The sequence below is a fragment of the uncultured Pseudomonas sp. genome (assembly GCF_913777995.1).
In the GTDB taxonomy this organism is placed as follows: domain Bacteria; phylum Pseudomonadota; class Gammaproteobacteria; order Pseudomonadales; family Pseudomonadaceae; genus Aquipseudomonas.
Window position 1 is genome coordinate 57672 of sequence record NZ_CAJYVE010000020.1, and the last position, 57671, is coordinate 115342.

Here is a 57671-nt window from a genome sequence, read left to right on the forward strand (position 1 = left end):
GGCGCTCGGCTTCCTGAGCCATCTCGATAGCCTGACGGGTCGCGCCACCTACACCGGCGAGGATCGGTACGCTTTTTTCGCAGGTATCGACGGCAGTCTTGATGATCTGCGAGTACTCGCTGGACGACAGCGAGAAGAATTCACCGGTGCCGCCAGCGGCGAACAGCGCGCTGGCGCCGTACGGGGCCAGCCACTCCAGGCGCTTGATATAGCCTTCGCGGTGGAAATCGCCCTGGGCATTGAAGTCGGTAACGGGGAAAGACAGCAAACCGTGGGAGAGGATGGACTTGAGTTCTTGTGGAGTCATTATTCGAACACCCTGGGGACATGAAGAGGAAAAGTCATCTGGCTGATTGCCGATGTCGTAAGTCATCGTACAACTGAAAGATGAATGCCACAACAGGGATTTGCGGTTTTTTCCGCAAACGGCCGTTTGAGACGCTACAGGGCTTTATTTCCGCGGGCTGTGCGGGGACCAGCGTGCGACTTTAGTCATATGACCTCCGCCTTTCGATTGCTCAGCAAATGGTATTGAAGCAGAGACGACCGGCTTCAGCCGTAAGGCGTTTTCGCGACTGAAGCCGCGCCTGGCGGGTGGCAGGGCCGGCAGAAAAGATAAGAACGTCTGGCACGGGTAGGACCGGCTTCAGCCGGGATTGCCTTTCGCGGCTGAAGCCGCTCCAACAAAGCCGCAAAGCGCTTGATCGAACAGTATGGGCTTCAGCCGGAAAGCGTCCCGACCGAAGTCCTTGCAGAGGCAGGCTGGCAGCTGAGCAACGACCGCTCAGCGGGTTTGAGCAGCGGCTTCTTCGTGGGCCTGGCGCAGCCGCTCGCGGCTGTTGGTCAGGTGCAGGCGCATGGCCGCACGGGCGGCTTCGGTGTCCTGGCGCTCGATGGCTTCGTAGATCTGCTCGTGTTCGCGGCTCAGGCGCACCATGTAATGCTGCTGGTCATCATGCGCCAGACGCGCGGAGTTCAGCCGGGTGCGCGGAATGATGCTCGCCCCCAGATGGGTCATGATGTCGGTGAAGTAGCGGTTGCCGGTGGACAGGGCGATCTGCAGGTGAAACTGGAAGTCCATGGCCACCGCGTCGCTGGCATGCGCAGCGCTTTCATTCAAGGCATCGAGGGCCTCGCGCATCGCCTGCAGTTGCTCGGGGGTACGGCGTTGCGCGGCCAGCCCTGCCGTCTCGACCTCCAGGCTGATGCGCAGTTCGAGGATCGCCAGCACATCGCGCAAGGTGACGATGGTCGCGGGGTCGATGCGAAAACCGCTGGGGCTTGGCAGGTCCAGCACGAAGGTGCCGATGCCATGCCGGGTCTCCACCAGGCCGGAGGCCTGCAGGCGGGAAATGGCCTCGCGCACCACGGTGCGGCTCACGCCCTGCTCTTCCATGATGGCCGACTCGGTGGGCAACTTGTCGCCGCGCTTGAGCTGGCCGGAACGGATACGCTCAGAGAGTTCGGTGACCAATTCCTGAGCGAGACTGCGGTGTTTCCGGCGGGCGCGGGGCGGATTGCTTTGACTTTCCATATCCAACGTCGGTCTTCTAGGTAAGCGATGACCCGCAATCATAGCGCAGCGGTTGTCTGATCACACCTGTGAATAACTCCCGCCAGCCCGCGCCAGCCGCTGCGCGCAGCGCGGGTGACCGGCTTGTGGACCGAGGATCGCGACGCGAGCGCTCAAGCCCGAGGCTTCGCGCCGCAGGCCGGGTCGCTCAGCGACGTACCGGGCGTTTCTGCAATTTGCGCTGCAGGGTACGCCGATGCATGCCCAGGGCCCGCGCAGTGGCCGAGATATTGCCCTCGTGCTCGGTCAGCACGCGCTGGATGTGCTCCCACTGCAGGCGGTCCACCGACATCGGGTTTTCCGGCACCAGGGTCTCCAGGTTGGCATGCTCGGAGAGCAGCGCCGCCAGTACGTCATCGGCGTCGGCCGGCTTGCACAGGTAGTTGCAGGCGCCGCGTTTGATGGCTTCGACGGCGGTGGCGATGCTCGAATAGCCGGTGAGGATCACCACGCGCATCTCCGGGTCCAGTTCCAGCAGCTTGGGCAGCAGCACCAGGCCGGAATCGCCATCCATCTTCAGGTCCAGCGCGGCGTACTCGGGCAGGTCCTGCTGGGCCATGATCAGGCCCTCTTCGGCAGAGCCGGCGGTGCTCACGCGAAAGCCGCGGCGGCTCATGGCACGCGCCATGACCCGGGTGAAGGTCGCGTCGTCATCGACCAGCAGCAGGTGCGGCAGCTCTTCGCCGTCGGCCTGATCGACCTGGTTTTCATCGCTCATGCTTGTTCTCCTCGCTTGTCACGCGGCAGGCGCAGCTCGGTGAGCGTGCCGCCCTGTTCATGACGATAGAGCCGGACCGAGCCGCCCGCACGGGTGACACTGGCCTTGCTCAGGAACAGGCCCAGGCCGAAGCCCTTGCCCTTGGTGGTGAAAAAGGGTTTGCCGATCTGCTCGGCGACCGCTGACGGCACACCCGAGCCATGATCGCGGATGCTGATGACGATCTCCGAGTGGTCCCAGTCCAGGGCCACCTGCAGGTTCTCGGCACAGGCATCGGCGGCGTTGTTGAGCAGGTTGAGCAACGCCTGGGTGAGATCCGGGGGCGGCGCCAGCATCGGCACACTGCCCTGCCCCAGTTGCTGGAAGCGGTAGCTGACCTCGGGGCGCATCAGGTGCCAGCGGTTCAGCGACTCGTCCAGCCAGCGCGAGGCGGTCTGGTATTCCACCGCCATGCGCCGGTTGGCCTCGGCGGCACGCACCAGGTGCTGCAGGGTGTGCTTGCACTGGCCCACCTGCTCCTGCAGCACCGCCAGATCTTCCTGCAGGCCGGGGTCGCTGTGGTCCTGGCGCATTTCCTTGAGCAGCACGCTCATGGTCGCCAGCGGGGTGCCCAATTCATGGGCGGCGCCAGCGGCCTGAGTGGCCACGGCCAGCAACTGCTCGTCACGCAAGCCCTCTTCGCGGCGCTCGGCGCGCAGTTGTTCCTGACGGCGCAGCTCTTCGGCCATGCGTGCGGCGAAGAAGGTGATCACCCCGGCAGCCAGCACGAAACTCAGCCACATGCCGTAGACCTGCATGTTTTCCCGGGAGATCGGGTAGTTTTCCAGCGGGTAGACCTGGGCCAGCAGCCAGGTGTAGAGGGCCAGGGCGATGCCGGACAGGATCAGCGAATAGCGCCATGGCAGGGTCACCGCAGCGATGGCCAGCGGCACCAGGTAGTAGGACACGAACGGGTTGGTCGAACCACCGGAGTAATACAGCAGCGCACTGTGGATGATCAGGTCCAGTGCCAATTGCACGGCGTATTCCTGCTCGGAGACCAGCCAGGGCATGCGCAGGCGCAACGCGGTCAGGGCACAGAGGATCGCCGAGCAGCCGAGGGTGATCGACAGTTGCAGCCACGGCAGGGGCAGTACGTTGAACAGCCAGGCGACCCCCACCGAGCCCGCCTGCGCGGCCAGCACCAGAATACGGATGAAGGTCAGGCGCCACAGATTTTGCCGAGTGGCGGAAAGCATTAGGACGGGGACGAGCATGAGCTCTCCTGCTGGGCGCAACGCGCGCGGGTGGATCGGAGCGAGTATAACCAAGGCAGGCCGGCTACCGGCAACGCTGCGGCAATGCGCCACAGCGATGAGGCACGTGGAGAAAGGCCTGCACGCAGACCGGAACCGCAACCTTTTCCCGGTAGTCTTATGCCACGGCCCGGCCAGACTGCCAGCCAGGGCCATTCGCCAACAAGGAGTTCCCATGCTTAGACTTCGCCCTGCCGCCGCCCTCCTGGGCCTCGGTGCCGCCATCCTGGCCAGTGCCCCGGCCCTGGCCGACGAACCCCGCTATAACCAGGTGTCGCTGCGCGCCGAAGTGGACAAGGAAGTACCCCGCGACCTGATGGAAGTCACGCTGTACACCGAAGCCCAGGACAGCGACCCGGCCAAGCTCGCCAAACAGGTCACCGAAGCGCTGAACAAGGCCCTGGGCCAGGCCCGCCAGGTCAAGAACATCGATGTTCGCCAGGGCAGCCGCAACAGCTTTCCGATCTACGACGACAAGGGCCAGAAGATCACCGGCTGGCGCGAGCGTGCCGAGGTACGCCTGGAAAGCGCCGACTTCGCCGCGCTGTCGCAGCTGACCGGTGAAATGCTCACCGACCTCAAGATGGACAGCATGAACTTCGCCATCTCCTCGGCCACCCGCAAGACCAGCGAAGACGCCCTGATCAAGGACGCCGTGGCAGCCTTCAAGTCGCGCGCCGAACTGGTCACCCAGGCCATGGGCGGCCAGGGCTACAAGGTCGTCAACCTGAACCTCAACACGACGGGTTCGCCACAGCCGTTCCTGCCGGCCCCGGCACCGATGAGCATGAAGCTCGACCGCGCCGAAGCCGCCGTCACGCCGGATGTGGAAGCTGGTACCGCCAAGGTCAGCGTGACCGCCAACGGCACCATCGAAGTGCAGATCCCCTGATCCATACCGCCCGGCTTGCCGGGCGACAGGTCCCGCCGGCTGGCGGGCCCCTTTCTCTCTCGCCGGTGCGGACACTCCTGCCGGCGACGCTTGACGATCCCACAGCTTGCGGCGCCCCGTGCCGATAGGCCTGCCTGCCCTGAACAGTAAGCTCCAGTCCCGTACACCTTCATTCACCACCCGAAGAGGAATCACGGATGACTCCTGTCATGGCACAGACTCGGCCCCTCGGCCGACGCCATCATCACCGTCTGCCGATGGGCAGGCCCACCACAAGCGACCTGGCGTTACGCGTCCAGCCCCGGCCAGCGGCCCATCTGCACAGCCCCTTTGCCCTGGAGCAGCTCACCGCCCTGGCGCGCGACTGCCTGGAGCCCGAATTCGTCATGCTGCTGGCCCCGGTGTTCGGCCTGGACCTTTCACCCCAGGTCTACGCCCGGCTCAGGGCGGCCTTGCTGCAGGGGCGCGTGGCGTCGCCGGCATGCCAGATCGTGCAGAATGGCTTCTACCCGGCCGAGTACGACCCACAGACCCGCACCCTGCTCATTCACCTCGCGGCGCTGGAACACGTCCGGGCCAACCCGCAGCGAACCTGGGAACTGCTGGAGATCCTTCTCCACGAATTCGGTCATTATCTCGACACCGTGCTGCGCGAGGACCTGGCCGAACCCTTGGTTCGCCGCGACGCCTCCGGCGAGGAGGGTGTGCGCTACGCAGAACGCCTGGCCAGCGCCGGCTGGAACACGCAGCAGCCCACCCTGCTGGCCCGCTACACCGACCTGCAGGGCGAGACGGTCGAGCTATATGTCGAGGCGCCAGCAGCGCTGCGGCGTATTCTGCGCGACCACCGCTCACTCGGCATGCGGCCCTCGGGCACGCTGCATCGGCATCGCGAGCGTTTCGAAGCCACCGATCACCACGACGGTCATTTCAGCCACCAGCGTCTTGAACAGGGGCTGTTGACCCTGGGCTTTTCCGAGATGGAGCGAGAGCAGGTCTACTTCGGCAACTGGCTGCGCGATTATTCGCAGTTGCTCGACCCCAAGCTGGTGCGGGGTCCGCGCATGGCCAAGGCCTTTCCCACGCTGCTGTCCCGAGAAGCGCTGACCGACATCGTCGACATCCTCGCTTCCCGCCAGTTCGCCGAACAGCGCCTGCAGGACCGCGAGGCGTTTCGGGTGACCGACGCCCGCCTGGGTGTCTACCGCCCCACCGAGCACATCGACAACCCCCGTGTGGAGCCGCCGGTGCCCTTCGACCCGGCCGAACGCGACCGCGACTTCGAGCCCTGGGTGCTGCCTGAGGACGAAGCGCTGCAGGTCGACCCGCAAACATCCATGAAGCGTTATATCCAGCGCTCGGTGGACTACCTGCAGGAACAGTTGCGCGTCGCCATGCAGGCCGGGCGCAACAGCGACGGCCTGCACGCCTTCGGCGCCGCGCTGCATGTCCTTGAAGACCTGTTCGCCCACTCCAACTTCGTCGAACTGGCGCTCAACAAGCTGGGCCACGCCGTGCTGCCCTGGACCTCTCCGGCACAGTGCCGTCACGGGCTGCCGCTGGTGACCGGGCGCTTCGCCGGCGCTGACGTCATCGCCAGCCTGGCACCGCCCGTGGCGCGCCTGGTCGCCCCGGCGCAGAACTGGGCATTCACCCTCGCCCAGCCGGGGCAGCGCTCCGACAACGAATTGATGTTGCTGGTGCTGCTGCGCGAACACCCGGACCCGCGCTACCTCAAGGACTACAGCCGCTGGCTGGAATTCTGCGATGAAGTCAGGGCCAGCAAGCTCTATCCCCTCGTCAAGTTCAAGGCCTGGGCCGAAGCCGCGCCGCTGCGCCTGCTCAACAACGCCTGGAACGAAGTGCAGCGTGGCCTGCTGAGACTGCTCGGCAACCAGGTCGACGAGGCACAGATCCTGCTGGGCGGCGACCCGAACCGTAACGGCTCCACCGACCCTACGCATTCGCAACTGGCCAAGGATCACGGCGACCATCCGTTGCACGAAGCCGCCGCGCTGCTGGCCGAGCGAGCCGTCATGCGCGTCGCCCAGGCCATGCTCGCGCACTGGAACGGCCAGCCGGAAGAAGACCCGCTGGCCCTGGCGGCCAGTTACTTCGCCCACCCGCAAGACACCGACTGGCAGGACGAACTGCTGGCCGAATGGGCCCTGGCGAATCCGGCACGGGTCGAGCAGGCCAGCTCGCTCAGCGACCTGAAGAAACTCCAGGATCAGGCCTTCCAGCACAGCCTGGGCGCCCTGCAGCACCTGGCCGAAGAGACCCAGGCCACCTGGCACTACCTGCAGCGCACCTTCGAAAGCTGGCTGGCGCAATGGCCAGACTTCAAGGAGTCGGAGCTGTGGAAATGGCTGGGCGATCGACTCGATGGCGCCGAACCGCCACCGCTGGGGTTAGAACCGTGAGTACTGACGAGCGAACCATCTGATCTTGTAGGCAAAGCCACCAGTGCGGCATGCTCCATCGACACGCCAATCCACGCCCGACGATGGGGAATTCATGGACAAGACCGTCTTCAAACCCTTGCTGCTGACCACCGCACTGCTGGCCTGCGCGCCCTTGGCCCAGGCCGCCAGTACCCTGGTGTACTGCTCCGAGGCCAGCCCCGCCGGCTTCGACCCCAGCCAGTACACCAGCGGCACCGACTTCGACGCCTCGGCGGAAACTGTGTTCAACCGCCTGACCCAGTTCAAGCGTGGCGGCACCGAGGTCGAACCGGGGCTGGCCACCGATTGGCAGGTGGCCAGTGACGGGCTGAGCTACACCTTCCACCTGCGCAAGGGCGTGAAATTCCATACCACCGACTACTTCACCCCCAGCCGCGACTTCAATGCCGACGACGTGCTGTTCACCTTCAATCGCCTGCTCGACCCCGAACAGCCGTTTCGCAAGGCCTACCCTTCGGAATCGCCCTACTTCACCGACATGGGTCTGAACACCACGATCAAGAGCGTGGAGAAGCTCGACGACTACAGCGTGCGCTTCAACCTCAACAATGTGGATGCCGCCTTCGTACAGAACCTGGCGATGAGCTTCGCCTCGATCCAGTCTGCCGAGTACGCCGCCAAGCTGCTCAAGGAAGGCAAGGCCGGCGAGCTGAACCAGAAGCCGATCGGCACCGGGCCGTTCGTGTTCAAGCGCTACCAGAAGGACGCGCAGATCCGCTACACCGCCAACAAGCAGTACTGGAAACCCGAAGACGTGAAGATCGACAACCTGATCTTCTCGATCAACACCGACGCCGCCGTGCGCCTGCAGAAGCTCAAGGCCGGCGAATGCCAGGTCAGCGGCTACCCGCGCCCCGAAGACATCGAGGTGGCCGAGAAGGACCCGAATCTCAAGGTGCTCAGCCAGCCGGGCTTCAACCTGGGCTTCCTGGCCTACAACGTGACCCATGCGCCGCTCGACCAGCTGAAAGTGCGCCAGGCACTGGACATGGCCATCGACAAGCCAGCGATCATCAAGGCCGTGTACCGCAGTGCCGGGCAACTCGCCGAAAACGCTCTGCCGCCCGGCCAGTGGGGCTTCGATCCGAAGATCAAGGACGCCCCGCACGACCCGCAAAAGGCCCGGCAACTGCTCAAGGAAGCCGGCGTCGCCCCCGGCACGCAGATCAACCTGTGGGCCATGACCGTGCAGCGCGCCTCCAACCCCAACGCCCGGCTCTCGGCGCAGATGATTCAGGCCGACTGGGACAAGATCGGCATCAAGGCCAACATCGTCAGCTATGAGTGGGGCGAGTACATCAAGCGCGCCAAGGCCGGCGAGCACGACGTGATGATCTACGGCTGGACCGGCGACAACGGTGACCCGGACAACTGGCTGGGCGTGCTGTACAGCTGCGCGGCGGTCAAGGGCAGCAACTACGCCAAGTGGTGCGACCCGGCCTATGACAAGCTGGTCACCCAGGCCAAGACCACCAGCAACCGCGACGAGCGCATCAAGCTGTATCAGCAGGCCCAGCAGATCCTCAAGGCCCAGGTGCCGATCACCCCGATCGCCAACTCCCGGGTGTTCCAGCCCATGCGCAAGGAAGTGCAGGACTTCCGCATCAGCCCGTTCGGCCTGACGCCCTTCTACGGCGTGAGCCTGAGCCGCTGACCCCACCCTGCGGGCCCGGTAACACACCGGGCCCCATTCGGGTGCATCGTACACACCGGCCCGATACATTTTGATGCACGTTAGGCGTAAACTCCGCCGCGCAAACGATCAACCGGGCAGACTTTGTACACATTTGCGACATTCCTGTACGAACGTCCCATCCTGGCGCGCTTATCTGACGTCAGTTTTCCAATTTGGGTATATACCCTGCATGACGCCCTTTCTGGTGCAGCGCATTGCTGCCCGAATCCAAAGTGACAATAAATTGAGGCCAACATGCTCAAACACGCGCTTGTTCCGTTTTTCGTCAGTGCCGGCCTGCTGGCCGGCGCGCCCCTCGCACAGGCCGCCGGTAACCTGGTGTTCTGCTCCGAAGGCAGCCCTGCCGGCTTCGACCCTGCCCAGTACGTGGCCGGGACCGATTTCGATGCCAGTGCCGAAACGATCTTCAACCGCCTGACCCAGTTTGAGCGTGGTGGCACCGCTGTCGTACCGGGCCTGGCGACCAGCTGGGACATCGCTCCGGACCTGCTCACCTACACCTTCCACCTGCGCAAGGGCGTGAAGTTCCACACCACCCCGTGGTTCAAGCCTAGCCGCGACTTCAACGCCGACGACGTGCTGTTCACCTTCAACCGCATGATCGACAAGGACCAGCCGTTCCGTAAGGCCTACCCGACCGAGTTCCCGTACTTCACCGACATGGGCATGGACACCAACATCAAGCAGATCGAAAAGCTCGATGACTACACGGTCAAATTCAGCCTCAACACCGTCGACGCCGCGTTCATCCAGAACCTGGCCATGAGCTTCGCCTCGATCCAGTCCGCCGAGTACGCCGCCAAGCTGCTCAAGGAAGGCAAGCCCGAAGAGATCAACCAGAAGCCGGTCGGCACTGGCCCGTTCGTGTTCAAGAGCTACCAGAAGGACTCCAACATCCGCTACACCGGCAACAAGGAATACTGGAACCCTTCCGACGTTCGCGTCGACAACCTGATCTTCGCCATCACCACCGACCCGTCGGTGCGCATGCAGAAGCTCAAGCGCAACGAATGCCAGGTCACCGCCTATCCGCGCCCGGCCGACCTCGAAGGTCTCAAGGCCGACAAGAACCTGCAGATGCCCGAGCAGGCCGGCTTCAACCTCGGCTATATCGCCTATAACGTCTCCGACAAGGTCAAGGGCAGCGATGCCCCCAACCCGCTGGCCCAGCTGAAAGTGCGCCAGGCGCTGGACATGTCGGTCAACAAGCCGGCGATCATCAGCGCGGTGTACCAGGGCGCGGGGCAACTGGCGGTCAACGCCATGCCGCCGACCCAGTGGTCCTACGACACCACCATCAAGGATGCCCCGTACGACCTGGAGAAGGCCAAGGCCCTGCTCAAGGAAGCCGGCATCAAGGAAGGCACCGAGATCTCCCTGTGGGCGATGCCGGTCCAGCGTCCGTACAACCCCAACGCGCGCCTGATGGCCGAGCTGATCCAGGCCGACTGGAAGAAGATCGGTATCAACGCCAAGATCGTCAGCTACGAGTGGGGTGAGTACCTCAAGCGCGCCAAGGCCGGCGAAATCGGCGCCATGCTGATCGGCTGGAGCGGCGACAACGGTGACCCGGACAACTGGCTGGGCACCCTGTTCGGCTGCGACGCGGTCAACGGCAACAACTACTCCAAGTGGTGCGATGCCTCCTTCGACAAGCTGATCAAGCAGGCCAAGTCCACGCCGGGCCAGGACCAGCGCACCGTGCTGTACAAGCAGGCGCAGCACATCCTGAAAGACGCGGTACCGATGACCCCCATCGCGCACTCCACCGTGTACCAGCCGATGCGCGCCAACGTGCTGGACTTCAAGATCAGCCCGTTCGGCCTCAACTCCTTCTATGGCGTGGGCGTGAAGTGATGCACGGGTTCCGGACATGGAGCCGCTTGCCAGGCGCCGTGTCCGGAACCGCTCCAAAGACGTTTCCTACAAGACTTGCATCCATTGGACCGACATACCGCACGTATCGTCCGACATACAGTGCAACGCTCAAGTCGCCGGCCCCAGGCATGGCGTGACGAGCCCACGGCCAAGACGAGCACCCGACTCGCCTGTGCCATGAGAAAGGGAAAATCATGCGCTCGATCATCATGAAGACATCACTCATCAGCCTGGCCCTGCTGGCCGGTTCTCCCGCCGCCATCGCCGCCAACAGCCTGGTGTTCTGTTCCGAAGCCAGTCCGTCGGGCTTCGACAACGCCCAGTACACCTCGGCCACCGACGGCGATGCCGCCTACCCGCTGTACAACCGCCTGGCCGAATTCGAAAAGGGCGGCACCGTCGCCGTGCCGGCATTGGCCAAGTCCTGGGACGTTTCCCCCGACGGCCTGGTGTATACCTTTCACCTGCGTGAAGGCGTGAAGTTCCACAGCAACGCGCAGTTCAAGCCAAGCCGCGAATTCAATGCCGATGACGTGCTGTTCACGTTCAACCGCATGCTCAAGGCAGACCATCCGTTCCGTGTCGCCTACCCCACTGAATTCCCCTATTTCACCGGCATGGGCCTGGACAAGAAGATCCGCTCGGTGGAAAAGACCGACCCCATGACCGTGGTCTTCACCCTCAATACCGTCGATGCCGCGTTCATCCAGAACCTGGCGATGAACTTCGCCTCGATTCTCTCCGCCGAGTACGCCGAGCAGCTGATGGCCGCCGGCAAGGCTCGCGACATCAACCAGCTGCCGATCGGCACCGGGCCGTTCACCTTCCAGCGCTACCAGAAGGACGCGCAGATCCGCTACAAGGGCAACCCGGACTACTGGGACCCGCAGCAGGTCAAGCTCGACCAGTTGATCTTCTCCATCAATACCGACCCATCGGTGCGCTTGCAGAAGCTGCGCAAGAACGAATGCCAGGTCACCCTGCACCCGCGTCCGGCCGACGTCCCCGCGCTCAAGCAGGACCCACAGCTGAAAGTCCTGGAAAGCCCCGGCTACAACCTCGGCTATATCAGCTACAACGTGCGCCACGCGCCGCTGGGCAACCTGCAGGTGCGCCAGGCGCTGGACATGGCGGTGAACAAGCAGGCGATTCTCGACGCCGTCTACCAGGGCGCCGGGCAACTGGCGGTCAATGGCATGCCGCCGACCCAATGGTCCTATGACAGCAGCATCAAGGACGCGCCCTTCGACCCGGACAAGGCGCGCCAGATGCTGCGCGACGCCGGGGTCAAGGAAGGCACCGAGCTGACCCTGTGGGCCATGCCCGTGCAGCGTCCCTACAACCCCAACGCGCGGCTGATGGCCGAAATGCTCCAGGCCGACTGGGCCAAGGTGGGCATCAAGGTACGCATCGTCAGCTACGAATGGGGCGAATACCTCAAGCGCACCAAGAACGGCGAACACGACATTTCGCTGATCGGCTGGACCGGCGACAACGGTGACCCGGACAACTGGCTGGGCACCCTCTACAGCTGCGCCGCCATCGGCGGCAACAACTACTCGATGTGGTGCGACGAGCAGTACGACAAGCTGATCAAGGCCGCGATTGCCACCACCGACCGCGACAAGCGCACCGCGCTGTACCAGCAGGCGCAACGCTACCTGAAGCAGCAGGTGCCGATCACGCCTATCGCCCACTCCACCGTCAGCCAGCCGCTGCGGGCCAATGTCCAGGGCTTCGAAGTCAGCCCTTTCGGACGCAACAGCTTTTTCGGCGTGAGCCTGGCGGACTGATCCGCCGGGCATGACTCACGGGCGAGCAAAGGAGCACCGACCTTGAAACCGACATTCCTGCACTGGCCACTGGCCCTGGCGCTGTCCTGCGCCGCCAGTGTCACCCTGGCCAAGCCCCTGGTGGTGTGCACCGAAGCCAGCCCCGAAGGCTTCGACATCACCCAGTACACCACCGCGGTGACCGCCGACGCCTCGGCGGAAACCCTGCTCGAACGCCTGGTGGCCTTCGCCCCCGGCACCACCGACCCGGTGCCCGGTCTGGCCGAGCGCTGGGAGATCAGCGACGATGGCCTGCAATACACCTTCCATCTGCGCCGTGGGGTGCAATTCCACACCACCGACTACTTCACCCCCAGCCGCGAGATGAACGCCGACGACGTGCTATGGAGCTTTCAGCGCCAGCTCGACCCGGCCCACCCCTGGCACAAGCTGACCTCGATCGGCTTCCCGTACTTTGAAAGCATGGGCTTCGGCCAGCTGATCAAGCAGGTAGAAAAGCTCGACGAGCACACCGTGCGCTTCACCCTCACGCGCGCCGAAGCGCCGTTCCTGCGCGACCTGGCCATGCCGTTCACGGCCATCTACTCGGCCGAGTACGCCGATCAATTGCTCAAGGCCGGCAAGCCGGAGCAGCTCAACAGCCGCCCGGTGGGCACCGGCCCGTTCATCCTGACTCGCTACGCCAAGGACGCCCAGGTCCGCTTCAAGGCCAACCCGCACTACTGGAAAGGCCCGGTGCCCAGCGAAGCGCTGATCTTCGCCATCACCCTGGACAGCAATACCCGGCTGCAGAAGCTCAAGGCCAACGAATGCCAGGTAGCGCTGTACCCCAAGCCGGATGACATCGAGACCATCAAGGCCGACCCGAAACTGGCCATCGACGAAATGGAAGCCATGATGGTCAGCTACGTGGCCTTCAACACCAGCAAGCCCTGGCTCAAGGACCTGCGGGTCCGCCAGGCGATCAATCTGGCATTCGACAAGCAGGCCTTCATCGACGCGCTGTTCGGCGCCGGCAAGGCCACTGCCGGGGTCGGCCCGTACCCGCCGACACTGCTGGGCTTCGACCATCAGGCGCGCAACCCGGCCCCGGACCTGGCGAAAGCCAGGGCACTGCTCAAGGAGGCCGGCGTTCCCGAGGGCCAGGTGTTCACCCTGTTCACCCGCAATGGCGGCGGGGTCACCAACCCCAATCCGTCCCTGGGCGCGCAGATGCTGCAGGCCGACCTGGCGAAAATCGGCCTGAAGGTCGACATTCGCGTCATGGAATGGGGCGAGATGCTGCGCCGCGCCAAGAGCGGCGAACATGACATGGTGTTCGCCGGCTGGGCCGGCGACAACGGCGACCCGGACAACTTCCTCACGCCGATGCTCAGTTGCGAAGCGGCGCGCAATGGCGAGAATTACGCGCGCTGGTGCAACCCCGAGTTCGAAGCGGCGATCAACGCCGCGCGCGCCAGCAACGAACCTTCCGCGCGGGCCGACCTCTACGGAGAAGCACAGCGGGTTTTCATCCGCGAGCTGCCGTGGATCAGCCTGGCATACCCCAAATTGTTCGTCGCAAGACGGCAAAACGTCGACGGCTTCCACATCAGCCCGTTGACCAACAACAACTTCACGACCACGAGCGTGAAGTAGATAACGACACCGCCGACTCCGACAGGAACGGCCAGCCGCGCAGCCACCCTACTCCGGTGCTGCGTGGCCAGGCCACGGCGGATTTGCCTGACCGGCCGAAGAGGAACACCAAGAAATGCTGAGTTTCATTGCCCGCCGGGTGGGGTTGCTGATTCCCACCTTTTTCGGGATCACCTTGCTGACCTTCGCCCTGATACGCCTGATCCCTGGCGATCCGGTGGAAGTGATGATGGGCGAACGTCGGGTCGACCCGGAAATGCACGCCCAGGCCATGGAGCGCCTGGGCCTGAACAAGCCCCTCTATGAACAGTACATCGACTACGTGGGCAAGCTGGCCCAAGGCGATCTGGGCGAGTCGCTGCGCACCCGCGAGAGCGTATGGCGCGAGTTCCTGTCGCTGTTCCCGGCCACCGTCGAGCTGTCCCTGGCGGCGCTGCTGTTCGCCGGCACCGTCGGCCTGCTGGCCGGGGTGATCGCGGCGCTCAAACGCGGCTCGCTGTTTGACCACGGGGTGATGGGCATTTCCCTGACCGGCTATTCCATGCCGATCTTCTGGTGGGGCCTGATCCTGATCATGTTCTTCTCGGTGTCGCTGGGCTGGACCCCGGTGTCGGGGCGCATCGACCTGCTCTACGACATCCCGCCGGTCACCGGTTTCATGCTCATCGACACCCTGCTCAGCGACGAACAGGGCGCGTTCCTCGATGCGCTGCACCATATGATTCTGCCGGCCATCGTGCTGGGCACCATCCCGCTGGCGGTGATCGCGCGCATGACCCGCTCGTCGATGCTCGAAGTGCTGCGCGAAGACTACGTGCGCACCGCTCGCGCCAAGGGCCTGTCGCCAGCCCGCGTGGTGTTCGTCCACGGCCTGCGCAACGCACTGATCCCGGTGCTGACCGTGTTCGGCCTGCAAGTCGGCACGCTGCTGGCCGGTGCGGTGCTCACCGAGACCATCTTTTCCTGGCCCGGTATCGGCAAATGGCTGATCGAAGCCATCGGCGCCCGTGACTACCCGGTGGTGCAGAACGGCATCCTGCTGATCGCCTGCCTGGTGATCCTGGTCAACTTCGTGGTGGACATCCTCTACGGCCTGGCCAACCCACGCATCCGTCATCAACGCTGAGGTCAATGCCATGAGCGAACATCCAGTCATGAGCAAGGCCGCGACCAGCGTGGTCGACCAGAGCCTGCTCTACCCCTCTCCACTGAAAGAATTCTGGCAAGCCTTCGCCCGCAACAAGGGCGCGGTGGCCGGCCTGGCCTTCATGCTGCTGATCGTGTTCAGCGCGCTGTTCGCGCCCTGGGTCGCCCCACACGACCCGAGCGAGCAGTACCGCGACTTCCTGCTCACCCCACCGGCCTGGCTGGAGGGCGGCCAGTGGCAGTTCATCCTCGGCACCGACGAGCTGGGCCGCGACCTGCTCTCGCGGCTGATCCACGGCGCGCGGCTGTCGCTGCTGATCGGTCTGTCGTCGGTGGTCATGTCGCTGATTCCGGGCATCCTGCTGGGTCTGCTGGCCGGGTTCTTCCCGCGCTTCATCGGCCCGTCGGTGATGCGCCTGATGGACATCATGCTGGCCCTGCCCTCGCTGCTACTGGCGGTAGCCATCGTCGCCATCCTCGGCCCCGGCCTGATCAACACCGTGATCGCCATCGCCATCGTTTCGCTGCCGTCCTACGTGCGCCTGACCCGCGCTGCGGTGATGGGCGAGCTGAACCGCGACTACGTGACCGCCGCGCGTCTGGCCGGCGCCACCCTGCCACGCCTGATGTTCATCACCGTGCTGCCCAACTGCATGGCGCCGCTGATCGTGCAGGCCACCCTGAGCTTTTCCTCGGCGATTCTCGACGCCGCCGCCCTGGGCTTCCTGGGCCTGGGCGTGCAACCGCCAACCCCGGAGTGGGGCACCATGCTGGCCTCGGCACGCGACTACATCGAACGCGCCTGGTGGGTGGTGAGCCTGCCGGGCCTGACCATTCTGCTCAGCGTGCTGGCAATCAACCTGATGGGCGACGGCCTGCGCGACGCGCTGGACCCTAAACTCAAGAACGCGCTCTGAGGAGGCCGACATGTCCCTGCTTGAAATCAACAACCTCAGCGTGCGCTTCGGCGACGCCAATGCCGTGCCCGTGGTCGATGGCCTGTCGCTGAGCGTAGAGCGCGGCGAAGTGCTGGCCATCGTCGGCGAATCCGGCTCGGGTAAATCGGTGACCATGATGGCGCTGATGGGCCTGATCGATCACCCCGGCATCATCCAGGCCGACGCCCTGCGCTTCGACAACCAGGACCTGCTGAGCCTCAGCGCCCGGCAACGGCGCAGGATCATCGGCAAAGACCTGGCCATGGTCTTCCAAGACCCGATGACCGCGCTCAACCCCAGCTACACCGTGGGCTACCAGATCATCGAAGTGCTGCGTCAGCACCTCGGGCTGTCCGGCAAGGCCGCGCGCCAGCGCGCCCTGGAACTGCTGGAGAAGGTCGAGATTCCGGGCGCTGCCCAGCGCCTGGACGCCTACCCGCACCAGTTGTCCGGCGGCATGAGCCAGCGTGTGGCAATCGCCATGGCCATCGCCGGCGAACCCAAGCTGCTGATCGCCGACGAGCCGACCACCGCCCTGGACGTGACCATCCAGGCGCAGATCATGGAGCTGCTGCTGAGCCTGCAGAAAGAGCAGGACATGGCTCTGGTGCTGATTACCCACGACCTGGCCGTGGTGGCCGAGACCGCCCAGCGGGTGTGCGTGATGTACGCCGGCCAGGCGGTCGAGGTCGGCCAGGTGCCCGGCCTGTTCGACATGCCTGCACACCCCTACAGCGAAGCGCTGCTGGCGGCGATTCCCGAACACAGCCTGGGCGCCGAACGGCTGGCCACCCTGCCCGGCCTGGTGCCGGGCCGCTATGACCGGCCACAGGGCTGCCTGCTGTCACCGCGCTGCCCCTACGTGCAGGACAACTGCCGCACGCAACGCCCGGCGCTGGATGCCAAGGCCCACAGCCTGGCGCGCTGCTTCTATCCCTTGAACCAGGAGGTGGCGTGATGAGCGTCGTACTGACTGCCCGCGACCTGCATCGCCACTACGAAGTCTCCCAGGGGCTGTTCAAGGGCAACGCCACTGTGCGTGCCCTGAATGGCGTGTCGTTCGAACTGGAAGCCGGCAAGACCCTGGCGGTGGTCGGCGAGTCCGGCTGCGGCAAATCCACCCTGGCCCGCGCCCTGACCCTCATCGAAGAGCCGTCGTCCGGCTCGCTGCAGATCGCCGGCCGTGAAGTCGCCGGGGCCAGCAAGGCGGACCGCAAGCAACTGCGCCGTGACGTGCAGATGGTCTTCCAGAGCCCCTACGCCTCGCTCAACCCGCGGCAGAAGATCGGTGACCAATTGGGCGAACCGCTGCTGATCAACACCGACCTCAGCCGTGCCGAGCGCCGCGAGCGGGTCCAGGCGATGATGAGCCAGGTGGGCCTGCGCCCCGAGCACTACCAGCGCTACCCGCACATGTTCTCCGGCGGCCAGCGCCAGCGTATCGCCCTGGCACGGGCGATGATGCTGCAGCCCAAGGTCCTGGTGGCCGACGAACCGACCTCGGCCCTGGACGTGTCGATCCAGGCTCAGGTGCTGAACCTGTTCATGGACCTGCAGGCCGAGTTCCAGACCGCCTACGTGTTCATTTCCCACAACCTCTCGGTGGTGCGCCACGTGGCCGACACGGTGCTGGTCATGTACCTGGGCCGCCCGGCGGAAATGGGCCCCAAGGAAGCCATCTACGAGCGTCCGCTGCACCCTTACACTCAGGCGCTGCTGTCGGCCACCCCGGCGATTCACCCCGACCCGCTGAAGCCGAAGATCCGCATCGCCGGCGAGCTGCCCAACCCGCTCAATCCGCCTCCGGGCTGCGCCTTCCACAAGCGCTGCCCGTATGCCACCGAGCGCTGTGCCATCGAGGTGCCCGCACTGCGTGAGCTGGACCGCCGCCAGGTGGCCTGCCACCACGCCGAGCAATTCGTCGCCGCTTGACCCGCCCCTCCCCACCTGCCCCGCGGTTTCGCCACCGCGGGTGCGGTTGAACCCCTTGAATCGCGAACAGCTCCTATTCTTGTAAGCACCTTCTTGCAAGCCACCAAGAACAAGGAAGCCGTCATGTTCGAGATCAGCGATTTCCCCCAGGCTGATGCAGTGCGTCGTGCCGCCAGCCTGAGCCCCGAGGCTTACCAGCGCCTGTACCGCCAGTCGGTGGACCAGCCGGAGCAGTTCTGGGCCGAACAGGCCAAGGCCCTGCTCGACTGGCAGGCGCCCTTCACCGAGGTCTGCCAGGCCGACCTGCACAGCGGCCAGGCCCGCTGGTTCGCCGGTGGCCGGCTCAACGTCAGCTACAACTGCATCGACCGCCACCTGGCCAGCCGTGGCGACCAGCCGGCGATCATCTGGGAAGGCGACAACCCCGGCGAATCGGCCGAGATCACCTATCGCAAGCTGCACCACCACGTGGCGCGGCTGGCCAACGTGCTCAAGCGGCGCGGAGTGAAAAAAGGCGACCGCGTGTGCATCTACATGCCGATGATCCCCGAGGCCGCCTACGCCATGCTGGCCTGCGCGCGCATCGGTGCGGTGCATTCGGTGGTGTTCGGCGGCTTTTCGCCGGAGGCGCTGCGCGACCGCATCCTGGATGCCGACTGCCACACGGTGATCACCGCCGACGAGGGCGTGCGCGGCGGCAAGTACATTCCTCTCAAGAGCAACGTCGACAAGGCGCTGAAAAGCTGCCCGGATGTCAGCACCGTGCTGGTGGTCGAACGCACCCAGGGCGAGATCGACTGGGTCAAGGACCGCGACCTCTGGTACCACGAGGCCCTGCACGGCATCAGCGACGACTGCCCGCCCGAGCCGATGGACGCCGAGGACCCGCTGTTCATCCTCTACACCTCGGGCAGCACCGGCAAACCCAAGGGCGTGCTGCACACCAGCGGTGGCTACCTGCTGCAGGCCGCCCTCACCCACAGGCATGTATTCGACTACCAGGACGGCGAGATCTTCTGGTGCACCGCCGACGTCGGCTGGGTCACCGGGCACAGCTACATCGTCTACGGCCCACTGGCCAACGGCGCCACCACGCTGATGTTCGAAGGCGTGCCCAACTACCCGGACGCCTCGCGCTTCTGGCAGGTGATCGACAAGCACCAGGTGAACATCTTCTACACCGCGCCCACCGCCCTGCGTGCGCTGATGCGCGAAGGACCCGGCCCCTTGCAGAGCACCTCGCGGGCCAGCCTGCGGGTGCTGGGCAGCGTCGGCGAACCGATCAACCCGGAAGCCTGGGAGTGGTATTTCCGCCAGGTCGGCCAGGAACGCTGCCCGATCGTCGACACCTGGTGGCAGACCGAGACCGGCGGCATCATGCTCAGCCCGCTGGTCGGCGATCCACGCATCAAGCCCGGCTGCGCCACGCGCCCGCTGTTCGGCGTGCAGCCGGTGCTGCTCGACGACAAAGGCCAGGAAATCCAGGGCCCCGGCAGCGGCCTGCTGGCGATCAAGGCCAGTTGGCCGGGGCAGATCCGCAGCGTGTACGGCAACCCGCAACGCATGGTCGACACCTACTTCAAGCCCTACCCCGGCTACTACTTCACCGGCGACGGCGCACGCCGCGACGAAGACGGCGACTACTGGATCACCGGGCGGGTCGACGACGTGCTCAATGTGTCCGGCCACCGTATCGGCACCGCCGAGGTGGAAAGCGCCCTGGTGCTGCACGACAGCATCGCCGAAGCCGCGGTGGTGGGTTACCCGCATGATGTGAAGGGCATGGGCATCTACGCCTTCATCACCCCGATCAACGGCGTAGAGCCTGACGAGACCTTGAAGAAGGAACTGCTGGCGCATGTCAGCGCCGAGATCGGCAGCTTCGCCAAGCCGGAGCTGATCCAGTGGGCACCGGCGCTGCCCAAGACCCGTTCGGGCAAGATCATGCGGCGCATCCTGCGCAAGATCGCCTGCAACGAACTGGACAGCCTCGGCGACACCTCGACCCTGGCCGACCCGAGCGTGGTCGATGAGCTGATCGACAAGCGCCTGAACCGCTGAGCAGGCGCCTGGTTGTGAAGCAGTGACGGATAAGAAATGACCTATGGGAGCGCGCTGGCTCGGGCATCCGAGTGCGGCATTTTTCGCGAGCCAGCTCGCTCCCGCCACCGGCCCAGGCTTCACCAGCAGACTCGCGCCCATCAGCCGACGCCGCTATCCTGCGACGGTCTTCGCTTTTTATCGGTCATCATGGAATTCATTCGCCGTCGTCTCGAAGCCCAGGTGCTCAACCTCACGGGCCTGGCCCTGGGCCAGCTGGACCTGGAAAACCCCAAGGGCGACCCCGGGCTGTTCGGCCCCGAGGCAGTGTGCTGGCGGGTCAACGGCGACTTCACCAGCATGCTGATCGGCGGCATCAGCGCGCTGATGTTGCAGGCCCTGCACCCCCTGGCGCTGGCCGGGGTGTGGGACCATTCCAGCTTCCGCCAGGACATGCTCGGCCGCCTGCGCCGCACCGGGCAGTTCATCTCCGGCACCACCTACGGCTCGACCCGTGATGCCGAATGGCTGATCGACAAGGTGCGGCGCATCCACCTGCAGATCACCGGCACCGCGCCCGACGGCCGGCCCTATGCCGCCAGCGACCCGCACCTGCTGACCTGGGTGCATGTGGCGGAGGTCAGCAGCTTCATGGCCGCCCACCTGCGCTACCTCAACCCGCAGCTGTCGCTGGCCGAGCAGGACACCTACTTCGCCGAGACCGCCCGCGTGGCACAGCTGCTTGGCGCCCGCGACGTGCCGCAATCGCGCCAGGCCATCGACGCCTACCTCACGCGGATGCGCAGCGAACTGCTGTGCGACGCACGCAGCCATGAGGTGGTGCGCCTGCTGCTCGCTGAGCCGGCGCCCAATCCGTTGGTGGCGCCGTTCGGCAAGCTGATGATGCAGGCCGGCATCGACCTGCTGCCAGACTGGGCCAGCGCCATGCTCGGGCGCCAGCAGAGCCCGCGTAAGCGCGCACTGGTCCGCGCTGCCGTACGCCAGGTGGCACCGCTGCTGCGTTGGGCCGTGCGCAACGGCTCGGTGCATCGCGCCCGACGGCGCATGGCCGGGTAATGAGATGACCGGTCGGTTCCCACGGCGCCACTGGCGAGCATCTGTGCCAAGATGTGCCACGCACCGCCCAACTCGCCAAGAACAATCAGGAGCAGCAGCATGCAAGACGTCGTTATCGTAGCCGCCACCCGCACCGCCATCGGCACCTTCCAGGGCTCGCTGGCCAGCGTACCGGCCGTGGACCTGGGCGCGGCGGTGATCCGTCGCCTGCTGGAAACCACCGGGCTCGACGGCGCGCTGGTCGACGAAGTGATCATGGGCCAGGTGCTCACCGCCGGCGCCGGGCAGAACCCCGCCCGCCAGGCTGCGGTCAAGGCCGGGCTGCCGTTCAGCATACCGGCCATGACCCTCAACAAGGTCTGCGGCTCGGGGCTCAAGGCCCTGCACCTGGCCGCCCAGGCGATCCGCTGCGGCGACGCCGACATCGTCATCGCCGGCGGCCAGGAGAACATGAGCCTGGCCAACTATGTGCTGCCCGGCGCACGCACCGGCCTGCGCATGGGCCACACCAACCTGGTCGACACCATGATCAGCGACGGCCTGTGGGACGCCTTCAACGACTACCACATGGGCATCACCGCCGAAAACCTGGCCGAGCAGTACCAGATCGACCGCGCCGCCCAGGACGTCTTCGCCGCCGCGTCGCAGCAGAAGGCCCTGGCCGCCATCGAGGCCGGCCGCTTCGCTGCCGAAATCACCCCCATCATGATCCCCCAGCGCAAGGGCGAGCCGCTGCGCTTCGACACCGACGAGCAGCCGCGTGCCGGCACCACCGCCGAGACCCTGGGCAAGCTCAAGGCAGCGTTCAAGAAAGACGGCACGGTGACCGCCGGCAATGCCTCGTCGATCAACGACGGTGCAGCAGCGGTGCTGCTGATGAGCGCCGCCAAGGCCGAGCAACTGGGCCTGCCGGTGCTGGCGAAAGTGGCAGCCTACGCCAGCGCTGGCGTCGACCCGGCGATCATGGGCATCGGCCCGGTCAGCGCCACCCGCCGCTGCCTGCAGAAGGCCGGCTGGAGCCTCGACGAGCTGGAGCTGATCGAAGCCAACGAAGCCTTCGCCGCCCAGGCGCTGTCGGTGGGCAAGGAACTCGGGTTCGACCCCGAGCGGCTGAACGTCAACGGTGGCGCCATCGCCCTCGGCCACCCCATCGGCGCCTCGGGCTGCCGGGTGCTGGTGACCCTGTTGCACGAAATGATCCGCCGCGACGTGCACAAGGGCTTGGCCACCCTGTGCATCGGCGGCGGCCAGGGTGTGGCACTGGCCCTGGCGCGCTGAGGCTGTGGCGTTGCATCGGCCATTTCGCCGCTAGCGCCCACGGCGCGCCTTGACCGGTAGGACCGGCTTCAGCCGGGAAGCTTTTCGCGGCTGAAGCGCCTGCCGGCCAGACGCCGTCAGCGCGAAGGTTGCACAAATCTTCTAGATCGAGGCGCCAGGCCTTGCGCGAAAATCCTGGCTGGTGAATGAACGGGCAGTAGCACATGGGCACAGACCGCTGGATCAGTCTCAGGCTGGATACCGAAACCGGTATCGAGACCATCCGTGCCCATTTCACCGGCCATGCCTACGATCCGCACTGGCACGACAGCTACCTGGTGGGTTTCACCGAGCAGGGCGTGCAGCAGTTCCACTGCCGCCGCCAGTTGCACAGCAGCACGCCGGGCCAGGCGTTTCTGCTGGAGCCAGGCGAAATCCACGACGGCCATGCGCCAGCGCCAGGCGGCTTCACCTACTCCACGCTGTATCTGCAACCGCACTGGCTGCGGGGGCAGATGCAGGCGCTGTTCGAAGACGCACCCGACGACTGCCTGCCCGGCTTTGCCCATACCCTGGCCGAAGAGCCGCAGTTGGTCAGGCATATCGCCGAAGCCTTCAATGCCCTGCATGGCCAGGACCTGCGCATCGTGCGCCATGCCGCACTGGACAGGCTGCTGGAAGCACTCAGCGCGGCGCTGCACTGGCGCCGCGTCGAGCAGCGCAGCCCGCACCTGCCGGCGGTGGCGATGCGCGCCAGAGAATACCTGCACGCGCATGTCGAGCAGGACATCGGCCTCAACGACCTGGCGGCGGCCACCGGCACCGATCGCTTTCGCCTGTCGCGGGCCTTCAAGGCCGCCTACGGCCTGGCACCCCACGCCTACCTGGTGCAACTGCGCCTGAGCCTGGCGCGGCGCCTGTTGCGCCAGGGCTCGACCCCGGCGGACGTCGCTGCGGCGCTGGGCTTTGCCGACCAGAGCCACCTGGGCCGCTGGTTCCGCCGCGCCTACGGCCTCAGCCCGGCCGGCTATTGCAGGCATTGCACAAACCTTCCAGACCGCTAGGCAGCAGGCACCGAGAATAGCGGCACGTCTCAAGGAGCCTGCCGATGACCCAGTACCTGCCCTTCCTGCTGTTCGCTTTCGTCGCCTCGATCACCCCCGGCCCGACCAACATCCTGGTGCTCAGCCACAGCGCCCTGCACGGCCTGGGCACCGCCTTGCGCCTGACCCTGGGGGCCTGCGCGGGTGCGGCGCTGATCGTCTTTCTCGTCGGGCTTGGCCTGGGCGAAGCGCTGCAGAACCTGCCCTGGCTGCAACGCCTGATGGGCTGGGCCGGCGCGCTGTGGATCAGCCGGCTGGCCTGGCAACTGTGGCGTAGCGCACCGGCGGCGGTCAGCGCGCAGACTGGCGGCCAGGTGATGGGCGCCTGGGGCGGTGCCGGGTTGCAGGCCATCAACCCCAAGACCTGGATGATGGCCCTGGCGGTGGTCAGCGTATTCGCCGGTGCCCAGGCCAGCGCCGCCGATTACGGCCTGTACGCCACGCTGTTCTGCCTGGTGGCCATACCCTGCCTGGCGGCCTGGGCGCTGCTTGGCCAGGGCGTGATGCGGGTGCTGGACTCACCCCAGGCCATGCAGCGCTTCAACCGCTGCATGGCGCTGCTGTTGCTGGGGTCGGCCTGGGTGGGCCTGCTGGCCTGAGGCCTGGGAGCGGCTGCAGCCGCGAAATCCTGCACCCCATCCCGGCTAAAGCCAATACGGTGCGGTTAGACCGGGTAGGAGCGGCTTCAGTCGCGAAGCGACCGCATGTTCACAGCAAATGCAGGAAACTTCTTGGCCCATTCGCGGCTAAAGCCGCTCTTACCGGTCCAGCCGCGGCTGGGTTCACGGCGAGTCAGTCCGCCTCGGGCAGCGTCGCAGGCCGCTGGGCGTGGCCGTGGCGGCCGGCGACGAAGATGCCGATCAGCGAAATCACCAGGGCCAGGCTGATGGTCGAAGTGATTTCCGCGCGGTGCTCGGGGGTGAACATCATCACCACCAGGGCGCCGGAAATGAACAGGATCACCGCGTAGGTCAGCCAGGGGAACAGCCACATCGGCAGGGCGATCTCGACGTTCTGCCGAGTCAGCATGCGGCGCATGCGCAGTTGCGAAATGGCGATCACCAGGTACACCAGCAGGGCGATGGCCCCGGAGCTGGCAAGCAGGAACTCGAACAGCCCGGCAGGGGCGAAATAGCTGACCACGGTAATGATCGCGCCGATGACCGTGCTGGCGTACACCGCCATGCGCGGCACGCCCACCCCGGAGGTCTTGCGTACCGCCGCCGGCGCTTCGCCACGCTTGCCCAGCGAGAACAGCATGCGCGAGGAGATGTAGATCGACGAGTTCATGCAGCTGCCCACGGCGACCAGCACCACCACGTCGACCATGAACTTGGCGAAGGGAATATCCATGATTTCCAGCGCCCGCTGGTAGGAACCCACCACGGTCAACTGCGGGTCGTTCCACGGCACCACGGAGATGATCACGAACACCGAGAGGATGTAGAACACACCGATACGCCAGATGACCGAACGGGTCGCCTTGGCGATGTTGCGTGCCGGGCTGGCCGACTCGGCGGCGGCGATGGTCACCGCCTCGGTGCCGATGAAGCTGAACATCACGGTGATGAACGCACCGACCACCGCCGACCAGCCGTTGGGGGCGAAGCCACCGTGGTTCTGCATCAGCGTGCTCAGGCCGCTGACCTCACGCCCCGGCACCCAGCCCATCAGCACCGCGAAGCCCAGGCTGATGAAACCGATGATCGCGGTGACCTTGAACAACGCGAACCAGAACTCGAACTCGCCGTACTTGGCCACGCTGAACAGGTTGGTGGCCGCCAGCAGCACGATGGACAGCAAGGCGAACAACCAGGCATCCACCTGGGGAAACCACTGGTGCAGCACGTGGCCAGCAGCCAGGGCTTCGATGGGAATAACCAATACCCAGAACCACCAGTACAGCCAGCCGATGGTGAAGCCCGCCCAAGGGCCGATGGCCTGGTCGGCGTAGGTGGAAAACGAGCCGGTGTCCGGGTTGGCGACCGCCATTTCGCCGAGCATGCGCATGACCAGCACGACCAGCAGGCCGGAACAGAAATAGGAAAGGATGGTGGCCGGGCCGGCGGCGGCGATGGCGTGGCCGGAGCCGACGAACAGGCCGGCGCCGATGATGCCGGCGATCGAGAGCATGGTCACATGGCGCGGCTTGAAGCCTTGCGCCAGCTGGCCGTTGGAATCAGGGCTGATCATGGTGCTTGTTCTTCTCTTTTTGTCTGCGGATGCAGCCGGGGCAGCACCCTGGAAACGGCGCACCTTACACGCTGTGGCACATCGAAAACACGACAACGCACGCCAATGAAAAAGCACCGCCACCTTAACCGCCGGATACACGGGGGCTGTTGCTCGAATACGCCGTGACCGAAACCAATCACGACATGACCAGGCGGGGCGATAAAAGGCGTGGAAAAGAATCTGGCTGTAGGCCATCGCGGCTGAAGCCGCACCGGTCAGACAGAAAAAAACCGATGGCCACCGCGAGTCTGGCGGCCATCGAAAGGAGGTTGAAGCGAATGAGGGGTGATGCGCGGAATCAGGCGAAGACGAAGTACTTGCGCACGGTCTCGACCACTTCCCAGGTGCCTTTCATGCCGACTTCGACGATGAACTTGTCACCGGCCTTGAGGTGGATCGGCTCCTGGCCGTCCGGGGTGATGATGCAATAGCCTTCCTGGAAGTCGCAGTATTCCCACTTCACGTATTCGACCCGCCATTTGCCCGGCGTGCAGATCCAGGTGCCCATGATCTTCGAGCCATCTTCGGAAGTGTAGGCATTGAGGTTGACGGTATGCGGCTCACCTTCGATGCGCTCCCATTTGCAGGCATCGACGACAGGCAAGGGTGTGGTGTCGCGCAGGACGGTGATGGGTTTCTGGCTCATGGACGGCGCCCGGGGTGGTTGAAAAGTCAGCGCAGAGTACCGGGGGTAGGACGAGGGGGAGTGACTGGGGGCGACGTTGGGTTTGCTGATTGCGTATAGCGGCGGAAAAGAAATGAGCCCGCACTCGGGCGGGCTCATCAAACAACCTGTAAAACAGGGCTGTCGCAAAACTTAGCTACATTCAGGTAGCTTTGACATATCCATTATTCACGCATGCGCCACTGTAAACCCAAGTGACTTTGGTGCCATCAGTAGCAACGGTTGGAGTAAGGACACAGGTGTCGGAAGTCGCGATACCTTTGTAAGCATTAGGAGTGGCGGTGATCACACCGTTATCGCCAATCGTGATGGTGTTAACCGCGCCAGCGGTGTTGCCCGAGGGCAGAGTAAGGCCAACAGCGCCAGCAGTGTTACACGCAGCGACACCACTTTGCGCGGCACAAACACCTACCGCCGTTTTAACCGCGCCCATCGCTGAAAGAACTTCGGTGTAAGCGGCTTTACGGGTATAGCTCTGGTACGAAGGAATCGCAACCGCAGCCAGAATGCCGACGATCGCCACGACGATCATCAGCTCGATCAGGGTAAAACCTTTTTGTGCATTCATCTGCGCATCTCCAGGCGTCAAGGAAAGGGTGCCTGACAGGACAAAAGCACAGGGCATGCCAAGGTGACATCCATCACATCTGCGTGTCGAAACCCGCTCTAGACTGGCGCTGCCGCATCAACATTCCGCACAAACTGACATTTTTTGTCACTCATGGCGTCGTCATTTGGCAGCGTCGCTCGACTGCGTTATAACCCTCCCACTGTCTGTGTCTGGTGGTTCTATGTCCGATGTCGTTCTCAGCGGTCTGGCCAAGCAATTGGTCGCGTCCGAGCTTCTTAGCGAAAAAGCCGCGCAACAGGCCACCCAGCAGGCACGCCGCGACAAGGTTTCTCTGGTCAGCTACCTGGTGCAGCACAAGCTGGTCGGCAGCCGGGTGTTGGCCGAAGTGGCTGCCGAGCAGTTCGGCATGCCGTTCATGGACCTCAACAGCCTGGACAAGGACAGCCAGCCCAAGAGCCTGGTCAGCGAGAAGCTGGTGCGCCAGCACCATGCCCTGCCCCTGTGGCGGCGCGGCAACAAGCTGTTCATCGGCGTCTCCGACCCGTCCAACCACCAGGCGGTCACCGATATCCAGTTCAGCACTGGCCTGAACACCGAGGCCATCCTGGTCGAGGACGACAAGCTCAGCGACGCCATCGAGCGCTTCTTCGACAGCGGCGCGGCCCTGGGCGACATGGGCGACGTCGACCTCAACCTCGACCTGGAGCCCAGCGATAACCTAAAGGAAACCGCCCTCAGCGCCGAAACCGACGCCGAAGACGCGCCGGTGGTGCGCTTCGTCAACAAAATGCTACTGGATGCCATCCGCCTCGGCTCATCGGACCTGCACTTCGAGCCCTATGAAAAGACCTACCGCGTGCGCTTTCGCACCGACGGCATCCTGCACGAGGCGGCGCGCCCGCCCATCCAGCTGGCCGGGCGTATTGCCGCGCGCCTGAAGGTCATGGCCAGCCTGGACATCTCCGAACGCCGCAAGCCGCAGGACGGCCGGGTCAAGCTGCGCATTTCCAAGAGCAAGGCCATCGACTTCCGGATGAACACCCTGCCGACCCTGTGGGGCGAGAAGATCGTGATGCGGATCCTCGACTCGGCCAGCGCGCAGATGGGCATCGACGCCCTGGGCTACGAGCCGGAACAGAAGGCCCTGTACCTGGAGGCGCTCAAGCAGCCGCAAGGCATGATCCTGGTCACCGGCCCCACCGGCTCGGGCAAGACGGTGTCGCTGTACACCGGGCTGAACATCCTCAACACCGTGGGCATCAACATTTCCACCGCCGAAGACCCGGTGGAGATCAACCTCGAAGGCATCAACCAGGTCAACGTCAACGCCCGCTACGGCATGGACTTCGCCCAGGCCCTGCGCGCCTTCTTGCGTCAGGACCCGGACGTGATCATGGTCGGCGAGATCCGTGACCTGGAAACCGCCGAGATCGCCATCAAGGCTTCGCAGACCGGCCACCTGGTGCTCTCCACCCTGCACACCAACAGCGCGGCGGAAACCTTGACCCGCCTGCACCACATGGGCGTGGCGGCGTTCAACATCGCCACCTCGATCCACCTGATCATCGCCCAGCGCCTGGCGCGCAAGCTGTGCCCGCACTGCAAGAAGGCCGTGGATGTGCCCCACGACACGCTGCTCAAGGAAGGTTTCAGCGAAGCGCAGCTCGGCACCTTCACCCTCTATGCACCGGTGGGTTGCGACCACTGCAATGGCGGCTACCGTGGCCGCGTGGGCATCTACGAGGTGGTGAAAAAGACCCCGCAACTGGAAAAGATCATCATGGAAGAAGGCAACGCCCTGGAGATTTCCGCGCAGATGCGCCGTGACGGCTTCAATGACCTGCGCACCTCCGGCCTGCACAAGGTCATGCAGGGCGTCACCAGCCTGGAAGAAATCAACCGGGTCACCAAGGACTGAACATGGCCAAGCAAGCCAAAATCGTCACCTTCACCTGGGAAGGCAGCGACCGCAAGGGCAACAAGGTCAGCGGCGAGCTGGAAGGCCACAACCTGGCGCTGGTCAAGGCGCTGCTGCGCAAGCAGGGCATCAACCCTACCAAGGTGCGCAAGAAGAGCACCTCGCTGTTCGGCGGCCGCGGCAAGAAAATCAAACCGCTGGACATCGCCTTCTTCTCACGGCAGATGGCGACCATGATGAAAGCCGGCGTGCCGCTGCTGCAGGCCTTCGACATCATTGCCGAAGGCGCGGAAAAACCGGCCATGCGCAGCCTGGTCGAAGCCCTGAAGCAGGACGTCGCCGCCGGTAACAGCTTCGCCACCGCGCTGAGGCGCAAACCGCAGTACTTCGATGACCTGTACTGCAACCTGGTGGACGCCGGCGAACAGGCCGGTGCGCTGGAAAGCCTGCTCGACCGCGTCGCCACTTATAAAGAAAAGACTGAGGCGCTCAAGGCCAAGATCAAGAAGGCCATGACCTACCCGGCAGCGGTGATGGTGGTGGCCTTCATCGTTTCGGCCATTCTGTTGCTCAAGGTGGTGCCGCAGTTCCAGTCGGTGTTCCAGGGCTTCGGCGCCGAGCTGCCGGCTTTTACCCTGATGGTCATCGGCCTGTCCGAGATCGTGCAGGAATGGTGGCTGATCATCCTCATCGGGCTGGTTCTTGGCATCGTACTGTTCCGCCGCGGCTACAAGCAGTCGCAGGCCTTTCGCGACCGTATCGATCGCGGGCTGCTCAAAGTGCCGCTGATCGGCCCATTGATCTTCAAGTCCTCGGTGGCGCGCTATGCCCGGACCCTGGCCACCACCTTTGCGGCCGGCGTGCCGCTGGTGGAGGCGCTGGACTCGGTGGCCGGCGCCACCGGCAACGTGGTGTTTCGCAATGCGGTGAACAAGATCAAGCAAGACGTGGCCACCGGCATGCAGCTGAATTTCTCGATGCGCACGGTCAACGTGTTCCCCAGCCTGGCCATTCAGATGACCGCCATCGGCGAAGAGTCCGGCGCGCTGGACACCATGCTCGACAAGGTCGCCACCTACTACGAAGACGAGGTCGACAACATGGTCAACAGCCTCACCACACTGATGGAGCCGATGATCATGGCGGTGCTCGGGGTCATCGTCGGCGGCCTGGTGATTGCCATGTACCTGCCGATCTTCAAGCTGGGGGCCGCTGTCTGACATGCTCCTGGTCGATTTCTTCGCCGCCTCGCCGGCGGCCTTCGTCGTGTTTGCCCTGATTCTCGGCTTGCTGGTCGGCAGCTTCCTTAATGTGGTGGTGCATCGCCTGCCGCAGATGATGCAGCGCGACTGGCAGCTTCAGGCCCGCGAGATGCTGGAGCTGCCGGCCGAACCCGCCACGCCGCGCTATGACCTGATCCTCCCGCACTCCCACTGCCCGCACTGCCAGCACCGCATTCGCGCCTGGGAGAACCTGCCGGTGCTCAGCTGGCTGCTGCTGCGGGGCCGCTGCTCGGCGTGCCGGGCACCGATCAGCAAACGCTACCCTCTGGTGGAGCTGGCCTGCGGGCTGCTGTCAGGGTTGATCGCCTGGCATTTCGGCTTCGGCTGGCAGGCCGCCGCCCTGCTGCCGCTGACCTGGGGCCTGCTGGCCATGAGCCTGATCGATGCCGATCACCAGTTGCTGCCCGATGCCCTGGTATTGCCCCTGCTGTGGCTGGGCCTGATCGTCAACAGCTTCGCGCTGTTCACCTCGCTCAGCGACGCGCTGTGGGGCACGGTGTTCGGCTACCTGGCGCTGTGGAGCGTGTTCTGGCTGTTCAAGCTGCTCACCGGCAAGGAAGGCATGGGCTATGGCGACTTCAAGCTGCTGGCCATGCTCGGCGCCTGGGGCGGCTGGCAGATCCTGCCGCTGGCCATCCTGCTGTCGTCACTGGTCGGCGCCGTGCTGGGGGTGGTCCTCATGCGTTTGCGCCGCCATGAAGCCGGCCAACCCATGCCCTTCGGTCCCTATCTGGCCATTGCGGGGTGGATCGCCTTGCTGTGGGGTGGTCAAATAACCGACTCCTATCTGCAATTTGCCGGTTTCAAATGACCCACCCTGTTTCAAAACCCTGGATTCTCGGCCTGACCGGTGGCATCGGCAGCGGCAAGAGTGCGGCGGCGCAGTGCTTCATCGACCTGGGCATCCATGCTGTGGACGCCGACCATGCGGCACGCTGGGTGGTCGAACCGGGCCGCCCGGCGCTGGCCCGCATCGTCGAACACTTCGGCCCCGGCGTGCTGCAGGCCAGCGGTGAACTCGACCGCGCGGCGCTGCGCCAGCTGATCTTCAGCGACCCCGAGCAGCGCCGCTGGCTGGAGGCGCTGCTGCACCCGCTGGTGCGCGAAGAGATCGCCGCCAACCTGAGCCGCGCCACTTCGCCCTATGCCATCCTAGTCTCGCCGCTGCTGATCGAGTCCGGCCAGTACCGAACCACCCAGCGCGTACTGGTGATCGACGTACCGCCGGAGTTGCAGATCGCCCGCACCATGCAGCGCGACAACACCAGCCAGGCCCAGGTCGAGGCCATCCTCCAGGCCCAGGCACAGCGTGAAGAACGCCTGCGCCACGCCGACGATGTGCTGGTCAACGACCGCGCCCCGGCCTGGCTGAAAAGCGAGGTCGAGCGCCTGCATCACTTTTATCTGACCCTGACAGGAGGCCACTGATGAGCCAACCTACCACCGTCCAGTGCCCGACCTGCGGCGCCCCCGTGGAATGGAGCGCCGCCAGCCCGGCCCGGCCATTCTGCTCCGACCGCTGCAAACTGATCGACCTTGGGGCCTGGGCCGCCGAGGAGCATGCCATTCCTGTGGCCCCGGATGCCGAAGACGAGCTGTTCTCCGGCGACCTGGAACGCCCGCACCGCGAACACTGAGCCCTGTAGGAGCGCCCTCAGCCGCGAAGAGGCCGAATTTTCGCCGCAGATGCAGTCATTTTCCTGGCGCTTTCGTGGCTGAAGCCGCTACCTACCAGTCCTCACCTGCCCTTCGAGATTACTTCTCCAGCGCTGCGCGCAGCGCCTGGGCATCGCCGAACTGCTGCTGGCTGACCACCTTGCCGTCACGCAATTGCAGCCACAGCACCTTATCTTCATCGCCGGCATAGCGCGGCACGATGCGCGAGTCGCGGTCGAGCATCACCCGGTAGCTGTAGTCGCGCATCTTGGGAATGGCGAACATCTTGGCGATGACGGCGGGCATCTTCTGGATATCGGCGACGAACACCGTGTGGCGTGCCTCCAGGTAGCCCTTGGGCTTGCCTTCCATCGCCGTCTTGACCAGCTTGGCGGCATCCATGCTGCGCGCCACCAGCAATACCTGGGCCTGGTCGTTGAGGGTGTAGGGCTGGTCGTACTGATCGAGCAGGGTCCAGGGTTCCAGGCGCGCGCCGTTTTCGACGGCCTGGGCGGCCAGGGGCAGCAGCGCCAACAGCAGGATGGGCAGGAATTTCAAGGCGTTGTCCTCCGGGGAATGAATGACGGCGATTGTATGCCTGGGTAGCGCATGGCAGGCTACAGCCATGTCGGGGTGCTTCACCACTGGCATTTTCACTTTCAGCGACTGCGATGCGACGGCTATGGATGATTCCGATTACCTGCGCCTGCTGACGATCCAGGCCGAACAAGCCAATGCGTTCCTGTCCAACGCGCGTAAATGGGAGCGTGAGCGCTGGGTGTGCCAGCGCCTGTTGCAGGGCCTGAACATTCCGTACCGTCATGAGGACTTCCTGCCCGCCAACCAGGAGCCGCCCGACGTGCTGTTCCAGGATGCGCGCTTCGAGGTGTTCTTCGTGCTCGACGAGGGTCGGCGCCTGAATGACGAGTGGCGCGAAGAGCTGCAACGGCGGCGCAACGCGTTCTCGCTGAGCCAGCTGGTGCGCCGCGAAGCCAAGCCCAAGCGCGTGCCCGCCCCTGCCCTGCTCAAGCGCCTGGCGCCGACCCTGAGCAAGAAGGCCAGCAACTACCGCGAGCGCGGCCTGGACTTGGGCGACCTGGACATCATCGCCTTCGCAAGCCTCAAGCGCGAGGCGCTGGACCTCAACAGCCACTTTCCTCCGCCCACCGAATACCTGCGCCAGGGCTGGCGCTCGCTGTCGTTGGTCGGCCCCAACTTCGCACGAGTGCTGTTCGCCCACCCCGGTGCGCCGGACTTCCTGCGCACCAACCTGGGCCGCACCGTGCTGTTCGATGTAGGTATCAGCCTGTGATGAGTCCCTTGCAACAACTGCTCGCCGATGTCCCGCAGCAGGGCCAGGTGCGCTGGATCGGCGTGCGTCCGCAGTCCCGCGCGCCGATGCTGGCGCTGGACGCCGTCGAGGCGCGCCGCGAGGCCGGCCTGACCGGCGACCACGCCCGCCCCGGCCCGCGGAATGCGCGGCAGGTGACACTCATCCAGTGGGAGCATCTGGCAGTGATCAACGCGCTGCTCGGCCGTACGCCTGAAAACCCGGTGCTGCCCGGCGACCTGCGCCGCAATCTGGTGGTCAGCGGCATCAACCTGTTCAGCCTCAAGGGCCGGCGCTTTCGCATTGGCCAGGCGATTCTGGAAACCACCGGCTGGTGCCAGCCGTGCGCACGCCTGGAGCAGAATCTGGGGCGTGGCACCTTCCAGGCGGTACGTGGGCATGGCGGAATCACCGCGCGAGTGATACAAAGCGGAATCATTCGCTTACACGACAGCGTGCAGGTCGAAGCCCTGCCTGAGGTGCTGTAGCCCGGTCGCCCGCCGAGGCGTCCATGAACCACAGTCCATTTGAACAGTCTGAATTGTCCAGCCAGGTCGCCCGCCTCCCGAATCCGGTCGAGCTCCCGCAAGAAAGCGGGAAAGTGTCCTGGCACCCCGAATTTACCGGCTGGCCGGTCTGCCGCTTTGAGCTGCCTGGCGCTCGCGCAGACCACCCGAGATTTCCTTGACCTTATGAGTAACTTCCATGACACATCGCATTGTTATCGTCGGCGGCGGCGCTGGCGGTCTCGAACTGGCTACCCGCCTGGGTAAGACCCTGGGCAAGAAAGGCACGGCCAGTGTCACGCTGGTGGACGCCAACCTCACCCACATCTGGAAACCGCTGCTGCACGAAGTGGCCGCCGGCTCGCTGAACTCCTACGAGGACGAGCTGAACTACGTGGCGCAGGCCAAGTGGAACCACTTCCAGTTTCAGCTGGGGCGCATGACCGGCCTGGACCGTGCCAACCGGCGCATCCACCTGGCCGCCACCCACAGTGAACAGGGCGAGGAGCTGGTTCCGGCACGCAGCCTGGAATACGACACCCTGGTGCTTTCGGTGGGCAGCACCACCAACGACTTCGGCACCCAGGGCGCGGCCGAGCACTGCCTGTTCCTCGACTCACGCAAGCAGGCCGAGCGCTTCCACCAGCAATTGCTCAACCTGTACCTGCGCGCCCATGCCGGCCAGGCCGGGCGCACCGAGGAAATCAGCGTAGCCATCGTCGGCGCCGGTGCCACAGGCGTCGAACTGGCTGCCGAACTGCACAACGCCGCGCATGAGCTGGCAGCCTATGGACTGGGGCAGATCAAGCCGGAGAACCTGCACATCACCGTGATCGAGGCCGGCCCGCGCGTACTGCCGGCACTGCCCGAGCGCATCGGTTCACCGGTGCACAAGACCCTGGAAAAACTCGGCGTCACGGTACTGACCAACGCGGCCGTCAGCGAAGTGAATGCAGACGGCCTGGTCACCAACAACGGTCAGGTCATTCCGGCCGTGCTCAAGGTCTGGGCCGCCGGCATCCGCGCCCCGGCGTTCCTGCAGGACATCGACGGGCTGGAAACCAACCGCATCAACCAGCTGCAGGTGCTGCCGACCTTGCAGACCACCCGCGACGAAAACATCTTCGCCTTCGGCGACTGCGCCGCCTGCCCGCAGAAAGGCAGCGACCGCAATGTGCCGCCGCGTGCCCAGGCCGCGCACCAGCAGGCCTCGCTGCTGGTCAAATCGCTGCGCCTGCGCATCGAAGGCAAGCCGCTGCCGGAGTACACCTACAAGGACTACGGCTCGCTGATCTCGCTGTCGCGCTTCTCGGCGGTGGGCAATCTGATGGGCAACCTGACCGGTAGCGTCATGCTTGAAGGCTGGCTGGCGCGGATGTTCTACATTTCCTTGTACCGCATGCACCAGATGGCCCTGTACGGGCCATTCCGCACGCTGATGCTGATGCTCGGCAGCCGCCTCGGCAAAGGCACCGAACCGCGCATGAAGCTGCACTGATCTGCCCGCCTGCCATGGGGCGGCTTGGGCCGAGAAGACTCTAGGTGCTTCGCGGCTCAAGCCTAGCCCACAGAAATTTCTTGAATCAAAGCCTTCCGCCATCAGTCACACCTTCAGACGGCCTGCAAACCGGCATGCCCATCGAATGAGGTGTTGTATGGATTTGGCAATCAAGGGGCGGGTTGCGCTGATCAGCGGCGCAAGCGGTGGTATCGGCCTGGCGACGGCGCGGCTGCTGGGCGAAGAAGGCGTGCACCTGGTGCTCACCGACATGAAGCAGGAGACGCTGGAGAAAGCCTGCGCCGACCTGCCAGGCGAGCCACTGCTGGTGGCGGCGGACATGACCGACCAGAAGCAGGTAGAAGCGCTGGTCGAGAAAGCGCAGGCGCGTTTCGGCCAGGTGGATATCGTGGTGCATACCGCCGGGGTCACCGGTGCCAAGGGCGACCCGCTGGAGCTGTCCGACGAAGACTACCAGCACGCCTGGGAAACCGATTTCTTTTCCGCCGTGCGTATCGCCCGCGCCACCCTGCCGAAGATGCGCAGCCGCCACTGGGGCCGCTTCGTGTGCATCACCTCGGAGAACGCCGTACAGCCCTATTGGGAAGAGGCGGTGTACAACACCGCCAAGGCTGCTTTGGCGGCTTTCATGAAGAACCTTTCTTACAAGGAAGCCGCTCACGGCGTGCTGTGCAATACCGTAGCCCCGGCGTTCATCGAGACCGGCATGACCGACGGCATGATGGAACAGCGCGCCGAGGAAATGGGCGTGTCGTTCGATGAGGCGGTGGAAAGCTTTCTGGAACAAGAGCGGCCTGGCATCGTACAGAAGCGTCGTGGGCAACCCGAGGAAGTGGCAGCAGCCATCGCCTGGCTGGTGTCCGACCGCGCGACCTTCGTCAATGGCAGCAACCTGCGGGTCGATGGCGGCTCGGTGCAGGCCGTGCAGAACTGAGCCCAGACACCCAAACGAAAAAAGGCGTCCCGAAGGACGCCTTTTTTCCGGTTCAGCGCAACTGGCTCTGAACCTGTATTTTCGCCCCGGCTGATGCCGAGTGAAAATGGTCGGGGTGAGGGGATTCGAACTCCTGACATCCTGCTCCCAAAGCAGGCGCGCTACCGGGCTGCGCTACACCCCGAGGTGACACAAGAAAACGCCCGTTAAGGCGTTTTCCGAATGATGATGCAATTGGCATCATCTCCCTAAGATTCGACCTGAAACAGCCAGATCAAAAATGGTGGGTCGTGTAGGATTCGAACCTACGACCAATTGGTTAAAAGCCAACTGCTCTACCAACTGAGCTAACGACCCAAAACATGGTCGGGGTGAGGGGATTCGAACTCCTGACATCCTGCTCCCAAAGCAGGCGCGCTACCGGACTGCGCTACACCCCGACAAATACAGCTTACCGCTCGTTGAATCTGGCTCCGCGACCTGGACTCGAACCAGGGACCCAATGATTAACAGTCATTTGCTCTACCGACTGAGCTATCGCGGATCGTTTTCAGATTCAGCTACGGCGTTGAATTTAAACGCTTTTTAGCTTCAATTCAACCTCTTTGACATTTTTGCTTCGCGTTTCGCGTTGCGTTCACGTCTCTGAGGCGCGCCATTCTACAAGAAACAATTACCCTGTCAACACCCTAAATTGCTTTTACTACAATGATTTGCGATTTTTTTTCGAAGTGTCTGTCCAGCCTAGAAAAACACCCCATTGCTGCATAAAAGAAAGGGCTCCCTCAAGGAGCCCTTCTTGTGCCACAACGCCGGAATCAGGCGAAGACGATTTCGTCGTCCTGCAGGCTGGCGGTAATGTTCGCCCCCGGCACGAAGCGCCCGGAGAGAATCAGTTGCGCCAGCGGGTTCTCGATCCAGCGCTGGATCGCCCGCTTCAACGGCCGGGCGCCATACACCGGGTCGTAGCCCACCGCGATCAGCTTGTCCAACGCCTCGGGGCTGAGGGTCAGGGTCAGCTCGCGCTCGGCCAGGCGGCTGAGCAGGCGGCTGAGCTGGATCTGCGTGATACCGGCGATCTGCTCACGGCCCAGCGGTTCGAAGATCACCACCTCGTCGATACGGTTGATGAACTCGGGGCGGAAATGCGTACCCACTGCGTCCATCACCGCCGCGCGCTGCGCTTCGCGGTCACCGGACAACTCCTGGATCTGCGCCGAGCCCAGGTTGGAGGTCATGACGATCACCGTATTGCGGAAATCCACGGTCCGCCCATGGCTGTCGGTCAGACGGCCATCCTCAAGCACTTGCAGCAGGATGTTGAACACATCGGTGTGGGCCTTTTCCACTTCGTCGAGCAGGATCACCGAGTAAGGCTTGCGTCGCACCGCCTCGGTCAGATAACCGCCCTCCTCGTAGCCCACGTAGCCTGGTGGTGCACCAATCAGCCGTGCCACGGAGTGCTTCTCCATGAACTCGGACATGTCGATGCGCACCATGGCCTCTTCGGTGTCGAAGAGGAACTCCGCCAGCGCCTTGCACAGCTCGGTCTTGCCCACCCCGGTCGGGCCGAGGAACATGAACGAACCACTCGGCCGGTTGGGGTCGGCCAGACCGGCACGCGAACGCCTTACCGCGTTGGCCACCGCCACCACGGCCTCTTCCTGGCCAATCACCCGCTCATGCAGCAGGCTTTCCATCTTCAGCAGCTTGTCGCGCTCGCCTTCGAGCATCTTCGACACCGGGATACCGGTCCACTTGGAAACCACCTCGGCAATTTCTTCTTCGGTTACCCGGCTGCGCAGCAGCTGGTTCTCCGGCTTGCCGTGCTGGTCGACCATCTGCAGGCTGCGCTCCAGGTCCGGGATGATCCCGTACTGCAGCTCGGCCATGCGGTTCAGGTCGCCGCGACGCCGGGCGGCTTCAAGCTCCTGACGCGACTGTTCGATCTGCTGCTGGATCTGTGCCGAGCCGGTGACTTCGGCCTTTTCCGAGGTCCATACCTCTTCGAGGTCGGAGTACTCACGCTCCAGCCGGTCGATCTCGACCTGAAGCTTTTCCAGGCGCTTGAGGGTCGCCTCGTCGGTTTCCTTCTTCAGCGCCTGCGCCTCGACCTTCAGCTGAATCAGGCGACGCTCCAGGCGGTCCAGCACTTCAGGCTTGGAGTCGATCTCCATGCGAATGCGGCTGGCTGCTTCATCTATGAGGTCGATGGCCTTGTCCGGCAACTGCCGGTCGGTGATGTAGCGATGGCTCAGGCGCGCGGCGGCGATGATCGCACCGTCGGTGATCGCCACCTTGTGGTGGACCTCGTAGCGTTCTTTCAGGCCACGCAGAATGGCGATGGTGTCTTCTTCGCTCGGCTCGTCGACCAGCACTTTCTGGAAACGCCGCTCAAGGGCCGCGTCCTTCTCGATGAACTGCCGGTATTCGTTGAGGGTGGTGGCGCCCACGCAATGCAGCTCGCCCCGCGCCAGGGCCGGCTTGAGCATGTTGCCGGCATCCATGGCGCCCTCGCCCTTGCCCGCGCCGACCATGGTGTGCAGCTCATCGATGAACAGGATGATCTGCCCTTCCTGCTTGGCCAGCTCGTTGAGCAGCGACTTGAGGCGCTCTTCGAACTCGCCACGGAACTTGGCACCGGCGATCAGCGCGCCCATGTCCAGCGACAACAGGCGCTTGCTCTTCAGGCCGTCGGGCACTTCACCGTTGATGATGCGCTGGGCCAGCCCCTCGGCGATGGCAGTCTTGCCCACACCGGGCTCGCCGATCAGTACCGGGTTGTTCTTGGTGCGGCGCTGCAGAACCTGGATGGTGCGGCGAATCTCGTCGTCACGGCCGATCACCGGGTCGAGCTTGCCTTCTTCGGCACGCTTGGTCAGGTCGATGGTGTACTTGTCCAGGGCCTGGCGGGATTCCTCGACGTTGGGATCGTTGACCGCATTGCCGCCGCGCAGGTTGTTGACCGCATTCTCCAGGGCCTTCTTGCTCACGCCCTGGCCGAGCAGCAACTTGCCGATCTTGGTGTTTTCATCGAGCGCCGCGAGCAGCACCAGCTCGCTGGAAATGAACTGGTCGCCCTTCTGCTGGGCCAGGCGATCAGCCTGGTTGAGCAGGCGCGCCATGTCCTGCGACAGGTTCACGTCGCCGGTAGGGTTCTGGATCTTCGGCAAGGCGTCGAGTTCTTTACCCAGTTCCTTGCGCAGGCTATTGATGTCGAAGCCGACCTGCATCAGCAGGGGCTTGATGGAACCGCCCTGCTGTTCGAGCAGGGCCTGGAACAGATGCACAGGTTCGATGGCCGGATGATCGAAACCCACGGCCAACGACTGGGCATCGGATAAAGCGAGCTGGAGCTTGCTGGTCAATCTGTCGATACGCATTAGTCACCTTCCTCTTGCGTCAGAGCAGGCCGGAGTAATGAACACACCTGTAAAGAAAACCTGCCGGGTTACCGCTTAGATGCGGACGATTCTGCAGGATTCAAGTGAATGCGGATTGACAGATGTCAGGCGTTGGCCAGCCAGACCAGCGAGGCGAAACGGCCGGTACGGGCGCTGCGCCGGTAGGAGAAGAAACGCGTGTCGGTGTAGGTGTCCAGACCGCCGCCATACACGGCGTCGATGCCGTGTGCGGCCAGGCGCAGGCGCGCCAGGGCATAGATGTCGGCCATGAAGCGCCCGGCATTGATACTGGGAATGAAGGCCGCAGCGGTTTGCGGGTGGCTGGACACGAAGGCCTCACGCACCTCGCCGCCCACTTCGAAGGACGGCTGACCGATGGCCGGACCCAGCCACACCAGAATTTCACCGGGGGCGACCGCCAGGCTGTCAGCGGTGGCCTCCAGCACACCCGCGGCCAGGCCGCGCCAGCCGGCATGGGCAGCGGCGACCCGCGTACCGGCACGGTCGCAGAACAGCGCGGGCAGGCAGTCGGCGGTCATGATGGTGCAGGCCACTCCGGGTATGGCGGTCCAACTGGCATCGGCTTCATCGACCCGCGCCGGGTCGGCCTGCACCACATTCACGCCATGTACCTGGCTCAGCCAGGCCGGCTGCACCTGCAGGGTGTCGGTCAACTGTCGGCGATTGCTCGCCACGGCCTGGGCGTCGTCCTGTACATGTGCGCCCAGGTTGAAACTGTCGAAAGGCGCCTGGCTGGCCCCACCGGCACGCGTGGTCACGCAGGCACGCACGTTGGCCGGAGCAGGCCAGTCCGGGATCAGCCAGTCGTGTTTCACCCGACGAACGCCTCGCGGTCCTGCTTGAGCAGCGACAGCAGCCAGACGAAGTCTTCCGGCAGCGGCGACTCCCAGCGCATGCGCTGGCCGGTGGCCGGGTGGTCCAGCTCCAGGAAGCGGGCGTGCAGGGCCTGACGCGGGAAGGTCTTGAGCGACTCCACCAAGGTCGGGCTGGCGGCCGGCGGAATGCGGAAGCGCCCGCCATAGACCGGGTCACCGATCAGTGGGAAGCCGACATGGGCCATGTGGACGCGGATCTGGTGGGTACGGCCGGTTTCCAGCTTGACCCGCACATGGGTATGGGAGCGGAAGCGCTCCAGCACGCGGTAGTGACTCACCGCGGGCTTGCCGCCTTCCATCACCGCCATGCGCTGGCGCTGCTGGCCATGACGGCCGATGGGTGCGTCGATCTTGCCGCCGGCGGTGACCACACCGAGCACCACGCATTCATAGATGCGGCTGACGGTACGGCTTTGCAGCTGGTTGACCAGTTGGGTCTGCGCCTGCAGGGTCTTGGCCACCACCATGAGGCCGGTGGTGTCCTTGTCCAGACGGTGGACGATGCCGGCACGCGGCACATTGACGATGTCCGGCACGTGGTGCAGCAAGGCGTTGAGCAGGGTGCCATCGGCATGCCCCGCTGCCGGGTGCACCACCAGGCCGGCCGGCTTGTTGATGACCAGGATCTGCTCGTCCTCGTAGACGATGTCCAGCTCGATGTCCTGGGCGACCCACTCACCCTGGGCCTCCTGCTCGGCGGTCAGGTGCAGTACGGAGCCGCCATGGACGGTGTCGCGCGGGCGCAGCACCTGGCCGTCGACGGTCAGGCGACCGTCCTTGATCCAGGTGACAAGACGCGAACGCGAGTATTCGGCGAACAGTTGGGCGGCGACCTGATCGAGGCGTTGACCGCCGGATTCGGACGGCACCTCGGCGCTGAGTTCTATATTTTCGGACATGACCAGACTGGGAGGCGGCTAGCCTTTGGTTTCGGCTGCGCGCTTGTGGTTAAATACGGCGTCATTTGCCCCGGCACTTTTGCGGGGCGCTCATCATAACAGGACGGCCCCGCCCAAGACAGCAGGCCGTTATAGGGACGCAAGCCGCCATGCAAGTGAAACACCTGCTGCTGATCGCCATCCTCGCAACGACCGCGGCCTGCTCGTCGAAAGAAGTCATCGACGAGAACCTGAGCGAAGTCGAGCTGTACCAGCAGGCGCAGAACGACCTGAACAACAAGAGCTACAACAGTGCCACCGAGAAACTCAAGGCCCTGGAGTCGCGCTACCCGTTCGGCCGTTACGCCGATCAGGCTCAACTGGAGCTGATCTACGCGAACTACAAGAACAGCGAGCCGGAAGCCGCCAAGTCGGCCGCCGAGCGTTTCATTCGTCTGCATCCCCAGCACCCCAACGTCGACTACGCCTACTACATGCGCGGCCTGACCTCCTTCGACCAGGACGTCGGCCTGCTGGCGCGCTTCCTGCCCCTGGACCAGACCAAGCGTGACCCGGGCGCAGCGCGTGACTCGTTCAACGAGTTCGCCCAGCTCACCAGCCGCTACCCCAACAGCCGCTACGCGCCAGACGCCAAGCAGCGCATGATCTACCTGCGCAACCTGCTGGCCTCCTACGAAATCCACGTGGCTGACTACTACCTGACCCGTCAGGCCTATGTAGCCGCTGCCAACCGTGGCCGCTACGTGGTGGAGAACTTCCAGGAAACCCCTTCGGTCGGCGACGGCCTGGCGGTGATGGTCGAGTCCTACCAGCGCCTGCACCTGGACGACCTGGCGGCCACCAGCCTGGAAGTGCTGAAGGCCAACTACCCGAACCATCCACAGCTGGCCGGTGGCGAGTTCACCCCGCGCGAGCCGGAAGCCGACAACCGCTCCTGGCTGTCCAAGGCGACCCTGGGCCTGATCGGCAACGGCGCGCCGCTGCCACCGGGCGAGACCCGCGCAAACCAGGACATCGTGCGCCAGTACGAAGAAGCCAAGCAGGCCATTCCGAAAGAGCTGCTGCCGGAAAACCAGGCACAGGTCGAGGAAGAAGCGGCCAAGAACGCCGAAGGCAAGAAGAGCCGTTCGTGGTTCAGCTACATGACCTTCGGCCTGTTCGACTAAGCCGAGCGGTTAACGATCAAAGAGGCCCACGGGCCTCTTTGTCGTTTCTGCGGCCATGCTTCGGCGGACTAGCCCGGTCGCCGGGATGGCGCAATGCCTTGCGCCCCTGTGCGGCATTCCCGTCCTTGGCTAAACTGCGCAATCAACTCACTTCGATCGGTTCTCCATGATTCGCATCATTCTCTGGGCAGCCCTGATCCTGGCGGCCATCTGGTTCGTCAAGCGCCTGCTCAACCCGCCCAGCCGCAAACCCGCTGCCGATGCCTCGGCTCAGGATGCTCCCGCGCCCATGGTGCGCTGTGCGCAATGCGGCGTTCATCTGCCTCGCGACCGTGCATTGAGCCAGGAACAGCAATGGTATTGCAGCGAGGCTCACCGGCTCCAAGGCCCCGCCTCACGTGAGCGTTGAGCCACTGTCCCTCAACAGCCCCCTGGCCCAGCGCATCCTGCGGCTCTACCACCTTTACCGGCTGATCATCGGCATCATGCTGGTGCTGCTGGTGTCCAGCGACATGGATGTCGAACTGCTGGACATGAGCAATCCCGGCCTGTTCCGCGCCGGCTGCTGGATCTACCTGGTCACCAACATCCTGGTGGTGGTGCTGCTCGAGCGCCCCCAGCACAAGGCCCTGATGTTCAGCCTGGCGCTGAGCGATGCGATCCTGCTGTCGGGGCTGTTCTATGCCGGCGGCGGCACTGCCAGCGGCATCGGCAACCTGCTGATCGCCTCGGTGGCAATCAGCAATATCCTGTTGCGCGGGCGGGTCGGTCTGTCGATTGCCGCCGTGTCGGCCATCGGCATCATCTACCTGACCTTCTACCTCAGCTTCGACAACCCCAAGGTCGCCAATGACTACGTGCAAGCCGGCAGCCTGGGCGCCCTGTGCTTCGCCGTCGCCTTGCTGATGCAGGCGTTGACCGCACGCTTGCGCCTGAGCGAGGTCCTGGCCGAGCAACGCGCCGTGGATGTGGATAACCTCGAAGAACTCAACGGCCTGATCCTGCAGCGCATGCGCACCGGCATTCTGGTACTGGATGCCAACCGACGCATTCTGCTGATCAACCAGGCCGCCCATGCGCTGCTAGGCCACGAGCGTCTGAACGGCGAAGTTCTGGATGACTACTGCCCGGCCCTGGTCGAGCGCCTCAGGCACTGGCGCATGAACCCGGTGCGGATCACCGAGAGCTTGCGCACCTCGCCCGCCGGGCCGGTGCTGCAGGCCAGCTTCGCCACCCTGAACCGCCACGACCAGCAACAGACCCTGGTGTTTCTCGAAGACCTCTCGCAGGTCGCCTTGCAGGCCCAGCAGCTCAAGCTGGCGGCGCTGGGGCGGCTGACCGCCGGCATTGCCCATGAAATCCGCAACCCGCTGGGCGCCATCGGCCACGCGGTGCAACTGCTGGAAGAATCGGAAGAACTCAGTACGCCCGACCGGCGTCTGGCGCAGATCATCCATGACCAGTCACGGCGCATCAACGTGGTAATCGAAAACGTCCTGCAGCTGTCGCGCCGCCGCGAAGCCGCACCACAACAGTTGAACCTCGCAGCCTGGTTGGAAGACTTCGTCAGCCAGTGGCGCGCCAGCGCGCCGCCCCGGCATCAGTTGCACTGCGAGATCGGTGACGGAGCGCTGAGCACGCGCATGGACCCCGAGCACCTGACCCAGGTACTGACCAACCTGGTGCATAACGGTCTGCGCCACAGCGGCCAGGTGCATGAGCAGGCGCAGGTCTGGTTGCGGCTCTATCACCAGCCAGACAGCCACCTGCCGGTTCTGGATGTACTCGATGATGGTGCCGGGGTCTCCGAGCAGCACCTGGGCAAGATGTTCGAGCCCTTTTTCACCACCGAAACCAAAGGCACGGGGCTGGGTCTGTACCTGTCCCGTGAGCTGTGTGCCAGCAACCAGGCGCATCTGGACTATGCCCTGCGGCCCGAAGGCGGCAGTTGCCTGCGCATTACCTTCGCCCACCCGTTCAAGTTGAGTTGAGCATGACTTCAAGGCAGAAGATCCTCATCGTTGACGATGAGCCGGACATCCGCGAACTCCTGGAAATTACCCTGGGCAGGATGAAACTCGACACCCGCGCCGCCCGCAACGTGGCCGAGGCTCACGACTGGCTCAGACGCGAGCCCTTCGACCTGTGCCTGACCGACATGCGCCTGCCGGACGGCAACGGCCTGGAACTGGTGCAGCACATCCAGCAGCAGCACCCGCAGCTGCCAGTGGCGATGATCACCGCCCATGGCAACCTCGACCTGGCGATCAACGCCCTCAAGGCCGGCGCCTTCGACTTTCTCACCAAACCGGTGGACCTCACCCGCCTGCGCGAGCTGGTCGGCAGCGCGCTGCGCCTGCGCAGCGGCACCGACCAGCAGCACAGCATCGACAGCCGCCTGCTGGGCGATGCCCCGCCGATGCGCACCCTGCGCAAGCAGATCAGCAAGCTGGCGCGCAGCCAGGCGCCGATCTATATCAGCGGCGAATCCGGCAGCGGCAAGGAGTTGGTGGCGCGACTGATCCACGAGCAGGGCCCACGCATCGACAAGCCCTTCGTGCCGGTCAACTGCGGCGCCATTCCATCGGAACTGATGGAAAGCGAATTCTTCGGCCACCGCAAGGGCAGCTTCACCGGCGCCCATGAAGACAAGCCCGGCCTGTTCCAGCTCGCCGACGGTGGCACGCTGTTCCTCGACGAAGTCGCCGACCTGCCGCTGGGCATGCAGGTCAAGCTGCTGCGGGTCATCCAGGAGAAGGCCGTGCGCAGCATCGGCGGCCAGCAGGAGCAGGTGGTGGACGTACGCCTGCTGTGCGCCACCCATAAGGACCTGGCCCAGGAAGTCAGCGCCGGGCGTTTCCGCCAGGACCTCTACTACCGGCTGAATGTCATCGAGCTGCGCGTGCCGCCCTTGCGCGAGCGCCGCGAAGACATCGAGCCCCTGGCCGCCAGCATGCTGCAGCGCCTGGCTGCCAGCTATGCACAGCCGTTGGCGCGCCTGCATCCACAAGCGCTGGAAACCCTGAAGAATTACCGCTTTCCGGGCAACGTGCGGGAGCTGGAGAACATGTTGGAGCGGGCCTACACCCTGTGCGAAGACGACCAGATCCTCGCCAGCGACCTGCGTCTGGCCGACTGCTCGCCGGCCCCGGAAGGCGACAGCCCGAGCCTGGCCAGCATCGACAACCTGGAGGACTACCTGGAGAGCATCGAACGCAAGCTGATCCTCCAGGCCCTGGAAGAAACCCGCTGGAACCGCACCGCCGCCGCGCAGCGGCTGAACCTGTCGTTCCGCTCGATGCGCTATCGGCTCAAGAAGCTGGGGCTGGACTGAGCGCTCAGGCGAACAAGCGAGCCGGCGAGTAAGGTGCCGGGTCGATGACTGGCGGCTGGTCCAGCAGCAGGTCGGTGAGCAACTGGCAGGAGGCCGGCGCCAGTACCAGGCCATTGCGGAAGTGCCCGCAGTTGAGCCACAGCCCTTCGAACCCCGGCACTGCGCCAATGAACGGAACACCTTCCGGCGAGCCGGGGCGCAGGCCTGCCCAATGGCCGACCACTTCGGCCTGCGCCAGCGCCGGCAGCAGCTCGATGGCCGAGGCCTTGAGGCTTTCCAGCGCTTCGTCCGTAGGGGTCTTGTCGAAGCCTTGGTACTCCAAGGTGCTGCCCACCAGAATGTGCCCGTCACGCCGAGGGATGGCGTAGCGCCCCTTGGCCAGCACCATGCTGGGCAGGAAGTCTTGCGCACACTTGAACAGAATCATCTGGCCCTTGACCGGCTCCACCGGCAGGTCGATACCGAGCGGTTTGAGCAGCTCGCCGCTCCAGGCTCCGGCACTGAGCACGACACGCTCGCTGCGCAGTACTTGATCACCGAGGGCGACGCCCGTGATACGCCCGCCTTCATACAGCAGCCCGGTGACGGCGCTGGCTTCGCGTATTTCGACATTCGTCATGCCGCGCAGCGCGGCCTTGAGCGACTTGACCAGCCGCGGATTGCGCACGTTGGCGACCTCGGCCATGTAGATGGCGCTGCGGTAACCGCTGCCGAGCACCGGCACCGCATCGTAGACCGCCGACAGGTCGACGCGACTCAGCGGCCGCCCCTCACGTTGCGCCCAGGCCAACGCCTGCTCTTCGTCGTCGAGGTCCAGCCAGTACAGGCCGGTAACATGCACCTCGGGGTCCTGGCCGGTGTGCTCGAACAGCCGCGCACCCAGCTGTGGATAGAAGTCCTGCGACCAATGCGCCAGCGCGGTGACCGCAGCGCTATAGCGCCAGGGGTAGAGCGGCGAAACGATACCGCCGCCGGCCCAGGAAGACTCGCGCCCCACCTCGGCACGCTCCAGCAGGCACACGCGCTGCCCGGCCTGCGCCAGGTTGAAGGCCGTCAACAGGCCTATGACACCACCACCGACCACCACCACGTCTTGCCTGGACATTCTGCTCTCTGGTCACGCTAAAAGAAGGGTTATCAACGGCCCCAACAGTCCCTGGCCGTCATGCCGCCAGTTGCACCGGGGTTGGTGCGCGCACCGGTATTGGTGATGGTGAACACACCGCACTTGTCATTGGCCATCAGCCCTCTGCCGGTGGCCGCCAGGCTGTAGTCCTGGGCGTTCAGGTTGGCGGCGATGGTGTAGAAGTCGTTACCGGCCGACACGGTAGGCGCCGCCGTATTGGCACTGCCGTTGTAGGTGCCGACCCGCGAAAAGTAGCGTTCCAGGGCCTGCGCCTGCTCGGTCAGCAGGCTGGCGATCGCCGCCCGCTGAGTACGCTTCACGTACTCGGTGTAGCTGGGGTACGCAATGGCGGCAAGGATACCGACAATCACCACCACAATCATGAGTTCGATCAAGGTAAAGCCACGGTTGCTGGATCGCATGAATGCTCCTTTCTACTGGATCTGGCGCCACATGATGCGTTGGTAAACCCCGGCGGCGAAACTCGGGTTCTTGACACTTTCAGGGGCGTCGCCACCAACAACGAACTTCATGATGTTTTCGCTTCCCATGATGATCGCAGCTACGGAAATGATTCCTGAGAATGCCCTTCCTGACACCAGCGTGTCAGAGCTATTGATGCGCCCATCACCGTTGGTGTCCAGCACCGGATAACTGAACATGCTACCTGTCGCGGCGTTCAGTTCGAACAACCGGCTCGTCCCGATGCTCTCGCAGGGATCCGAGGAGTTGACTGCCGCCGTAGTCAGGAGAATACGATCACGTAGCGACTGGGCCGGGAAAATCACCCGTTCGCCAAGGTAGGGCGCAGCCGTTGCCAACTGTAGATACCATCCCTTGCGCGAACTCCAGTCCACGTCATAGCTAGTCGATGTGGAGTAGGTCGCATTGCTGCCGGTAACAGTACCGCTGATGGTCTGCGGTTGCAGATTAGTCTGGACAATGTTGCCCGAACCCGAGTCGGCGTCCCAAATAGCGTAGAACGCCTGCTGCGCGGTAGTCTGTTTGTCGGAGGTTTCGCTGAATTTGCCGGTACCGAAGTAGACCAGCTTGCCATTCAACGGGTGATCCAGCACCAGCGGTTGCACAGTGATGGGCTGGTTGGCACCGCCAGGAGCGGTAAACAGCGGCTGGCCATTGAAGGCCAGCTTCCAGCTGCTGGGGTTGGCACCGCTGAGATCGAATTTCCACATCCGCCCCTTCAGGTCGCCCGCATAAGCGGCCTGTACGACATTCTGTGCATTGACCCGCAGCTTGACCGAAGAAAGGCCGTTATCGGTCTCGTTGTTCAATTGCGGCGTCTGGATCTCGGTGATGAAAGCGCCGGTATTGGCATTGACGACGTACAGCGAAGCGCGGCCAGTGAAACTGCCATAGCCATTACCGATCACCATGATCCCGGTGCCGTCGGCCATCCGCGCGACGTCCGGCTTGGAATAGGCGTAGCCCAGATTGTTGAACTGATTGGCTGGAGTCGACGCATCGGGCGCCTTGATTTCCCAAAGTACACTGGGTGCATTGTTGCCGACCTCGAACAGCTTGACCGCGAAGTAGGCCTTGCCTCCGGCTCCGGTAGCGCCATAGGCCACGGTGCGCCAGGCGGAGCCAGCACCCGCTTGGGTATCGAAGACGGAGATAGGACCGTCAACGGTGAATTTGTGTACACCCGAGCCGTAGGACGGTGAGGCAATGGTAGACAACGACGTCAACGCCGACGACGGCATGAAGGCATAGCGACGCTGCCCCTGCTGGCTGACCGGGGCACTGCGCGTTTCAGCACTGATGACATTGAAGAAGCCATCGTTGGAATTGACCAGCAGGCTGCTGATCATACCCGCCGCCTTGCTCGTCAGATAAGTGGAGTAGCTGGTATCTCCCTGCAGACTGGTAGCGGTCTTGTCCGCTGGCATGGCGGCTACCACCGGAGAATTGATGACATCTCCAAGCAGTACGCTACGCGTGCGCAGGTTGGCATTGGCTGAGCCTTTGCTCCAGTTGATCAGCGCAGGGCCGTCGACACCGCTCGGCAGCGTAGCATTGATCGCCGCCTGCTGTGGTTGGGAAAAGCTGTTGAAATCCAGGTTGATCCGGGCCGACGTGGCGGTATTCCAAGACTCGAAGGTGGTATTGGCGCCACTGGTGATGGTGCTATCGGTACTCCAGAGAAGCGAGCCCAGATCTCCGGTAGTCGCGTTGACATCAAAGGCTCGGATTGTCCCGTGCCAGTCGGCAGGATCGTAACGGGTATCGTACAGACGTGTGCCAGTCTGCAAGGTAGAGGTGTTGGATGCTCCACCACCTCCCGACCCTACCTTGGCATAGATATCGCCCAGGGCAAGGCTCAGCGCGCTGTTGAGCGCGGCGCTGTCATTGGCCTGGAAATAGCGCCCCCGACCATGGTTGTTGTCGGCGGCATCGATCAGCATCTGGTCATTGGTGGTGAACCCGATAGTGTAGGTTCGCATGTTCTGCACCGAAAAACCCGCCGTGTCCCAACTCTTGCCTGTGAGGTCGCCGCCCGGCGTGCGCGAATCCCGACGCATGTCGATGTCGTAGGCGAACTTGGCAATGTCATCCAGATACAGCGTATCGCCTTCGTCATCACCGCCCGGCCCGTCGTTGGCGATACGGTCCCAGTTGGGCAGCCAGCCGTTGGGGTCGTCCGGGTCGTTGTTGGGGAAGGTCCTGTCATAGGTGGGCAGGCCATCGGTGATCACCACACCGTAGTTCTTCTGGCAGCGGTACTGGATGGGGCTGGTATAAGTCGCTGGCGAACCGTTATAGGCCGGGTACGGCGAAAGACCACGAAAGTATCGCGTGACCTGGTAGTAGGTTTCCGCCAACGGCGTATTGGACTCGGCCTTGAGGTTGGCGATGGCATTGCGCAGGTTGTTGTAGTTGGTATCGGCGGTCTGCTGACTGACGGCGGCCTGGTAGGCATTGGCTGCCACCGGCGAGAGATCGGCCACCAGTTGTTTGATGCTTCCTCCCGGCCCAAGGTCGCCGCCAGGGATGGGTGGGTTGTAGGCGGCCAGACCAATGCGCAGCGCGCGGTTGTTCTGCACCAGGTTCTGCGCCACGGATATGGCCGTGGTCAGGCGACTTTGAGTCGGGATGCCTGAAACACTGCGCCCTGCGTTGACTTCGGAGACCAGCCAGGACAGGTAATTGATCGGATAACGAGTATTGCCCCCGCCGGCCGGGTCGGCCAGGGTGATGCAGATGATCGCGTTGGAATTTCTGTAGAACGCATAGGCGTTGGTGCCACTGCAGCCATTTCTGCTCAGGTTGCCGACGAACACGTAATCGGCTGTTCCGTTACTGACCTGGTTGCCTTGCGAATAGCCACAGAAGATCAGAAAGCAGCTGTACACCGGGGTATAGATCGGCCCGTTGTTGACGGACGGGTTGTAGCCCGTGGCGGTGATGATGGTGTCCATACTGCCGGAGTTATCCACTTGCAGCATGACGTTGGGGGTGACCGCCGGCGCGCTGAGCAGCGGCACCTGGGCCGGGTTGAAGGCATAAGCCGGCGCGGCCAGGTACAGCCCCAACAAGGCCCCCGCCAGATACCTGCCCACGTGCAGCAGGGCCTTAGCAATTGGCATAGATACTCTCCAGTACAGTACGCGACGGTCCTTGAATGGCCACGGCGGTCACTCGGTACAGAGTCGCTGAGCCACTGCAGTTGGGTGGTCGTTGCACAGGGCTCGCCGTGGTACCCAGGTTCTGGATGGCGTAGAACCCGCCATCGCCTACTGCCACCCAGGTGACCGCCCCACCCGATCCCGAACCTGCTCGGGTCACGATGGTGGAATCGGTCGGCGGCAGGCAGGCGGTAGCGTTGGCGCACTGGGCCATCTGGAAGGTTGCGTTGATCTGCGACTCGCCCACACGCAATACCGCTTCGGCAGTCTGGAAAGTCTGGTTGCGCAGGCTCACGCTGCCGGCCATCTTCTCCTGCAGGCTGGCGTTCTGCATGGAAGAAATACCCAACATGGTCAGCAGCAGCAGGAATACCAGGCTGACCAGCAACACCATGCCTCGCTGGCGGGACGGCGCATTGCGCAACGGGGTCATTGCCACACTCTCCTTTCTTGTCTCATTGAACACCCGATCACATCCGGTTACGCAGGTAGGCGACCACGCTATAGTCCTGGTCCCTGACCCGGCCATCCGGGTCTCGCAGCGTCAATGCAATACGCACACTGCGAACCTCTGCAGCGCTAGCCGCCGTGACATTGTCGACGTAGGTCATCGGGCTGCCCGCCAGACCAAAGCGGATCTGAAAGTTGATGACGTTCTGCAGCAAGGGCTGAGGCGTCGCATTCAGCTGACTTCTGACACTCAGGGTGTTATTGGCGAAGGTGTAGAACAGCTGCCGCAACGGGAAAGCCGTCTGCCCGGCAGCCGGCGCCCTGGCGCCAGCGAACAACTGGGAGGCGGTCTGGCAGTTGGACAGGATGGTCCAGGTGGGCGCGGTGCCTGTCGTGCCGATATCAGCGGTGACCAGCGTCAGGGTGCTGGTGGTGCTATCCCACAGGATAGGATTGTTCAGCGCCACCGTCGTGGTCCGGGAAATCTCTGGCGCTGTCGGCGCCAAGGTGTAGCTGTCAGTGCCCAGGCAGCCGTACATGCCGGTCATGCGCAGTTCCTGCACCATCTTGCTGAGCACGAAGCGTGCATCTTCCTGCATGCGCGCTGCCGAGCCCTGGCTGGCGAAGGTGCCACGCGCGGCGATGAACACCTGCACCACACCGGCACTGATCACCAGGCCCAGCACCAGGGCCACCATGATTTCCACCAGCCCGAAACCGCGCACCCGAGACTTCATGGTGTCGCTCCGATGGTTGTCACACCGATCTGCGAACGGATCTGAAATGAACGCTGGTTGCCGGATGCCGTCGCCGCCAGCGCCTGATCACTGGCGCTGGCGGCGCGGGTGTCGTTCCACAGGATGGTGATGGTCACCACCTGCCCGTTCACCGCGATGCTGCTGTTGGCGCCATCGGTGCCGGCGAGGTTGGTCACGTTTTGTTGAAAGTCGTTCAGGTCGATGGAACGGGCGTCGGTGCCCCGCGCTGGTGTTGCTGCCAGGTTGGCCAGCGCGTAGGTGGCGAGCACATTGGTCGCGCCATTGCCCGTGGCGTTGCCGATCACGTTGGCGCGGATGCGGTCCATCATGTCGTAGGCGATGAAGCTGGCCTGGCTGCTCATCGCCGAACTGTCGGTGTATTTCAGCGCATTGAGCTGGATGGCCGCGGCACCCAGCAGGCCGATGGCCAGGATCAGCACCGAGATCAGCACCTCGATCAGGGTCATGCCCGCCTGGGGCACTCGACCGGCCTTACGCATTGCAATTTCCATTCAGAGCGATCATGAGCAGCTTCCATTCAGAACGATCCTGCCGGTCAGACAGACCGTGAGGGTGCGGGTGATCGAGCCACGGGTGTAGGTCATGGTCACCGCACTGGCCGGCGAGGAAACCCCGCCCAGATTGTTGAAATCGATTGCAGCGACATTCCCGGTATTGATCGCCGCACCGCTGCTCATGTCCAGGAAGTTACGGATGGCCGGGTTGTTGCTATTGGTGGGGTCTGTCACCTGCAACGCCGTGGTCCAGTCGCTGCCGCTGACCGGCGCGATACGCAGGGTGATGCCGCGGTTGATCGCCTCCAGGCGCGTGTAGTTCAGCGCCCGCTGCAGTTCGCTGACTTCGGTTTCTGCGCGGTTGTTCTGGATCGAACTGCTGAAGCTGGGAATGGCGATGGCCGCCAGGATGCCCACCAGCGACACAGTGACTAACAATTCGACGAGGGTGAAGGCCTTGGCGTGATGACGCATCGAGTGTCTCCTTGACGGACCGACTATAAAGCCGCTGCAACACTTAACAACGCTTATAAGGATATACGGTGCTTTTTCGCTGACGAGTGTGAAGCACCGCTTCCAAGGAGGGAAGAGACATGAAACAGAGCGGTTTCACCCTGGTAGAGCTGTTGATCGCCCTGGCCATCCTCAGCCTGCTGATTGGCACCGCCGCGCCCGGACTGGGCGAGCTGTACGAGAACCAGCAACGGCTCACCGCCGCGCGGGAACTGGCCAGCGGCATTCGTGCGGCACGCGTGGCGGCGATCAGCCGCAACCAGAAGGTGACCATCCAGGCCATCGACCAGGACTGGAGCTACGGCTGGCAGATCATTGCCGAACATAACACCGGCCGCCCGGATGGACCGCTGCTGGTCGAACGCGCGCTCGATGGCCGGGTGCGTATCGTGGGCAACAGCAAGGTGGCGGAGAAGCTCAGCTTTTCAGGGTTGGGCGGGTTGCTGGGAGCGGCCAACGGCACCCTGCATGTCTGCCAGCCCCGGCAGACGAGCAGCGACTACCAGGTGATCGTGGCGATCACCGGGCAGGTCCGGCTGGCAGAGCGGCGCGTGGAGCATCCGCCCTGCGGTTAACCGACGTTCTTGACGCGCAATTCCTTGGGCATCGAGAAGGTGATGTTCTCCGGGCGCCCGTCCAGTTCTTCGGCCCCGGCGGCGCCCCAGGCCTGGAGTTGCTGAATCACGCCGCGCACCAGCACTTCCGGCGCCGAGGCGCCAGCGGTAATGCCGACGTTGTTCACACCGTCGAACCAGCTGCGCTGCAGGTCTTCGGCGCCATCGATCAGGTAGGCCGGAGTTTCCATACGCTCGGCCAGCTCGCGCAGGCGATTGGAGTTGGAGCTGTTCGGGCTGCCCACCACCAGTACCACATCGCATTCGCTGGCCAATTGCTTGACGGCATCCTGGCGGTTCTGGGTGGCGTAGCAGATATCGTCCTTGCGCGGCCCGCCGATGGCCGGGAAGCGCTGGCGCAAGGCGTCGATGACCCGACTGGTGTCATCCATCGACAGCGTGGTCTGGGTCACGAAGGCCAGACGCTCTGGATCCTTGACCTGCAGGCTGGCGACGTCTTCTTCGTCTTCCACCAGGTAGATGGCCCCGCCATTGCTGGCGTCGTATTGGCCCATGGTGCCTTCCACCTCGGGGTGGCCTTCATGACCGATGAGGATGCATTCGCGGCCGTCACGGCTGTACTTGGCCACCTCGATATGCACCTTGGTCACCAGCGGGCAGGTAGCATCGAACACCTTGAGGCCGCGCGCGGCCGCCTCGCTGCGCACCGCCTGGGACACGCCATGAGCGCTGAAGATCACGATGACGTCGTCCGGCACCTGATCCAGTTCCTCGACGAAGATCGCTCCGCGCGAACGCAGGTCTTCGACCACGAACTTGTTGTGTACCACTTCATGGCGCACGTAGATCGGCGGCCCGAATACCTCGAGGGCGCGGTTGACGATTTCGATCGCGCGATCCACGCCGGCGCAGAAACCGCGGGGGTTGGCGAGTCTGATTTGCATGCTGTGCCTCGGCTGCGTCTGGCGCTTGCGTAAGGTTACTGGAGCGGCGCCTGGCGGCCGGGGCCGCCACGGCTCGGAATGCGGCCTGGCTCAGGAAGCCAGCGCCGTGACCTCAAGGATGCTGACTTCGAACTCCAGCGCCTTCCCGGCCAGCGGATGGTTGAAGTCGATGGTCACCTGCTGGTCGTCGAAGGCTTTGACCACACCGGGCAGCTCAGTGTTGGCCGCGTCGTTGAAGATCACCAGCAGGCCTTCGGACAGCTCCATGCCTTCGAACTGCGAGCGTGCCATGGTTTGCACGTTCTGTGGGTTGTGCTGACCAAAGGCGTTCTCCGGCGGGATGCGCACGCTCTTGTGGTCGCCCGCCTTGAAGCCGAAGATCGCCGCTTCGAAGCCTGGCAGCAGGTTGCCGTCGCCGACCTTGAAGGTGGCCGGCGCCTTGTCGAAGGTGCTGTCGACGGTGTCGCCATTCTCCAGGCGCAGTGCGAAATGCAGCGTCACCTGGGTGTTCTGAGCGATCCGAGTCTCAGCCTGTGGGGAGTGCTCAGTCATGGGCGGCCTCTGTACGTTTGTTGCTCTTGAACATGTCCAGCGCCAGCATCACCGCACCGACGGTGATCGCGCTGTCGGCGACGTTGAACGCCGGGAAGTACCAGCGGTTCTGCCAATGCACCAGGATGAAGTCGATGACATGGCCCAGCACCACGCGGTCGTAGAGGTTGCCGATGGCACCGCCCAGCACCAGTGCCAGGGCCACCGCCAGCCAGGTATCGTGGCGACCGAGGCGCTTGAGCCAGACCACCAGCACGCTGCTGACCACCAGGGCGATCAGCGCGAACAGCCAGCGCTGCCAGCCAGCGCTGTCAGCCAGGAAGCTGAAGGCCGCGCCGGTGTTGTAGGCCAGGGTCCAGCTGAAGTAGTCCGGGATCACGATGATCTGCTGGTACAGGTTCAGCGAGTGCTCGAAGTAGTACTTGCTGGCCTGGTCGATGACCAGTACCAGCACACTCAGCCACAGCCAGGACAAGCGACCGAAACGGCCCGCAGCGTGATCAGGCATAGTGGCGCACCTCACCGGCACCGCTGATGTTGTCTACGCAGCGACCGCAGATTTCCGGATGCTCGGCATGGCTGCCAACATCTTCGCGGTGGTGCCAGCAGCGTGCGCACTTGGCGTGGGCCGACTTGACCACCTTGAGCTTGAGCCCGGCGACCTCGGTGACCACGGCATCGGCCGGCGCTGCCGCGAACGGCGCGACGCTGGCGGTGGAGGTGATCAGCACGAAGCGCAGTTCGTTGCCCAGCTTGCCCAGGTCGGCGCCCAGGGAGTCTTCGGCGTACAGGGTCACTTCGGCCTGCAGGTTGCCGCCGATGGCCTTGGCCGCGCGCAGGTTTTCCATTTCCTTGTTGACCGCAGCCTTCACCGCCATGACGCGCTCCCAGTAGGCGCGGTCCAGCTCGAAGCCTTCCGGCAGTTCGCTCAGGCCCTGGTACCAGGTATTGAGCATCACCGATTCGTTGCGCTCGCCCGGCAGGAACTGCCACAGCTCGTCGGCGGTGAATGCCAGGATCGGCGCGATCCAGCGCACCAGCGCCTCGGCGATGTGGAACAGCGCGCTCTGACAGGAACGCCGCGCGGTGCTGTCGGCACCGGTGGTGTACTGGCGGTCCTTGATGATGTCCAGGTAGAAGCCGCCCAGCTCCTGCACGCAGAAGTTGTGGATCTTCGAGTAGACGTTCCAGAAGCGGTATTCGCCGTAGTGCTCTTCCAGCTCGCGTTGCAGCAGCAGCGCACGGTCCACGGCCCAGCGGTCCAGCGCCAGCATCTGGTCGGCCGGCAACAGGTCGGTGGCCGGATTGAAGCCGGACAGGTTGGAGAGCAGGAAGCGCGCGGTGTTGCGAATACGCCGGTAGGCATCGGCGCTGCGCTGCAGGATCTGCTCGGAAACGGCCATTTCACCCGAGTAGTCGGTGGCCGAAACCCACAGACGCAGGATGTCGGCGCCCAGGGTGTCGTTGACCTTCTGCGGCTCGATGGTGTTACCCAGCGACTTGGACATCTTGCGGCCATTCTCATCCACGGTGAAGCCGTGGGTCAGCAGCTCGCGGTACGGCGCATGGCCGTCGATGGCGCAACCGGTCAGCAGCGAGGAATGGAACCAGCCACGGTGCTGGTCGGAGCCTTCCAGGTACAGATCGGCACGCGGGCCCTGTTCGTGGCCGATGTCATGCGAGCCACGCAGTACGTGCCAGTGGGTGGTGCCGGAGTCGAACCACACGTCCAGGGTGTCGCTGATCTTGTCGTAGCTGGCGGCTTCGTCGCCCAGCAGATCGGCGGCGTCAAGCTTGAACCAGGCCTCGATGCCCTGTTTTTCGACACGCTGGGCCACTTCTTCCATCAGCTCGACGGTACGCGGGTGCAGCTCGCCGCTTTCCTTGTGCAGGAAGAACGGGATCGGCACGCCCCAGTTGCGCTGGCGCGAGATGCACCAGTCCGGGCGGTTGGCGATCATCGAGTGCAGGCGCGCCTGGCCCCAGGCCGGAACGAACTTGGTCTGGTCGATGGCCTGCAGCGAACGCTCGCGCAGGCTGGCACCGCTGGTCGGCTGACGGTCCATGCCGACGAACCACTGCGCGGTGGCGCGGTAAATCAGCGGGGTCTTGTGGCGCCAGCAGTGCATGTAGCTGTGGTTGATGGTTTCGGTGTGCATCAGGCAGCCGACTTCCGCCAGCTTGTCGATGATGTTCTGGTTGGCCTTGAAGATGAACTGGCCGCCGAAGAACTCCAGGGACTCGACATACACGCCGTTGCTCTGCACCGGGCTGAGGATCTCGTCGTTGCTCATGCCGTAGTTCTTGCACGAGTTGAAGTCGTCCACGCCGTACGCCGGGGCGCTGTGGACCACGCCGGTACCGGCGCCCAGCTCGACGTACTCGGCCAGGTACAGCGGCGACAGGCGGTCGTAGAACGGATGACGGAAGTTGATCAGCTCCAGCGCCTTGCCGGTCGCGGTGGCGACGACCGAACCCTCGCGCTTGTAGCGCGCCAGGCAGGCCTGCACCAGCTCTTCGGCGAGCACCAGCAGGCGGTCGCCGATGTCGACTAGGGCATAGGTGAATTCAGGGTGGACGTTCAGCGCCTGGTTGGCCGGAATGGTCCAGGGCGTGGTGGTCCAGATGACGATCGCGGCAGGCTTGTCCAGCGCCGGCAGGCCGAACGCGGCGGCCAGCTTGGCTTCGTCGGCCACCGGGAAGGCCACATCGATGGTCGCGGACTTCTTGTCCTGGTACTCGACTTCCGCTTCGGCCAGAGCCGAACCGCAATCGAAACACCAGTTCACCGGCTTGAGGCCCTTGAACACGAAG

Annotated in this window: 51 protein-coding genes and 4 tRNA genes (2 of these 55 cut by a window edge); 29 read left to right on the forward strand and 26 right to left on the reverse strand. The window is 64.1% G+C overall.

Annotated elements, in window-relative coordinates:
• The 4 genes from kdgD to QZ497_RS08455 form a co-directional block, all read right to left on the reverse strand.
• Positions 1-307, reverse strand: partial view of a 5-dehydro-4-deoxyglucarate dehydratase gene (kdgD, locus tag QZ497_RS08440; protein WP_295473078.1) — the 5' portion only. The gene continues 605 nt to the left of window position 1, outside the view; only the first 307 of its 912 coding nucleotides appear in the window; the start codon lies at positions 305-307; the stop codon falls past the left edge of the window.
• A 477-nt stretch (positions 308-784) separates the two neighbouring features.
• The gene (locus tag QZ497_RS08445; RefSeq protein WP_295473080.1) at positions 785-1534 is read right to left on the reverse strand and encodes a FadR/GntR family transcriptional regulator; all 750 of its coding nucleotides are present in this window, start codon (positions 1532-1534) and stop codon (positions 785-787) included.
• A 187-nt stretch (positions 1535-1721) separates the two neighbouring features.
• The gene (locus tag QZ497_RS08450) at positions 1722-2291 is read right to left on the reverse strand and encodes a response regulator transcription factor (RefSeq protein ID WP_295473082.1); all 570 of its coding nucleotides are present in this window, start codon (positions 2289-2291) and stop codon (positions 1722-1724) included.
• A complete protein-coding gene (locus QZ497_RS08455; RefSeq protein ID WP_295473084.1) occupies positions 2288-3547 on the reverse strand; it encodes an ATP-binding protein in 1260 nt (419 codons plus the stop codon). The genes QZ497_RS08450 and QZ497_RS08455 overlap by 4 nt, the downstream gene beginning before the upstream one ends.
• Positions 3548-3761: 214 nt before the next feature.
• Here QZ497_RS08455 and QZ497_RS08460 point away from each other — a divergent pair, with 214 nt between their 5' ends.
• The 15 genes from QZ497_RS08460 (at position 3762) to QZ497_RS08530 (ending at position 24040) form a co-directional block, all read left to right on the forward strand.
• Entirely contained in the window at positions 3762-4478 is a 717-nt protein-coding gene (locus QZ497_RS08460) for an SIMPL domain-containing protein (protein ID WP_295473086.1), read from the forward strand.
• 197 nt (positions 4479-4675) lie between these two features.
• Positions 4676-6901 carry an HET-C-related protein gene (locus QZ497_RS08465; RefSeq protein WP_295473088.1) on the forward strand — a complete coding sequence of 742 codons (2226 nt, stop codon included), beginning with the start codon at positions 4676-4678 and terminating at the stop codon, positions 6899-6901.
• Between the two features lie 94 nt (positions 6902-6995).
• Complete coding sequence (locus tag QZ497_RS08470) at positions 6996-8597, forward strand: ABC transporter substrate-binding protein (protein ID WP_295473090.1); 1602 nt, start codon at positions 6996-6998, stop codon at positions 8595-8597.
• Positions 8598-8873: 276 nt separating this feature from the next.
• On the forward strand, positions 8874-10496 hold the full coding sequence (locus QZ497_RS08475) for an ABC transporter substrate-binding protein (protein ID WP_295473092.1): 1623 nt from the start codon (positions 8874-8876) through the stop codon (positions 10494-10496).
• A gap of 215 nt (positions 10497-10711) precedes the next feature.
• Positions 10712-12310, forward strand: a complete 1599-nt coding sequence (locus QZ497_RS08480; RefSeq protein WP_295473094.1) for an ABC transporter substrate-binding protein — start codon at positions 10712-10714, stop codon at positions 12308-12310.
• A gap of 57 nt (positions 12311-12367) precedes the next feature.
• Positions 12368-13948: an ABC transporter substrate-binding protein gene (locus QZ497_RS08485; protein ID WP_295473234.1), complete on the forward strand. Its 1581-nt coding sequence runs from the start codon at positions 12368-12370 to the stop codon at positions 13946-13948.
• Between the two features lie 115 nt (positions 13949-14063).
• On the forward strand, positions 14064-15074 hold the full coding sequence (locus tag QZ497_RS08490; protein ID WP_295473096.1) for an ABC transporter permease subunit: 1011 nt from the start codon (positions 14064-14066) through the stop codon (positions 15072-15074).
• A gap of 28 nt (positions 15075-15102) precedes the next feature.
• Positions 15103-16011, forward strand: a complete 909-nt coding sequence (locus QZ497_RS08495) for an ABC transporter permease subunit (protein ID WP_295473236.1) — start codon at positions 15103-15105, stop codon at positions 16009-16011.
• Between the two features lie 10 nt (positions 16012-16021).
• Entirely contained in the window at positions 16022-16990 is a 969-nt protein-coding gene (locus QZ497_RS08500) for an oligopeptide/dipeptide ABC transporter ATP-binding protein (protein ID WP_295473098.1), read from the forward strand.
• Positions 16990-17964 carry a peptide ABC transporter ATP-binding protein gene (locus QZ497_RS08505; protein ID WP_295473099.1) on the forward strand — a complete coding sequence of 325 codons (975 nt, stop codon included), beginning with the start codon at positions 16990-16992 and terminating at the stop codon, positions 17962-17964. Before QZ497_RS08500 ends, QZ497_RS08505 begins: the two co-directional genes overlap by 1 nt.
• A 123-nt stretch (positions 17965-18087) precedes the next feature.
• Positions 18088-20025 carry an acetate--CoA ligase gene (gene acs / locus QZ497_RS08510; RefSeq protein ID WP_295473101.1) on the forward strand — a complete coding sequence of 646 codons (1938 nt, stop codon included), beginning with the start codon at positions 18088-18090 and terminating at the stop codon, positions 20023-20025.
• 189 nt (positions 20026-20214) lie between these two features.
• Positions 20215-21081 carry an oxygenase MpaB family protein gene (locus QZ497_RS08515; RefSeq protein WP_295473103.1) on the forward strand — a complete coding sequence of 289 codons (867 nt, stop codon included), beginning with the start codon at positions 20215-20217 and terminating at the stop codon, positions 21079-21081.
• 99 nt (positions 21082-21180) lie between these two features.
• Positions 21181-22359 (forward strand): acetyl-CoA C-acetyltransferase, encoded by a 1179-nt coding sequence (locus tag QZ497_RS08520; protein WP_295473105.1) that lies wholly within the window; start codon positions 21181-21183, stop codon positions 22357-22359.
• A 203-nt stretch (positions 22360-22562) separates the two neighbouring features.
• The gene (locus QZ497_RS08525) at positions 22563-23402 is read left to right on the forward strand and encodes an AraC family transcriptional regulator (RefSeq protein ID WP_295473107.1); all 840 of its coding nucleotides are present in this window, start codon (positions 22563-22565) and stop codon (positions 23400-23402) included.
• Positions 23403-23446: 44 nt separating this feature from the next.
• Complete coding sequence (locus QZ497_RS08530; RefSeq protein ID WP_295473109.1) at positions 23447-24040, forward strand: LysE family translocator; 594 nt, start codon at positions 23447-23449, stop codon at positions 24038-24040.
• A 193-nt stretch (positions 24041-24233) separates the two neighbouring features.
• Here QZ497_RS08530 and QZ497_RS08535 read toward each other — a convergent pair whose 3' ends face one another.
• The 3 genes from QZ497_RS08535 to QZ497_RS08545 all read right to left on the reverse strand — a co-directional run bounded on the left by QZ497_RS08535 (position 24234) and on the right by QZ497_RS08545 (position 26929).
• Positions 24234-25634 carry an amino acid permease gene (locus tag QZ497_RS08535; protein WP_295473111.1) on the reverse strand — a complete coding sequence of 467 codons (1401 nt, stop codon included), beginning with the start codon at positions 25632-25634 and terminating at the stop codon, positions 24234-24236.
• A gap of 340 nt (positions 25635-25974) precedes the next feature.
• The gene (locus QZ497_RS08540; protein ID WP_045483578.1) at positions 25975-26322 is read right to left on the reverse strand and encodes a cupin domain-containing protein; all 348 of its coding nucleotides are present in this window, start codon (positions 26320-26322) and stop codon (positions 25975-25977) included.
• Between the two features lie 181 nt (positions 26323-26503).
• Positions 26504-26929, reverse strand: a complete 426-nt coding sequence (locus QZ497_RS08545) for a prepilin-type N-terminal cleavage/methylation domain-containing protein (protein WP_295473114.1) — start codon at positions 26927-26929, stop codon at positions 26504-26506.
• A 223-nt stretch (positions 26930-27152) separates the two neighbouring features.
• Between QZ497_RS08545 and pilB the strand changes: the two genes are divergently transcribed.
• From pilB to yacG, 5 genes are read left to right on the forward strand one after another with little or no spacing between them, the layout of a single operon-like run.
• Positions 27153-28850 (forward strand): type IV-A pilus assembly ATPase PilB, encoded by a 1698-nt coding sequence (pilB, locus tag QZ497_RS08550; RefSeq protein WP_295473116.1) that lies wholly within the window; start codon positions 27153-27155, stop codon positions 28848-28850.
• A gap of 2 nt (positions 28851-28852) precedes the next feature.
• On the forward strand, positions 28853-30070 hold the full coding sequence (locus QZ497_RS08555) for a type II secretion system F family protein (RefSeq protein WP_295473118.1): 1218 nt from the start codon (positions 28853-28855) through the stop codon (positions 30068-30070).
• A 1-nt stretch (position 30071) separates the two neighbouring features.
• Positions 30072-30944 (forward strand): A24 family peptidase, encoded by an 873-nt coding sequence (locus QZ497_RS08560; protein ID WP_295473120.1) that lies wholly within the window; start codon positions 30072-30074, stop codon positions 30942-30944.
• Positions 30941-31561, forward strand: a complete 621-nt coding sequence (gene coaE, locus QZ497_RS08565) for a dephospho-CoA kinase (RefSeq protein ID WP_295473122.1) — start codon at positions 30941-30943, stop codon at positions 31559-31561. Before QZ497_RS08560 ends, coaE begins: the two co-directional genes overlap by 4 nt.
• A complete protein-coding gene (gene yacG, locus QZ497_RS08570; protein ID WP_295473124.1) occupies positions 31561-31770 on the forward strand; it encodes a DNA gyrase inhibitor YacG in 210 nt (69 codons plus the stop codon). Before coaE ends, yacG begins: the two co-directional genes overlap by 1 nt.
• A gap of 118 nt (positions 31771-31888) precedes the next feature.
• On the opposite strand, the gene QZ497_RS08575 is transcribed toward yacG, so the two are convergent.
• The gene (locus QZ497_RS08575; protein WP_295473125.1) at positions 31889-32347 is read right to left on the reverse strand and encodes a hypothetical protein; all 459 of its coding nucleotides are present in this window, start codon (positions 32345-32347) and stop codon (positions 31889-31891) included.
• Positions 32348-32471: 124 nt separating this feature from the next.
• On the opposite strand from QZ497_RS08575, the gene QZ497_RS08580 reads away from it, so the two are divergent.
• The 4 genes from QZ497_RS08580 to QZ497_RS08595 all read left to right on the forward strand — a co-directional run bounded on the left by QZ497_RS08580 (position 32472) and on the right by QZ497_RS08595 (position 36078).
• Positions 32472-33101, forward strand: coding sequence for a DUF1780 domain-containing protein (locus QZ497_RS08580; protein WP_295473127.1), 630 nt, complete (start codon positions 32472-32474; stop codon positions 33099-33101).
• Positions 33101-33607 (forward strand): MOSC domain-containing protein, encoded by a 507-nt coding sequence (locus QZ497_RS08585; protein ID WP_295473129.1) that lies wholly within the window; start codon positions 33101-33103, stop codon positions 33605-33607. The genes QZ497_RS08580 and QZ497_RS08585 overlap by 1 nt, the downstream gene beginning before the upstream one ends.
• 217 nt (positions 33608-33824) lie before the next feature.
• Positions 33825-35123, forward strand: coding sequence for an NAD(P)/FAD-dependent oxidoreductase (locus QZ497_RS08590; RefSeq protein WP_295473130.1), 1299 nt, complete (start codon positions 33825-33827; stop codon positions 35121-35123).
• Positions 35124-35280: 157 nt separating this feature from the next.
• Entirely contained in the window at positions 35281-36078 is a 798-nt protein-coding gene (locus QZ497_RS08595; RefSeq protein ID WP_295473132.1) for an SDR family oxidoreductase, read from the forward strand.
• A 107-nt stretch (positions 36079-36185) separates the two neighbouring features.
• On the opposite strand, the gene QZ497_RS08600 is transcribed toward QZ497_RS08595, so the two are convergent.
• The 7 genes from QZ497_RS08600 to rluD all read right to left on the reverse strand — a co-directional run bounded on the left by QZ497_RS08600 (position 36186) and on the right by rluD (position 41277).
• Positions 36186-36262, reverse strand: a tRNA-Pro gene (locus tag QZ497_RS08600).
• A gap of 97 nt (positions 36263-36359) precedes the next feature.
• Positions 36360-36435, reverse strand: a tRNA-Lys gene (locus QZ497_RS08605).
• Between the two features lie 6 nt (positions 36436-36441).
• Positions 36442-36518 (reverse strand) — tRNA-Pro (locus QZ497_RS08610).
• 28 nt (positions 36519-36546) lie between these two features.
• Positions 36547-36622, reverse strand: a tRNA-Asn gene (locus tag QZ497_RS08615).
• A 274-nt stretch (positions 36623-36896) separates the two neighbouring features.
• Positions 36897-39461 carry an ATP-dependent chaperone ClpB gene (gene clpB, locus QZ497_RS08620; protein ID WP_295473134.1) on the reverse strand — a complete coding sequence of 855 codons (2565 nt, stop codon included), beginning with the start codon at positions 39459-39461 and terminating at the stop codon, positions 36897-36899.
• 125 nt (positions 39462-39586) lie between these two features.
• Positions 39587-40318 carry a peptidoglycan editing factor PgeF gene (pgeF, locus tag QZ497_RS08625; RefSeq protein WP_295473136.1) on the reverse strand — a complete coding sequence of 244 codons (732 nt, stop codon included), beginning with the start codon at positions 40316-40318 and terminating at the stop codon, positions 39587-39589.
• Complete coding sequence (rluD, locus tag QZ497_RS08630) at positions 40315-41277, reverse strand: 23S rRNA pseudouridine(1911/1915/1917) synthase RluD (RefSeq protein WP_295473138.1); 963 nt, start codon at positions 41275-41277, stop codon at positions 40315-40317. Before rluD ends, pgeF begins: the two co-directional genes overlap by 4 nt.
• Positions 41278-41426: 149 nt before the next feature.
• On the opposite strand from rluD, the gene QZ497_RS08635 reads away from it, so the two are divergent.
• The 4 genes from QZ497_RS08635 to QZ497_RS08650 all read left to right on the forward strand — a co-directional run bounded on the left by QZ497_RS08635 (position 41427) and on the right by QZ497_RS08650 (position 45777).
• On the forward strand, positions 41427-42443 hold the full coding sequence (locus QZ497_RS08635; protein WP_295473140.1) for an outer membrane protein assembly factor BamD: 1017 nt from the start codon (positions 41427-41429) through the stop codon (positions 42441-42443).
• A gap of 166 nt (positions 42444-42609) precedes the next feature.
• Positions 42610-42852 carry a PP0621 family protein gene (locus QZ497_RS08640; protein ID WP_295473141.1) on the forward strand — a complete coding sequence of 81 codons (243 nt, stop codon included), beginning with the start codon at positions 42610-42612 and terminating at the stop codon, positions 42850-42852.
• Positions 42842-44434: an ATP-binding protein gene (locus tag QZ497_RS08645; RefSeq protein ID WP_295473143.1), complete on the forward strand. Its 1593-nt coding sequence runs from the start codon at positions 42842-42844 to the stop codon at positions 44432-44434. Before QZ497_RS08640 ends, QZ497_RS08645 begins: the two co-directional genes overlap by 11 nt.
• 2 nt (positions 44435-44436) lie before the next feature.
• Complete coding sequence (locus tag QZ497_RS08650) at positions 44437-45777, forward strand: sigma-54 dependent transcriptional regulator (RefSeq protein ID WP_295473145.1); 1341 nt, start codon at positions 44437-44439, stop codon at positions 45775-45777.
• 4 nt (positions 45778-45781) lie between these two features.
• On the opposite strand, the gene thiO is transcribed toward QZ497_RS08650, so the two are convergent.
• The 7 genes from thiO to QZ497_RS08685 are packed head-to-tail and all read right to left on the reverse strand — an operon-like array spanning position 45782 to position 52747.
• Positions 45782-46882 carry a glycine oxidase ThiO gene (gene thiO, locus QZ497_RS08655; RefSeq protein WP_295473147.1) on the reverse strand — a complete coding sequence of 367 codons (1101 nt, stop codon included), beginning with the start codon at positions 46880-46882 and terminating at the stop codon, positions 45782-45784.
• Positions 46883-46914: 32 nt separating this feature from the next.
• A complete protein-coding gene (locus QZ497_RS08660; RefSeq protein ID WP_295473148.1) occupies positions 46915-47325 on the reverse strand; it encodes a type IV pilin protein in 411 nt (136 codons plus the stop codon).
• A gap of 12 nt (positions 47326-47337) precedes the next feature.
• Positions 47338-50511, reverse strand: a complete 3174-nt coding sequence (locus tag QZ497_RS08665; protein WP_295473150.1) for a PilC/PilY family type IV pilus protein — start codon at positions 50509-50511, stop codon at positions 47338-47340.
• A complete protein-coding gene (locus QZ497_RS08670; protein WP_295473152.1) occupies positions 50498-50983 on the reverse strand; it encodes a PilX N-terminal domain-containing pilus assembly protein in 486 nt (161 codons plus the stop codon). Before QZ497_RS08670 ends, QZ497_RS08665 begins: the two co-directional genes overlap by 14 nt.
• Before the next feature lie 37 nt (positions 50984-51020).
• Positions 51021-51737, reverse strand: coding sequence for a PilW family protein (locus QZ497_RS08675; protein WP_295473154.1), 717 nt, complete (start codon positions 51735-51737; stop codon positions 51021-51023).
• Positions 51734-52258: a type IV pilus modification protein PilV gene (pilV, locus tag QZ497_RS08680; RefSeq protein WP_295473156.1), complete on the reverse strand. Its 525-nt coding sequence runs from the start codon at positions 52256-52258 to the stop codon at positions 51734-51736. Before pilV ends, QZ497_RS08675 begins: the two co-directional genes overlap by 4 nt.
• Before the next feature lie 21 nt (positions 52259-52279).
• Entirely contained in the window at positions 52280-52747 is a 468-nt protein-coding gene (locus tag QZ497_RS08685) for a GspH/FimT family pseudopilin (RefSeq protein ID WP_295473158.1), read from the reverse strand.
• A 119-nt stretch (positions 52748-52866) separates the two neighbouring features.
• Between QZ497_RS08685 and QZ497_RS08690 the strand changes: the two genes are divergently transcribed.
• The gene (locus tag QZ497_RS08690) at positions 52867-53361 is read left to right on the forward strand and encodes a GspH/FimT family pseudopilin (protein ID WP_295473160.1); all 495 of its coding nucleotides are present in this window, start codon (positions 52867-52869) and stop codon (positions 53359-53361) included.
• Here the strand turns inward: QZ497_RS08690 and ispH are convergent.
• The 4 genes from ispH to ileS all read right to left on the reverse strand — a co-directional run.
• Positions 53358-54305 carry a 4-hydroxy-3-methylbut-2-enyl diphosphate reductase gene (gene ispH / locus QZ497_RS08695; protein WP_295473162.1) on the reverse strand — a complete coding sequence of 316 codons (948 nt, stop codon included), beginning with the start codon at positions 54303-54305 and terminating at the stop codon, positions 53358-53360. The genes QZ497_RS08690 and ispH overlap by 4 nt on opposite strands.
• Positions 54306-54395: 90 nt before the next feature.
• On the reverse strand, positions 54396-54857 hold the full coding sequence (locus QZ497_RS08700) for a peptidylprolyl isomerase (RefSeq protein WP_295473164.1): 462 nt from the start codon (positions 54855-54857) through the stop codon (positions 54396-54398).
• Positions 54850-55365 (reverse strand): signal peptidase II, encoded by a 516-nt coding sequence (gene lspA / locus QZ497_RS08705; RefSeq protein WP_295473165.1) that lies wholly within the window; start codon positions 55363-55365, stop codon positions 54850-54852. Before lspA ends, QZ497_RS08700 begins: the two co-directional genes overlap by 8 nt.
• On the reverse strand, positions 55358-57671 hold the 3' portion of the coding sequence (ileS, locus tag QZ497_RS08710; protein ID WP_295473168.1) for an isoleucine--tRNA ligase. Its footprint extends 518 nt past the window's final position; the window shows 2314 of its 2832 coding nt (coding positions 519-2832); its start codon lies off the right edge, out of view — the gene reads right to left on this strand; the stop codon is at positions 55358-55360. The genes lspA and ileS overlap by 8 nt, the downstream gene beginning before the upstream one ends.

Coding starts and splice junctions, on each gene's coding strand:
- QZ497_RS08445 (WP_295473080.1), bottom strand. CDS start 1,534: ATGGAAAGTCAAAGCAATCCGCCCCGCGCCCGCCGGAAACACCGCAGT.
- QZ497_RS08450 (WP_295473082.1), bottom strand. CDS start 2,291: ATGAGCGATGAAAACCAGGTCGATCAGGCCGACGGCGAAGAGCTGCCG.
- QZ497_RS08455 (WP_295473084.1), bottom strand. CDS start 3,547: ATGCTCGTCCCCGTCCTAATGCTTTCCGCCACTCGGCAAAATCTGTGG.
- QZ497_RS08460 (WP_295473086.1), top strand. CDS start 3,762: ATGCTTAGACTTCGCCCTGCCGCCGCCCTCCTGGGCCTCGGTGCCGCC.
- QZ497_RS08465 (WP_295473088.1), top strand. CDS start 4,676: ATGACTCCTGTCATGGCACAGACTCGGCCCCTCGGCCGACGCCATCAT.
- QZ497_RS08470 (WP_295473090.1), top strand. CDS start 6,996: ATGGACAAGACCGTCTTCAAACCCTTGCTGCTGACCACCGCACTGCTG.
- QZ497_RS08475 (WP_295473092.1), top strand. CDS start 8,874: ATGCTCAAACACGCGCTTGTTCCGTTTTTCGTCAGTGCCGGCCTGCTG.
- QZ497_RS08480 (WP_295473094.1), top strand. CDS start 10,712: ATGCGCTCGATCATCATGAAGACATCACTCATCAGCCTGGCCCTGCTG.
- QZ497_RS08490 (WP_295473096.1), top strand. CDS start 14,064: ATGCTGAGTTTCATTGCCCGCCGGGTGGGGTTGCTGATTCCCACCTTT.
- QZ497_RS08495 (WP_295473236.1), top strand. CDS start 15,103: ATGAGCAAGGCCGCGACCAGCGTGGTCGACCAGAGCCTGCTCTACCCC.
- QZ497_RS08500 (WP_295473098.1), top strand. CDS start 16,022: ATGTCCCTGCTTGAAATCAACAACCTCAGCGTGCGCTTCGGCGACGCC.
- QZ497_RS08505 (WP_295473099.1), top strand. CDS start 16,990: ATGAGCGTCGTACTGACTGCCCGCGACCTGCATCGCCACTACGAAGTC.
- acs (WP_295473101.1), top strand. CDS start 18,088: ATGTTCGAGATCAGCGATTTCCCCCAGGCTGATGCAGTGCGTCGTGCC.
- QZ497_RS08515 (WP_295473103.1), top strand. CDS start 20,215: ATGGAATTCATTCGCCGTCGTCTCGAAGCCCAGGTGCTCAACCTCACG.
- QZ497_RS08520 (WP_295473105.1), top strand. CDS start 21,181: ATGCAAGACGTCGTTATCGTAGCCGCCACCCGCACCGCCATCGGCACC.
- QZ497_RS08525 (WP_295473107.1), top strand. CDS start 22,563: ATGGGCACAGACCGCTGGATCAGTCTCAGGCTGGATACCGAAACCGGT.
- QZ497_RS08530 (WP_295473109.1), top strand. CDS start 23,447: ATGACCCAGTACCTGCCCTTCCTGCTGTTCGCTTTCGTCGCCTCGATC.
- QZ497_RS08535 (WP_295473111.1), bottom strand. CDS start 25,634: ATGATCAGCCCTGATTCCAACGGCCAGCTGGCGCAAGGCTTCAAGCCG.
- QZ497_RS08540 (WP_045483578.1), bottom strand. CDS start 26,322: ATGAGCCAGAAACCCATCACCGTCCTGCGCGACACCACACCCTTGCCT.
- QZ497_RS08545 (WP_295473114.1), bottom strand. CDS start 26,929: ATGAATGCACAAAAAGGTTTTACCCTGATCGAGCTGATGATCGTCGTG.
- pilB (WP_295473116.1), top strand. CDS start 27,153: ATGTCCGATGTCGTTCTCAGCGGTCTGGCCAAGCAATTGGTCGCGTCC.
- QZ497_RS08555 (WP_295473118.1), top strand. CDS start 28,853: ATGGCCAAGCAAGCCAAAATCGTCACCTTCACCTGGGAAGGCAGCGAC.
- QZ497_RS08560 (WP_295473120.1), top strand. CDS start 30,072: ATGCTCCTGGTCGATTTCTTCGCCGCCTCGCCGGCGGCCTTCGTCGTG.
- coaE (WP_295473122.1), top strand. CDS start 30,941: ATGACCCACCCTGTTTCAAAACCCTGGATTCTCGGCCTGACCGGTGGC.
- yacG (WP_295473124.1), top strand. CDS start 31,561: ATGAGCCAACCTACCACCGTCCAGTGCCCGACCTGCGGCGCCCCCGTG.
- QZ497_RS08580 (WP_295473127.1), top strand. CDS start 32,472: ATGGATGATTCCGATTACCTGCGCCTGCTGACGATCCAGGCCGAACAA.
- QZ497_RS08585 (WP_295473129.1), top strand. CDS start 33,101: ATGAGTCCCTTGCAACAACTGCTCGCCGATGTCCCGCAGCAGGGCCAG.
- QZ497_RS08590 (WP_295473130.1), top strand. CDS start 33,825: ATGACACATCGCATTGTTATCGTCGGCGGCGGCGCTGGCGGTCTCGAA.
- QZ497_RS08595 (WP_295473132.1), top strand. CDS start 35,281: ATGGATTTGGCAATCAAGGGGCGGGTTGCGCTGATCAGCGGCGCAAGC.
- clpB (WP_295473134.1), bottom strand. CDS start 39,461: ATGCGTATCGACAGATTGACCAGCAAGCTCCAGCTCGCTTTATCCGAT.
- rluD (WP_295473138.1), bottom strand. CDS start 41,277: ATGTCCGAAAATATAGAACTCAGCGCCGAGGTGCCGTCCGAATCCGGC.
- QZ497_RS08635 (WP_295473140.1), top strand. CDS start 41,427: ATGCAAGTGAAACACCTGCTGCTGATCGCCATCCTCGCAACGACCGCG.
- QZ497_RS08640 (WP_295473141.1), top strand. CDS start 42,610: ATGATTCGCATCATTCTCTGGGCAGCCCTGATCCTGGCGGCCATCTGG.
- QZ497_RS08650 (WP_295473145.1), top strand. CDS start 44,437: ATGACTTCAAGGCAGAAGATCCTCATCGTTGACGATGAGCCGGACATC.
- thiO (WP_295473147.1), bottom strand. CDS start 46,882: ATGTCCAGGCAAGACGTGGTGGTGGTCGGTGGTGGTGTCATAGGCCTG.
- QZ497_RS08660 (WP_295473148.1), bottom strand. CDS start 47,325: ATGCGATCCAGCAACCGTGGCTTTACCTTGATCGAACTCATGATTGTG.
- QZ497_RS08665 (WP_295473150.1), bottom strand. CDS start 50,511: ATGCCAATTGCTAAGGCCCTGCTGCACGTGGGCAGGTATCTGGCGGGG.
- QZ497_RS08670 (WP_295473152.1), bottom strand. CDS start 50,983: ATGACCCCGTTGCGCAATGCGCCGTCCCGCCAGCGAGGCATGGTGTTG.
- QZ497_RS08675 (WP_295473154.1), bottom strand. CDS start 51,737: ATGAAGTCTCGGGTGCGCGGTTTCGGGCTGGTGGAAATCATGGTGGCC.
- pilV (WP_295473156.1), bottom strand. CDS start 52,258: ATGCGTAAGGCCGGTCGAGTGCCCCAGGCGGGCATGACCCTGATCGAG.
- QZ497_RS08685 (WP_295473158.1), bottom strand. CDS start 52,747: ATGCGTCATCACGCCAAGGCCTTCACCCTCGTCGAATTGTTAGTCACT.
- QZ497_RS08690 (WP_295473160.1), top strand. CDS start 52,867: ATGAAACAGAGCGGTTTCACCCTGGTAGAGCTGTTGATCGCCCTGGCC.
- ispH (WP_295473162.1), bottom strand. CDS start 54,305: ATGCAAATCAGACTCGCCAACCCCCGCGGTTTCTGCGCCGGCGTGGAT.
- QZ497_RS08700 (WP_295473164.1), bottom strand. CDS start 54,857: ATGACTGAGCACTCCCCACAGGCTGAGACTCGGATCGCTCAGAACACC.
- lspA (WP_295473165.1), bottom strand. CDS start 55,365: ATGCCTGATCACGCTGCGGGCCGTTTCGGTCGCTTGTCCTGGCTGTGG.